This window comes from Pseudomonas sp. SYWMCR5, assembly GCF_057197165.1.
Window position 1 is genome coordinate 392,464 of the sequence record NZ_JBXUNH010000003.1, and the last position, 57,671, is coordinate 450,134.

General features: G+C 64.4%; 47 protein-coding genes (1 of these 47 running past the window's edge). 25 read left to right on the top strand and 22 right to left on the bottom strand.

The window, feature by feature from the left end; all coding sequences use genetic code 11:
• Positions 1 to 87: 87 nt before the first annotated feature.
• Positions 88 to 975, bottom strand: a complete 888-nt coding sequence (locus AC2CGW_RS12260) for an acyltransferase (RefSeq protein WP_186711519.1) — start codon at positions 973 to 975, stop codon at positions 88 to 90.
• Positions 976 to 1,156: 181 nt separating this feature from the next.
• On the opposite strand from AC2CGW_RS12260, the gene rloA2 reads away from it, so the two are divergent.
• The 4 genes from rloA2 (at position 1,157) to creD (ending at position 5,351) form a co-directional block, all read left to right on the top strand.
• Positions 1,157 to 1,660, top strand: a complete 504-nt coding sequence (gene rloA2 / locus AC2CGW_RS12265) for a retropepsin-like aspartic peptidase RloA2 (RefSeq protein WP_484574091.1) — start codon at positions 1,157 to 1,159, stop codon at positions 1,658 to 1,660.
• Between the two features lie 132 nt (positions 1,661 to 1,792).
• On the top strand, positions 1,793 to 2,473 hold the full coding sequence (gene creB, locus AC2CGW_RS12270) for a two-component system response regulator CreB (protein WP_186667481.1): 681 nt from the start codon (positions 1,793 to 1,795) through the stop codon (positions 2,471 to 2,473).
• Positions 2,473 to 3,906, top strand: coding sequence for a two-component system sensor histidine kinase CreC (creC, locus tag AC2CGW_RS12275; RefSeq protein ID WP_186711522.1), 1,434 nt, complete (start codon positions 2,473 to 2,475; stop codon positions 3,904 to 3,906). The genes creB and creC overlap by 1 nt, the downstream gene beginning before the upstream one ends.
• Before the next feature lie 116 nt (positions 3,907 to 4,022).
• On the top strand, positions 4,023 to 5,351 hold the full coding sequence (gene creD, locus AC2CGW_RS12280) for a cell envelope integrity protein CreD (protein ID WP_186720155.1): 1,329 nt from the start codon (positions 4,023 to 4,025) through the stop codon (positions 5,349 to 5,351).
• Between the two features lie 119 nt (positions 5,352 to 5,470).
• On the opposite strand, the gene AC2CGW_RS12285 is transcribed toward creD, so the two are convergent.
• The 5 genes from AC2CGW_RS12285 to aceE form a co-directional block, all read right to left on the bottom strand.
• Positions 5,471 to 6,085, bottom strand: a complete 615-nt coding sequence (locus AC2CGW_RS12285) for a glutathione S-transferase (protein ID WP_484574092.1) — start codon at positions 6,083 to 6,085, stop codon at positions 5,471 to 5,473.
• Positions 6,086 to 6,088: 3 nt separating this feature from the next.
• Positions 6,089 to 6,757: a peptide-methionine (S)-S-oxide reductase MsrA gene (msrA, locus tag AC2CGW_RS12290; RefSeq protein WP_484574093.1), complete on the bottom strand. Its 669-nt coding sequence runs from the start codon at positions 6,755 to 6,757 to the stop codon at positions 6,089 to 6,091.
• Between the two features lie 139 nt (positions 6,758 to 6,896).
• Entirely contained in the window at positions 6,897 to 9,590 is a 2,694-nt protein-coding gene (locus tag AC2CGW_RS12295) for a putative bifunctional diguanylate cyclase/phosphodiesterase (RefSeq protein ID WP_186720152.1), read from the bottom strand.
• 284 nt (positions 9,591 to 9,874) lie between these two features.
• The gene (gene aceF / locus AC2CGW_RS12300) at positions 9,875 to 11,518 is read right to left on the bottom strand and encodes a dihydrolipoyllysine-residue acetyltransferase (RefSeq protein ID WP_426352601.1); all 1,644 of its coding nucleotides are present in this window, start codon (positions 11,516 to 11,518) and stop codon (positions 9,875 to 9,877) included.
• Between the two features lie 12 nt (positions 11,519 to 11,530).
• On the bottom strand, positions 11,531 to 14,176 hold the full coding sequence (gene aceE, locus AC2CGW_RS12305) for a pyruvate dehydrogenase (acetyl-transferring), homodimeric type (RefSeq protein WP_054892164.1): 2,646 nt from the start codon (positions 14,174 to 14,176) through the stop codon (positions 11,531 to 11,533).
• A 384-nt stretch (positions 14,177 to 14,560) separates the two neighbouring features.
• Between aceE and glnE the strand changes: the two genes are divergently transcribed.
• From glnE to AC2CGW_RS12345, 8 genes are all read left to right on the top strand, one after another.
• Entirely contained in the window at positions 14,561 to 17,494 is a 2,934-nt protein-coding gene (glnE, locus tag AC2CGW_RS12310; RefSeq protein ID WP_484574094.1) for a bifunctional [glutamate--ammonia ligase]-adenylyl-L-tyrosine phosphorylase/[glutamate--ammonia-ligase] adenylyltransferase, read from the top strand.
• 203 nt (positions 17,495 to 17,697) lie between these two features.
• Positions 17,698 to 18,747 (top strand): lipopolysaccharide heptosyltransferase II, encoded by a 1,050-nt coding sequence (waaF, locus tag AC2CGW_RS12315; RefSeq protein ID WP_186711380.1) that lies wholly within the window; start codon positions 17,698 to 17,700, stop codon positions 18,745 to 18,747.
• Positions 18,748 to 19,806 carry a lipopolysaccharide heptosyltransferase I gene (waaC, locus tag AC2CGW_RS12320; RefSeq protein ID WP_186667490.1) on the top strand — a complete coding sequence of 353 codons (1,059 nt, stop codon included), beginning with the start codon at positions 18,748 to 18,750 and terminating at the stop codon, positions 19,804 to 19,806.
• A complete protein-coding gene (locus AC2CGW_RS12325; RefSeq protein WP_186667491.1) occupies positions 19,806 to 20,930 on the top strand; it encodes a glycosyltransferase family 4 protein in 1,125 nt (374 codons plus the stop codon). Before waaC ends, AC2CGW_RS12325 begins: the two co-directional genes overlap by 1 nt.
• The gene (gene rfaP, locus AC2CGW_RS12330; protein WP_186667492.1) at positions 20,927 to 21,733 is read left to right on the top strand and encodes a lipopolysaccharide core heptose(I) kinase RfaP; all 807 of its coding nucleotides are present in this window, start codon (positions 20,927 to 20,929) and stop codon (positions 21,731 to 21,733) included. The genes AC2CGW_RS12325 and rfaP overlap by 4 nt, the downstream gene beginning before the upstream one ends.
• Positions 21,733 to 22,467: a lipopolysaccharide kinase InaA family protein gene (locus AC2CGW_RS12335; RefSeq protein ID WP_186667493.1), complete on the top strand. Its 735-nt coding sequence runs from the start codon at positions 21,733 to 21,735 to the stop codon at positions 22,465 to 22,467. Before rfaP ends, AC2CGW_RS12335 begins: the two co-directional genes overlap by 1 nt.
• Positions 22,464 to 23,216 carry a lipopolysaccharide kinase InaA family protein gene (locus AC2CGW_RS12340; RefSeq protein ID WP_186667494.1) on the top strand — a complete coding sequence of 251 codons (753 nt, stop codon included), beginning with the start codon at positions 22,464 to 22,466 and terminating at the stop codon, positions 23,214 to 23,216. Before AC2CGW_RS12335 ends, AC2CGW_RS12340 begins: the two co-directional genes overlap by 4 nt.
• A complete protein-coding gene (locus AC2CGW_RS12345; RefSeq protein ID WP_484574095.1) occupies positions 23,216 to 24,658 on the top strand; it encodes a lipopolysaccharide kinase InaA family protein in 1,443 nt (480 codons plus the stop codon). The genes AC2CGW_RS12340 and AC2CGW_RS12345 overlap by 1 nt, the downstream gene beginning before the upstream one ends.
• On the opposite strand, the gene AC2CGW_RS12350 is transcribed toward AC2CGW_RS12345, so the two are convergent.
• The 9 genes from AC2CGW_RS12350 to AC2CGW_RS12390 all read right to left on the bottom strand — a co-directional run bounded on the left by AC2CGW_RS12350 (position 24,631) and on the right by AC2CGW_RS12390 (position 35,666).
• Positions 24,631 to 26,544 carry a dermonecrotic toxin domain-containing protein gene (locus tag AC2CGW_RS12350; RefSeq protein ID WP_484574096.1) on the bottom strand — a complete coding sequence of 638 codons (1,914 nt, stop codon included), beginning with the start codon at positions 26,542 to 26,544 and terminating at the stop codon, positions 24,631 to 24,633. The two genes, AC2CGW_RS12345 and AC2CGW_RS12350, sit on opposite strands and share 28 nt — an antisense overlap.
• 8 nt (positions 26,545 to 26,552) lie before the next feature.
• On the bottom strand, positions 26,553 to 27,428 hold the full coding sequence (locus AC2CGW_RS12355) for a hypothetical protein (RefSeq protein ID WP_484574097.1): 876 nt from the start codon (positions 27,426 to 27,428) through the stop codon (positions 26,553 to 26,555).
• Between the two features lie 72 nt (positions 27,429 to 27,500).
• Positions 27,501 to 27,677 (bottom strand): hypothetical protein, encoded by a 177-nt coding sequence (locus tag AC2CGW_RS12360; protein ID WP_186667497.1) that lies wholly within the window; start codon positions 27,675 to 27,677, stop codon positions 27,501 to 27,503.
• Complete coding sequence (locus AC2CGW_RS12365; protein ID WP_186667498.1) at positions 27,674 to 28,786, bottom strand: PepSY-associated TM helix domain-containing protein; 1,113 nt, start codon at positions 28,784 to 28,786, stop codon at positions 27,674 to 27,676. The genes AC2CGW_RS12360 and AC2CGW_RS12365 overlap by 4 nt, the downstream gene beginning before the upstream one ends.
• Before the next feature lie 115 nt (positions 28,787 to 28,901).
• Entirely contained in the window at positions 28,902 to 31,307 is a 2,406-nt protein-coding gene (locus tag AC2CGW_RS12370; protein WP_484574098.1) for a TonB-dependent siderophore receptor, read from the bottom strand.
• Between the two features lie 106 nt (positions 31,308 to 31,413).
• Positions 31,414 to 32,370: a FecR domain-containing protein gene (locus AC2CGW_RS12375; protein WP_484574099.1), complete on the bottom strand. Its 957-nt coding sequence runs from the start codon at positions 32,368 to 32,370 to the stop codon at positions 31,414 to 31,416.
• Positions 32,367 to 32,885, bottom strand: coding sequence for an RNA polymerase sigma factor (locus AC2CGW_RS12380; RefSeq protein WP_186667501.1), 519 nt, complete (start codon positions 32,883 to 32,885; stop codon positions 32,367 to 32,369). Before AC2CGW_RS12380 ends, AC2CGW_RS12375 begins: the two co-directional genes overlap by 4 nt.
• 136 nt (positions 32,886 to 33,021) lie before the next feature.
• Positions 33,022 to 33,732, bottom strand: coding sequence for a 3'-5' exonuclease (locus AC2CGW_RS12385; RefSeq protein WP_186667502.1), 711 nt, complete (start codon positions 33,730 to 33,732; stop codon positions 33,022 to 33,024).
• A complete protein-coding gene (locus AC2CGW_RS12390; protein WP_484574100.1) occupies positions 33,729 to 35,666 on the bottom strand; it encodes a putative nucleotidyltransferase substrate binding domain-containing protein in 1,938 nt (645 codons plus the stop codon). The genes AC2CGW_RS12385 and AC2CGW_RS12390 overlap by 4 nt, the downstream gene beginning before the upstream one ends.
• A 216-nt stretch (positions 35,667 to 35,882) precedes the next feature.
• On the opposite strand from AC2CGW_RS12390, the gene AC2CGW_RS12395 reads away from it, so the two are divergent.
• Positions 35,883 to 36,326: a response regulator gene (locus AC2CGW_RS12395; protein WP_186709396.1), complete on the top strand. Its 444-nt coding sequence runs from the start codon at positions 35,883 to 35,885 to the stop codon at positions 36,324 to 36,326.
• A 146-nt stretch (positions 36,327 to 36,472) separates the two neighbouring features.
• Here AC2CGW_RS12395 and AC2CGW_RS12400 read toward each other — a convergent pair whose 3' ends face one another.
• Complete coding sequence (locus AC2CGW_RS12400; protein WP_186720140.1) at positions 36,473 to 38,650, bottom strand: malate synthase G; 2,178 nt, start codon at positions 38,648 to 38,650, stop codon at positions 36,473 to 36,475.
• A 435-nt stretch (positions 38,651 to 39,085) separates the two neighbouring features.
• On the opposite strand from AC2CGW_RS12400, the gene AC2CGW_RS12405 reads away from it, so the two are divergent.
• Entirely contained in the window at positions 39,086 to 39,604 is a 519-nt protein-coding gene (locus tag AC2CGW_RS12405) for a glycine cleavage system transcriptional repressor (protein WP_186667506.1), read from the top strand.
• A gap of 216 nt (positions 39,605 to 39,820) precedes the next feature.
• On the opposite strand, the gene rarD is transcribed toward AC2CGW_RS12405, so the two are convergent.
• From rarD to AC2CGW_RS12425, 4 genes are all read right to left on the bottom strand, one after another.
• A complete protein-coding gene (rarD, locus tag AC2CGW_RS12410; protein ID WP_186667507.1) occupies positions 39,821 to 40,708 on the bottom strand; it encodes an EamA family transporter RarD in 888 nt (295 codons plus the stop codon).
• Between the two features lie 63 nt (positions 40,709 to 40,771).
• Positions 40,772 to 41,746, bottom strand: a complete 975-nt coding sequence (locus AC2CGW_RS12415; protein WP_186709394.1) for a serine/threonine protein kinase — start codon at positions 41,744 to 41,746, stop codon at positions 40,772 to 40,774.
• 273 nt (positions 41,747 to 42,019) lie between these two features.
• Positions 42,020 to 42,784, bottom strand: a complete 765-nt coding sequence (locus AC2CGW_RS12420; RefSeq protein ID WP_186709392.1) for a TOBE domain-containing protein — start codon at positions 42,782 to 42,784, stop codon at positions 42,020 to 42,022.
• Positions 42,785 to 42,835: 51 nt separating this feature from the next.
• Complete coding sequence (locus AC2CGW_RS12425) at positions 42,836 to 43,576, bottom strand: double zinc ribbon domain-containing protein (RefSeq protein ID WP_186667510.1); 741 nt, start codon at positions 43,574 to 43,576, stop codon at positions 42,836 to 42,838.
• An 89-nt stretch (positions 43,577 to 43,665) separates the two neighbouring features.
• On the opposite strand from AC2CGW_RS12425, the gene bioB reads away from it, so the two are divergent.
• From bioB to AC2CGW_RS12470, 9 genes are all read left to right on the top strand, one after another.
• Positions 43,666 to 44,724, top strand: a complete 1,059-nt coding sequence (gene bioB, locus AC2CGW_RS12430) for a biotin synthase BioB (protein WP_186667511.1) — start codon at positions 43,666 to 43,668, stop codon at positions 44,722 to 44,724.
• Between the two features lie 2 nt (positions 44,725 to 44,726).
• Positions 44,727 to 45,899, top strand: coding sequence for an 8-amino-7-oxononanoate synthase (bioF, locus tag AC2CGW_RS12435; protein WP_484574101.1), 1,173 nt, complete (start codon positions 44,727 to 44,729; stop codon positions 45,897 to 45,899).
• On the top strand, positions 45,892 to 46,623 hold the full coding sequence (locus tag AC2CGW_RS12440; protein WP_186667513.1) for an alpha/beta fold hydrolase: 732 nt from the start codon (positions 45,892 to 45,894) through the stop codon (positions 46,621 to 46,623). The genes bioF and AC2CGW_RS12440 overlap by 8 nt, the downstream gene beginning before the upstream one ends.
• A complete protein-coding gene (gene bioC, locus AC2CGW_RS12445; RefSeq protein WP_484574102.1) occupies positions 46,616 to 47,434 on the top strand; it encodes a malonyl-ACP O-methyltransferase BioC in 819 nt (272 codons plus the stop codon). The genes AC2CGW_RS12440 and bioC overlap by 8 nt, the downstream gene beginning before the upstream one ends.
• Before the next feature lies 1 nt (position 47,435).
• Positions 47,436 to 48,116, top strand: a complete 681-nt coding sequence (bioD, locus tag AC2CGW_RS12450) for a dethiobiotin synthase (RefSeq protein ID WP_426352370.1) — start codon at positions 47,436 to 47,438, stop codon at positions 48,114 to 48,116.
• A 142-nt stretch (positions 48,117 to 48,258) separates the two neighbouring features.
• On the top strand, positions 48,259 to 48,555 hold the full coding sequence (locus AC2CGW_RS12455; protein ID WP_288375771.1) for a pyrroloquinoline quinone biosynthesis protein PqqE: 297 nt from the start codon (positions 48,259 to 48,261) through the stop codon (positions 48,553 to 48,555).
• 292 nt (positions 48,556 to 48,847) lie between these two features.
• Positions 48,848 to 50,653: a phenylacyl-CoA dehydrogenase gene (locus tag AC2CGW_RS12460; protein WP_186667517.1), complete on the top strand. Its 1,806-nt coding sequence runs from the start codon at positions 48,848 to 48,850 to the stop codon at positions 50,651 to 50,653.
• Positions 50,654 to 50,858: 205 nt separating this feature from the next.
• Complete coding sequence (locus AC2CGW_RS12465; RefSeq protein ID WP_186667518.1) at positions 50,859 to 52,142, top strand: GGDEF domain-containing protein; 1,284 nt, start codon at positions 50,859 to 50,861, stop codon at positions 52,140 to 52,142.
• 122 nt (positions 52,143 to 52,264) lie between these two features.
• Complete coding sequence (locus AC2CGW_RS12470) at positions 52,265 to 54,034, top strand: acyl-CoA dehydrogenase C-terminal domain-containing protein (RefSeq protein WP_484574103.1); 1,770 nt, start codon at positions 52,265 to 52,267, stop codon at positions 54,032 to 54,034.
• 264 nt (positions 54,035 to 54,298) lie between these two features.
• Here AC2CGW_RS12470 and AC2CGW_RS12475 read toward each other — a convergent pair whose 3' ends face one another.
• Positions 54,299 to 55,225, bottom strand: coding sequence for a LysR family transcriptional regulator (locus tag AC2CGW_RS12475; protein WP_186667520.1), 927 nt, complete (start codon positions 55,223 to 55,225; stop codon positions 54,299 to 54,301).
• A 209-nt stretch (positions 55,226 to 55,434) separates the two neighbouring features.
• Between AC2CGW_RS12475 and AC2CGW_RS12480 the strand changes: the two genes are divergently transcribed.
• On the top strand, positions 55,435 to 56,712 hold the full coding sequence (locus AC2CGW_RS12480) for an aminotransferase class III-fold pyridoxal phosphate-dependent enzyme (RefSeq protein WP_186667521.1): 1,278 nt from the start codon (positions 55,435 to 55,437) through the stop codon (positions 56,710 to 56,712).
• Positions 56,713 to 56,864: 152 nt separating this feature from the next.
• Positions 56,865 to 57,023: a YqaE/Pmp3 family membrane protein gene (locus AC2CGW_RS12485; protein WP_003177654.1), complete on the top strand. Its 159-nt coding sequence runs from the start codon at positions 56,865 to 56,867 to the stop codon at positions 57,021 to 57,023.
• 27 nt (positions 57,024 to 57,050) lie between these two features.
• On the opposite strand, the gene AC2CGW_RS12490 is transcribed toward AC2CGW_RS12485, so the two are convergent.
• Positions 57,051 to 57,671, bottom strand: the 3' end of a protein-coding gene (locus tag AC2CGW_RS12490; RefSeq protein WP_484574104.1) for a S9 family peptidase. Its footprint extends 1,188 nt past the window's final position; only the last 621 of its 1,809 coding nucleotides appear in the window; its start codon lies off the right edge, out of view; it ends in the stop codon at positions 57,051 to 57,053.

Genomic DNA, 57,671 nt, shown 5'->3' on the forward strand with positions numbered 1-57,671 from the left:
TTGCTTATCTCAATTATAAATATGGATTTTAATCGAGCATCTGGACGCGTATTCGCGGCCAGATCCGCGAATACGCAGAGATCATGCTCAGCGCATCTCGGCGCGCAGCTGCTCGATGCGTTGATCCTTGTCTTCCCACAACTGGTTCACCCACGCCTGAACCTGCTGCCGGAACGCCGGATCGCTCTCGTAGTCGCCTTCACACAGGGTGCGGTCCAGCTCACGCACCTGAATGTCGATGGTCACCCGGCTGATGCTGCCATTGAGCAGGTCCCAGAAGCCCGGCGCCTTGTTGCCGGGGTAGACGATGGTCACATCGAGCAGGGCATCGAGTTGGTCGCCCAGTGCGGCGAGCACGAAGGCCACGCCGCCAGCCTTGGGCTTGAGCAGGTGGCGGTACGGCGACTGCTGTTGTGCGCGCTTGGCTTCGGTGAAGCGCGTGCCTTCAAGGTAGTTGACCACGGTCACCGGCTGGCGCTTGAACAGCTCACAGGCTGCCTTGGTGATTTCCAGGTCCTTGCCCTTGAGTTCGGGGTGCTTGTCGAGGAAGGCCTTGCTGTAGCGCTTCATGAAGGGGTAGTCCAGCGCCCACCAGGCCAGGCCCAGCAGCGGCACCCAGATCAGCTCCTTCTTGAGGAAGAACTTGAAGAACGGCACCCGGCGGTTGAGGCTTTCGATCAGCGCGGGAATGTCGACCCAGCTCTGGTGGTTGCTGATGCACAGGTAGGAGGTGTTCGGGTTCAGGTTCTCGATGCCACGGATGTCCCATTGCGTGGGGATGCACAGGGCGAAGATGGCCTTGTCGATTTCCGACCAGGTCTCGGCGATCCACATCACCGCCCAGGAGGCATAGTCGCGGCCACGGCCGGGCAGCACCAGCTTGAGCAGGGCGAAGACCAGCAGCGGCCCGATCAGCACCAGGGTGTTGAGCAGCAGCAGGGCTGTTGTGAGAATGCCGGTCAGCAGGCGACGCATAAGGAGACTCTTGTTGTGTGAAATTTGCGGTTGGCAATGATAAGCAGGGCGAGGCCCTACGCCAAACGTCCAGTGCCCAATGGAAGGCACAAATGTTTCACATTATGTTGGATAGGCTATGACAACGAACCTATCCTGCCCGCGTAGTCTAAGCACTGTCTCATCTCAAGGAATGCTTCCCGTGAAACCACTGCTTGCCCTCCTGTCACTGCTGGCGCTGCCGGTGATGGCCGCCGAGCCGACACTCTATGGCCGCTACGAGTACATCAAGCTCCCCGAGATCGGCCAGACCCTCAAGGCCAAGATGGATACTGGCGCGCTGACCGCTTCGTTGTCGGCCAAGGATATCGAAACCTTCACCCGCGACGGCGAGGATTGGGTGCGATTCCGCCTGGCGACCAAGGACGCCGACGGCAAGGTCTACGAGCACAAGGTGGCGCGCATCAGCAAGATCAAGGCCCGCTCGGGCGATGAAGACGACGAGGACGAACCGGCCGAGGCCGCCCGCCGCCCGGTGGTGGACCTGGAGCTGTGCCTGGGCGACGTCAAGCGCACGGTGGAGGTCAACCTGACCGACCGCAGCAACTTCAACTACCCGCTGCTGATCGGCGCCAAGGCGCTGCGTGAGTTCAAGGCGGCGGTGAACCCGGCGCGGCGCTATACCGCAGACAAACCGGACTGCTGATCTTCCGGGCTGGCCTCTCGCATGCAAGCTCGCTCCCGCAGGTGCAGCGTCAACCTGCAATTGTGGGAGTGGGCTTGTCCGGCGGTAGGGCCCGGTCGGACAATCGACGACCAGACCCTCAGAGCCTCACCCATGCCCCACATCCTCATCGTCGAAGACGAATCCGCCATCGCCGACACCCTGGTCTACGCCCTCCAGGCCGACGGCCATACCACCACCTGGGTGAACCTGGGCAGCGCCGCGCTCGATCAGATGCGCCAGCGTCCGGCCGACCTGGTCATCCTCGACATCGGCCTGCCCGATATCAGCGGCTTCGAAACCTGTCGCCAGCTGCGCCGCTTCAGCGAGGTGCCGGTGATGTTCCTCAGTGCCCGCGATGGTGAGATCGACCGGGTCGTAGGCTTGGAAATCGGTGCCGACGACTATGTGGTCAAGCCGTTCAGCCCGCGCGAGGTGGCTGCGCGGGTGCGGGCGATCCTCAAGCGCATGGCGCCCCGGGGCGAGGCGGTGGGCGAAGCCCGGCCGTTCGAAGTCGATACGCGGGGTATGCGCATTCTCTACCGGGGCCAGGCGCTGACACTCACCCGCCATGAGTTTCGCCTGTTGCACTGCCTGCTCGAGCAACCCCGGCGGGTGTTCAGCCGCGAGCAACTGCTCGACGGCCTGGGCGTGTCCTCGGATGCCGGTTACGAACGTACCGTCGATAGCCATATCAAGAGCCTGCGCGCCAAGCTGCGCCAGGTCGTGGCCGACGCCGAGCCGATCCAGACCCATCGCGGCCTGGGCTACAGCTACAGCCCGGATCACGCCTGATGCGCCTGGGGATCCGGATCTTTCTGGTGTACTTCCTGTTCGTCGGGTTGTCGGGTTACTTCCTGCTCAATACCGTGCGCGAACAGATTCGCCCGGTGGTGCGCCAGTCTTCCGAGGAAACCCTGGTGGACACCGCCAACCTGTTGGCAGAAATCCTTCACGATGACGTCAAGGCCGGCACGCTTGGGCAAAGTCGTCTGCCGCAAGTGCTCGAATCCTACGGGCAGCGCCGCCCGGGTGCCGATATCTGGGGGCTGGCGAAAAACCAGGTCAGTCACCGGATCTATGTCACCGACGCCCAAGGCATCGTCCTGCTCGACTCCAGTGGCCAGGCACTGGGCAAGGATTACTCGCGCTGGAACGACGTCTACCTGACCCTGCGCGGCCAGTATGGCGCGCGTTCGACCCGCAGCGATCCGGACGACGAAAGCACCTCGGTGATGCATGTGGCGGCACCGATCATGGATAACGGCCAGGTCATCGGTGTGGTGACGGTGGCCAAGCCCAACAGTTCGCTGCAACCCTATATCGACCGCTCCGAGCAACGTTTGCTGACGCTCGGCCTGGGCTTGATCGTGCTCGGGCTGCTGGTGGGTGCGGCGCTGTCCTGGTGGCTGGCGCGGTCGTTGCGCCGCCTCACCCGCTACGCCCAGGCGGTGAGTGAGGGCGAGCGCGCGGCGCTGCCGCACTACAAGGGCGGCGAACTGCTGCAACTGGCCACGGCGGTGGAGCGCATGCGCACGCAGTTGGAGGGCAAGGCGTATGTCGAGCGCTATGTGCATACCCTCACCCATGAGCTGAAGAGCCCACTGGCGGCGATTCGCGGGGCTTCCGAGCTGTTGCAGGGGCCGATGCCGGATGAGCAGCGGGCGCGTTTTGCCAGCAATATCGAGCGTGAGAGCGAGCGTTTGCAGCAGATGATCGAGCGCTTGCTCAACCTGGCGCGGGTCGAGCAGATGCAGGCGCTGGAGGATGAGCAGCAGGTGCCGCTTGCGGCACTGCTCGACGAGTTGCTGCACGGGTATGCGGCGCGGATCGACAGTGCCGGATTGCAGATCCGGCAACAGGTGCCGGGTGGTGTGTTGTTGCTGTGCGACCCCTTCCTGTTGCGCCAGGCGCTGGCGAACCTGGTGGACAACGCACTCGACTTCACGCCGGCCGGCGGCACGTTGTCGTTCGAGTGGGTGCAGGAGGGCGAACGGGTTGCGTTGAGTCTGTTCAACCAGGGGGAGGCGATTCCGGATTACGCCATCGAGCGGGTCAGCGAGCGCTTCTATTCCTTGCCGCGGCCAGGGACCGGACGCAAGAGCACCGGGCTTGGGCTCAACTTTGTCGACGAAGTGATGCAGCTGCATGGTGGAGCGCTGGCGGTCGATAACGTCGACGGCGGGGTGCGGGTCAGGCTTTGGCTGCCTGCGCGGCGCATGGGCTGATTCCGGCGCCGGATTCGAGACCGGCTCGCCATCTCCACACAATCTGCACAAACCCTCCCCATTGTCTCCATGTGATGGGCGCAACCTGCGCCCATCACAACCGGAGCCAACGCCCCATGAACAAGCCCCTGAGTTTCAAGCTCGGCATGATCGTCCTGCTGATGCTGCTGTTATTGATCCCTCTGTTGATGATCGGTGGCCTGATCGATGAACGCCAGGCCGCGCGCGATAGCGTGCTGCAGGACATCGCCCAGAGCTCGAGCTTCGACCAGCAGATCAGCGGCCCGCTGCTGGTGGTGCCGTACCGCAAGTACCAGCGCCGCTGGATCGACAAGGACGGCAAGAGTGTGCAGGAAACCAGCACTGTCAGCGGCCACCTGTACTTCCTGCCGGAAACCTTCGAGGTCGCCAGCCAGGTCGATACCGAGCTGCGCGCCCGTGGCATCTACCAGGCGCGGTTGTTCCATGCCAAGAACCATGTCAGTGGCCGCTTCAAGCTGCCCGAGCGCTGGGGTATCGACAAGGACTACGACGACTACCGGTTCGACAAACCGTTCATGGTCGTGGGCATCAGCGATATTCGTGGCATCGAGAACGCCTTGGAACTGAGCCTCGACGATCAGCGCCTGCCGTTCGAAGCAGGCACCGGCCTGGACTGGATGGCCGGTGGCGTGCGCGTCGCTCTGCCGGGGCTGGATGGCCAGGCTGCCCGCGAGTTCAGTTATGCCTTCGACCTGGCGCTGCAGGGCACCGGACAACTCCATGTACTGCCAGTGGGGCGCAGCAGCCGGGTCGAGATGCGCGCCAACTGGCCCCATCCGAGCTTCATCGGCAACTACTTGCCGGCCAGCCGTGAGATCGATGCCCAGGGCTTCACCGCGCGCTGGCAGACCTCGTTCTTTGCCACCAACCTGGAAGACGCGCTGCGCCAATGCGCCGGTGCGGACAAGTGCGCGGATTTCAGTGGGCGCACCTTTGGTGTGAGCTTCGTCGATCCGGTGGACCAGTACCTCAAGAGCGAACGTGCGATCAAGTACGCGCTGCTGTTCATCGCGCTGACCTTTGCCGGCTTCTTCCTGTTCGAGGTGTTGAAGAACCTCAGCGTGCACCCGATGCAGTACATGCTGGTGGGGGCGGCGCTGGCGCTGTTCTATCTGTTGCTGCTGTCACTGTCGGAACACCTGGGTTTCGGCTTGGCGTACGGCTTGTCGGCGGCGGCCTGTGTGCTGCTGATCGGCTTCTACTTGAGCCATGTGCTGCACAGCCCGGTGCGCGGGGCGGGTTTTGCGCTGGGGTTGGCGGCGCTGTATGGCCTGCTCTACGGGCTGCTGAGTGCCGAGGACTATGCGCTGCTGATGGGCTCGCTGCTGTGTTTTGGCTTGCTCGGGGTGTTCATGGTGCTGACCCGGCGGCTGGACTGGTCGCGGGTGGGGAGGGTGGCATGAGGGAGGACAAGGCGATCGGGCGCTGGTTGGCGGTTCGGGTGGGGATGTTGTTTCCTGCCAGGTCGGGTTGAGGCATTCACGGGCAAGTCGTCGCTCCGACTTGTCCGTGAACGGGGGCTTCAGGCTACCGGCACTGTAGCCAGCATCGATGGCCGCTGGCACACCTGGGCATACCATGCAGCCAGCCCAGGCTGTTGTTCACGCCAGCCGAACTCCGGCTGGCGCAGGTCCAGGTAGCCCAGCGCGCAGGCCACGCCGATCGAGGCGATGTCGAAGCCGGAGGCGATCTCTGCCAGGTGATGCTGCTCAAGATCCGCCAGGCCTCGGCGGATCTTCGCTGACTGCGCCTGCAGCCAGCCATCCCAGCGCTTGTCCTCAGGACGCAGGAAGCTTTCATAGCGGCTCGACACCGCCGCATCCATGATCGCATCGGCCTGGGAGGCCAGGGTCAGGCGCCGCCAGCGCGCCGAGCCCTCGCGGGGAACCAGCGGGTTACCGACGTGCTGGGTGTCGAGGTACTCGCAGATCACCCGGCTGTCGTGCAGCACGCTGCCGTCGTCCAGGCGCAGGGCCGGGATCTTGCCGATCGGATTGTCCTGGTTGAGCTGCTCGTCACCGCTCACCGGGCTGATGTTGACGGGTTGCAGGGTCACGCGGGCCAGCTGGTCGGTCTCGTGCAACACCACCATGACCTTGCGCACGAACGGCGACAGCGGCGAATGGAACAGGATCATGGGTCAGTTACCCTGCAGGCTGGGGGGCAGGCACACGCCGGTGCCACCGATGCCGCAGTAGCCTTCGGGGTTCTTGGCCAGGTACTGCTGGTGGTAGGCCTCGGCGAAGTAGACGGTCGGCGCCTGGTCGATCTCGGTGGTGATCTCGCCGAAACCGGCCTTGCTCAGCTCGGCCTGGAAGGCATCGCGGCTGGCCTTGGCCTGCTCCAGTTGCTCCGGCGAGGTGCAATAGATGGCCGAACGGTACTGGGTGCCGATGTCGTTGCCCTGGCGCATGCCCTGGGTCGGGTTGTGCAGTTCCCAGAACATCGCCAGCAGTTCGCGGTAGCTGACCTTGTCCTTGTCGAACACCACCAGCACCACCTCGGTGTGGCCGGTCAGGCCCGAGCAGACCTCTTCGTAGGTCGGGTTGGGGGTGAAACCGCCGGCGTAGCCGACCACGGTGCTGACCACGCCTTCACGCTGCCAGAAACGTCGTTCGGCGCCCCAGAAGCAGCCCAGGCCGAAGATGGCGAAGTCGATGCTGCCTTCGAAGAATGGGCCGAGCAGCGGGGTGCCTTCGAACACGTAGTGGAATTCGGGCAGGGACATAGGGGTTTCGCGGCCAGGCAGGGCCTGTTCCGCGGTGGGCAGGACGTTTTTGTTCACGAGGATTTCCGAGCGCAGGACCATGATTGTTCCTCTGTCTGACAGTGGGAGCGGTTGTGGCTTGTTCGCGGGCAAGCCCGCTCCTACAGGGGTTGCTGTGGGAGCGGGCTTGCCCGCGAAGAGGCCCGCATGGCCCCTATAGTGCCCGAGGTTTACGCGCCTGTCAGGCCACCGGCCCGCGCGGATAGCGCCTGAGCTTGTCGACCAGCTCGCGCCCGGGGATCGGCCGGTCGAACAGGTAGCCCTGGCCGACGTCGCAGCGGTGGCGACGCAGGAACGCCAGCTGTTCGGAGGTCTCGATGCCTTCGGCGACCACCTTGAGCTTGAGGTTGTGGGCCATGGCCACCACCGCCGAGGTGATCTCCATGTCGTCCTGGTTGGCGGGAATCTCGCTGATGAAGCTGCGATCGATCTTGATGATGTCGATGGGAAACTTCTTCAGGTAGCTCAGCGATGAATAGCCCGTACCGAAGTCATCCATGGCCAGGGTCAGACCCAGCTGCTTGAGCTCGTCGAGCTGGCGCCGGGTGTCTTCGGTGGCCTCCAGCAGCAGGCCCTCGGTCAGCTCCAGTTCCAGCAGGTGCGGGGGCAGCGCTTCTTCCTTGAGAATGGCACCGATCGAGCTGACCAGCTCGGGGTCGGAGAACTGCTTGGGCGACAGGTTGATCGCCACGTGCAGATTGCCCATGCCGGCCTCGCGCAGCTCCTGGCTCATGCGGCACGACTGGCGCACCACCCATTTACCGATGGGGATGATCAGGCCGGTCTCTTCGGCCACGCTGATGAACTGGTCGGGGCGGATCATGCCGCGCTCGGGGTGGTTCCAGCGCAGCAGCGCCTCCAGGCCCAACAGGCGACCGCTGCGCAGGCACAGCTTGGGTTGGTAGAAGACCTCCAGCTCGTTCTGGGTCAGGGCCCGGCGCAGGTTGTTCTCGACGAACAGCTTGTAGCTGGCCTCGGCGTTGAGCACTTCGGTGAACACCTGGACCTGATGCTTGCCGTTGGCCTTGGCCTTGTGCAGGGCCAGGCCTGCGTTCTTCATCAGGGTCTGCGGGTCGGCGCCGTGCAGGGGCGCGCAGGCCAGGCCCACTGAGGCGGTGACGTTGATCAGCTGGTTGTCGACGAACATGGGCTTGTCGAGGGTGCGCAGCAACTGCTGGGCGATGTTCTGGCCGTCTTCGAGGCCGGTGTCGTCCAGCAGCACGGCGAACTCGTTGCTGGCAAAGCGCGCCAGGCTGCCACCGCTGCTTAGGCTGTTGCGCAGACGGCGGGCAAGGCTGATCAGCAGCTTGTCGCCGGTCTGGTGGCCGAGGCTGTCGTTGATGCGCTTGAAGTTATCGATGTCGACCAGCAGCAGGCAGATCGGGCTGTCGCCGTCGCGGGCGAAGCGTTCGTCGAGGCTGCGGATGAACGCCGGGCGATTGCCCAGGCTGGTGAGGTTGTCGGTGTAGGCCAGGCGCTCGATGCGTTGCTGGGCAAGCTTGCTCTGGGTGACGTCTTCGTAGATGCCGATGTAGTGGGTCAACTCGCGGTTGTCGCCATACACCTTGGAAATCGACAACTGGCCCCAGTAGGGTTCCAGGCTCTTGCGCCGGCTCTTGAATTCACCTTGCCAGCTGTTGCCCATGGCCAGGCTCGACGGTGAGTCGAACAGGATCTGGCTGAGGTTTTCCAGTGCCGGCAGCTCGGCCAGGTGGTGGCCCTGCACTTCGTCGGTGCTGTACTGGGTAATGGCGGTGAAGCTTGGGTTGACGTACTCCACCACACCGTCGCGATTGACCAGCAGGAAGGCGCTAGCGCTCTGCTCTACCGCACGCTGGAACAGGTGCAGGGCGCTGGTGGCGGTGCGGCGGTTGTGGTTGGTGATGACCTGGGCGAACTGGTCGGCCAGCTCGCCGGCAAAGGCGATTTCGTCGGACTGCCAGGCCCGCGGCTGGCCGGTCTGCTCCAGGCAGAGCACGCCGACCACCTGGCCGTCGACGCGGATGCTGGCATCGAGCATGGCATTGTCGGCGGTGCTGAGCAGGCCCTGGACCATGTCCCGGGTGCGTGGGTCATGGCTGGCGTTGTGGGCGTCGATGGCGCGGCTGGCGTGCAGGGCGTCGAGGTAATCCGGGTAGTGGCTGGCGTCGATCGGCTGCGGCAGGCGGTGGGCCTGCTCGTGCTGGAACCAGGCGGTGATCGGTTCCAGGCGTTGCTCGTTGAGGTACCAGATGCTGGCGCAGTCGAGCTTGTAGATTTCGCAGGCGCTGCGGGTGATCAGTTCGGCCGCTTCGAGCAGCGAGTTGCTGGCGCTGTAGCGCTGGCGTGCCAGGCGCAGGATCAGGTCCTGCTGGGCACGCACCCGCTCCAGGTGCTCGAGTTGCTCCTGTTGGGCGCGCTGGTTGAGTTGCAGGGCCAGTTGCAGGCGGCTGTTGCGTGACTCGAGATCGTTTGCGTCCTGGCTCGGGATTTCTTCTGCCTGGTCGTCCAGCACCGTGAGGTAGCCGCGCAGCAGTTGGCGGTTGTGCTGCTTGTAGGCCTCGCCGACCTCCAGCAAGCGCAGGGGCCCGGAGCCGGCGTGCAGGGTATAGCGCACGCGGTAGTGGTTGCGCCGCGCCAGCTGCAGTTGGATCTCGTCGTGCAGCTTGTAGCGCGCTTCAGGCTCCATGAGGCTGGCATAGGGCGAGCCGATCAGGGCACAGAGTTCGGCTGCGGGCAGGCCGAACTGGCGATCGCAGCCCGGGTCGAGGTAGAGCATGGCCCAACTGGCTTCGTTCAGCCGCTCGAAACGCAGCATCCCGAGCCGCGAGGGCACGGGTAACTGCGTCACGACCTCGGCCGCCACACGGCTGGCGGCATCGGGTTGGCTTTTCATCGAAGACTCGCTTGAACAAGGCGGTTGGCGCGGTATGCCGCAGGTAAGCGGCGGCGCGTTGAGCAAGGGTGCATCATGTCCCGTGGGCTGGCAAGCGGCCATGTGGGGCAGCGTATGCAGGTTGTCGGCTGGGCGTCGGAAATCTGAAGCTTGCGCGCCTGGCGGCCCTTCATGGGAAGGTTGTTTTCAGGCAAAAAAAGCCCCGCCAGGGGCGGGGTTGAGGTACGAGCGTGGCAGCTCGAAATCGGTCCCGCCTCCCCGGTGAGGGGAGGCGGGGTGCAGCATTACAGCAGCAGCGTGCGGATGTCCGTCAGCAGGTCGCCCAGGCGCTTGGTGAAGCGCGCAGCGGCAGCGCCGTTGATCACACGGTGATCGTAGGACAGCGACAGCGGCAGCATCAGCTTCGGCTGGAAGGCCTTGCCGTCCCAGACTGGCTGGATGGTCGCCTTGGAAACACCGAGGATCGCCACTTCCGGCGCGTTGACGATCGGCGTGAAGCCGGTGCCGCCAATGTGACCGAGGCTGGAGATGGTGAAGCAGGCACCCTGCATGTCGTCGGCCGACAGCTTCTTGGTGCGGGCTTTTTCAGCCAGCGCAGCTGCTTCGCCAGCCAGTTGCAGCAGGCTCTTCTGATCGACGTTCTTGATCACAGGGACCAGCAGGCCGTCCGGGGTGTCCACGGCGAAGCCGACGTTGACGTACTTCTTGCGGATGATGGCCTTGCCGCTTGGTGCCAGCGAGCTGTTGAAGTCCGGCAGCTCCTTGAGCAGGTGGGCACAGGCCTTGAGCAGCAGCGGCAGGACGGTCAGCTTGACGCCGGCCTTTTCCGCCACGGCTTTCTGCGCAACGCGGAAGGCTTCCAGCTCGGTGATGTCGGCGGAGTCGAACTGGGTCACGTGCGGCACGTTCAGCCAGCTGCGGTGCAGGTTGGCAGCACCGACCTGCATCAGGCGGGTCAGGGCGACTTCCTCGACTTCACCGAACTTGCTGAAGTCCACGGCCGGGATCGGCGGGATGCCAGCACCACCGGTTGCGCCAGCGGCTGCCGGTGCTTCCTTGGCCTTCTGCATCATGGCCTTGACGTAGACCTGCACGTCTTCTTTCAGGATGCGGCCGTGCGGGCCGGTGGCGGCAACAGCACCCAGGTCGACACCGAATTCACGAGCCAGCTGACGAACGGCAGGGCCTGCGTGAACCTTGGCATTGCTGCCAGCGGCCGGTGCGGTAGCAACCGGTGCAGGGGCAGCAGCTGGGGCGGCAGCGGCGGGTGCGGCAGCCGGAGCAGCCTCGGCCTTGGCGGCTGCCGGGGCAGCAGCTGGTGCCGGAGCGGCCGCAGGCGCGGCGCCTGCGACTTTCAGCTTGAAGATCAGGTCGCCAGTGCCGACTTCGTCTTCCAGCTTGCACAGGACTTCTTCGACCACGCCGGCGGCAGGCGATGGGATCTCCATGGAAGCCTTGTCGGATTCCAGGGTGATCAGCGACTGGTCGGCTTCGACGGTATCGCCGACCTTGACCAGCACTTCGATGATCTTGGCCTTGCCCGACGAGCCGATATCCGGCACGTGGATGTCCTGCACGCTGGCGGCAGCCGGTGCTGCGGCAGGTGCCGGAGCAGGGGCGGCTTCAGCGGCGGGTGCAGCGGCCGCAGGGGCAGCAGCCGGGGCGGCGGCCGGAGCCTCAGGCGCCGCAGCGGCGCCCTCGGCTTCCAGGACCAGCAGTTCGTCGCCTTCTTTCAGGCGGTCGCCCAGCTTGACCTTCAGCTCCTTGATGACGCCGGCCTTGGGGGCCGGGATCTCCATGGAAGCCTTGTCCGACTCCAGGGTCAGCAGGCTCTGGTCCGCTTCGATGCGGTCGCCGACCTTGACGAACAGCTCGATGATTTCACCTTCACCGCTGCCGATGTCAGGTACGCGAATGAGTTCGCTCACTTAAGTTACTCCTCAGCAGTCCAGTGGGTTGCGCTTGTCCGGGTCGATGCCGAACTTGACGATGGCGTCAGCGACAACCTTCGGTTCGATCTCGCCACGGTCAGCCAGGGCTTCCAGGGCAGCCAGCACCACGAAGTGACGGTCGACTTCGAAGAAGTGACGCAGCTTCTTGCGGCTGTCGCTGCGACCGTAGCCATCGGTACCCAGGACCTTGAACTCTTTGCTTGGTACCCACTGACGAATCTGCTCGGCGAACAGCTTCATGTAGTCGGTGGAGGCGATGACCGGACCCTTGCGACCGCTCAGGCACTGCTCGACGTAGGTCTGCTGTGGCTTCTGGCCAGGCTTGAGGCGGTTGGCGCGTTCCACGGCCAGGCCGTCGCGACGCAGTTCGTTGAAGCTGGTGACGCTCCATACATCGGCACCGATGTTGAACTCTTCACGCAGGATCTTCGCCGCTTCGCGGACTTCGCGCAGGATGGTGCCGGAGCCCATCAGCTGAACGTGGTGCGCGGCTTCGCGGGTGTCTTCTTCCAGCAGGTACATGCCCTTGATGATGCCTTCCTCGGCACCGGCCGGGATGGCAGGCTGCTGGTAGGATTCGTTCATCACGGTGATGTAGTAGAAGATGTCCTGTTGCTCTTCGGTCATCTTCTTCATGCCGTCCTGGATGATCACCGCCAGCTCGTAGCCGTAGGTCGGATCGTAGGTGCGGCAGTTCGGGATGGTGCCCGCCATCATGTGGCTGTGACCGTCTTCGTGCTGCAGGCCTTCGCCGTTCAGCGTGGTACGGCCGGCGGTACCGCCGATCAGGAAGCCACGGGTGCGGCTGTCGCCAGCGGCCCAGGCCAGGTCGCCGATACGCTGGAAGCCGAACATCGAGTAGAAGATGTAGAACGGCAGCATCGGCTGGTTGTGGCAGCTGTACGAGGTACCGGCAGCGATGAAGGACGACATGGCGCCGGCTTCGTTGATGCCTTCTTCCAGGATCTGGCCCTTCTTGTCCTCGCGGTAGAACATCACCTGGTCTTTATCGACTGGCTCGTAGAGCTGGCCGACCGACGAGTAGATGCCCAGCTGGCGGAACATGCCTTCCATACCGAAGGTACGGGCTTCGTCCGGGATGATCGGGACGATGCGCTGGCCGATTTCCTTGTCCTTGACCAGTTGCGCCAGGATGCGCACGAAGGCCATGGTGGTGGAGATTTCGCGGTCGCCCGAGCCGTCGAGGATCGCCTTGAGCGTCTCCAGTGGCGGGGTCGGCACGCTGAAGCTCTTGGCGCGGCGTTGTGGCACGAAGCCACCCAGTGCGGCGCGACGCTCGGCCAGGTACTTGGCTTCGGCAGAACCTTCTTCAGGCTTGAAGAACGGCAGGTTCTCGAGGTCGGCGTCCTTGACCGGAATGTCGAAGCGGTCGCGGAAGTGACGCAGGCTGTCGACGTCGACTTTCTTGGTGTTGTGCGCGGTGTTCTTGGCTTCGCCAGCACCGGTACCGTAACCCTTGATGGTCTTGGCCAGGATGACGGTCGGCTGCTCTTTGTGGTTCACAGCCTGGTGGTACGCCGCGTAGACCTTGTACGGGTCGTGGCCGCCACGGTTGAGCTTCCAGATCTCGTCGTCGGACAGGTCTTCGACCATGGCCTTGAGCTCTGGGGTGTTGAAGAAGTTCTCACGGACGTACGCGCCGTCCTTGGCCTTGTAGTTCTGGTACTCGCCGTCGATGACTTCGTCCATGCGGCGCTGCAGGGCACCGTTGGTGTCCTTGGCCAGCAGTGGGTCCCAGAAGCGGCCCCAGACGACCTTGTTGACGTTCCAGCCACCGCCACGGAACACGCCTTCGAGTTCCTGGATGATCTTGCCGTTGCCGCGAACCGGACCGTCGAGGCGCTGCAGGTTGCAGTTGATGACGAAGATCAGGTTGTCCAGCTTCTCGCGGCCGGCCAGGGCGATCGCGCCCAGGGATTCCGGCTCGTCGCACTCGCCGTCACCCATGAAGCACCAGACCTTCTGCTTGCCGGCCGGGATGAAGCCGCGGGCTTCCAGGTACTTCATGAAGCGTGCCTGGTAGATCGCCTGGATCGGACCCAGACCCATCGAAACGGTCGGGAACTGCCAGAAGTCAGGCATCAGCCAGGGGTGCGGGTACGAAGACAGGCCGTTGCCGTCCACTTCCTGGCGGAAGTTGTTCATCTGCTCTTCGCTGATGCGGCCTTCCATGAAGGCGCGGGCGTAGACGCCTGGCGAGGCGTGGCCCTGGAAGAAGATCAGGTCGCCGCCGTGTTCTTCGGTCGGGGCCTGGAAGAAGTAGTTGAAGCCGATGTCGTAGAGGGTGGCGCTGGAGGCGAAGCTCGAGATGTGTCCGCCCAGGTCCGAGTCCTTCAGGTTGGTACGCATGACCATGGCCAAGGCGTTCCAACGCACCATCGAGCGAATGCGGCGTTCCATGAACAGGTCGCCAGGCATGCGTGCTTCGTGGGTGACAGGGATGGTGTTGCGGTATGGCGTGGTGATGGCGTAAGGCAACTGGGAACCACTGCGGGTGGCCAGTTCGCCCATGCGGGTCATCAGGTAATGAGCGCGGTCTTCGCCTTCTTTGTCGAGGACCGACTCCAGGGCATCCAGCCATTCCTGGGTTTCGATAGGATCGAGGTCTTGCATGGCTTGCTCCAGGGCGGAAAGGCAACCAGAATCGGAAGCCTGAGTTTGCGACTGGCCTTTTGGGCAGACGTCGTGAATTCTTGGATTTGCCGGACAGTCATCCGGCGCCGTGTAGTTTTACTACAAATGCTTTGGCATTTCATGCTTTTGAGCAGTCGAGGGAGTAGTAATACTACAGAAAAACGGCTTGTGGCCGCCTTTCGGGTTGTGGAGAAAAACGTTCCTGTTGGTTGGTATTGCACTGGCACAAGAGGTTTCTTGATGTTTCGTACCAATGATTCGAGTTTTTCAGCTATTTACAACTTTTGTATGACAGTCCAACCGCGGCTCGTCCCTCTTTCGCCTGCACCCACCTCTCTCATTCACGCCGATCAAGGATAGACCATGCGCCTGCCTTTGCCGCTCGATCTGCCTGGCGCCCTGCAACCGCTGGTCGCCCGTAACCGACAATTCCTGCAGGAGGCGCTGGCGGCGCATCCGGATCTTGATCCAGACAGTTGGAGCCCGGCGCATCGCCTGCAGTTCGATCAGGTGGCTGCTGCCAGCGATTTCGTCCTCGAGCAGGCGCAGCGCGAACCGGCGACGCTGTTCGAGCTGCTCGCCAGCGGTGAAATGGACCGCACCTATGCTCCCGGCCAACTGCGTGCCCATATAAAAGCCGCCGCCGACGCTGCGCAGAGCGAAGACGAACTTGCGCGCAACCTGCGCCGCGCGCGCAACCGTCAGCAGGTGCGGATCATCTGGCGCGATATCACCCGCCAGGCCGAACTGGGCGAGACCTGCCGCGACCTGTCCGAGCTTGCCGACGCCTCGATCGACGAAGCCTACCAATGGCTGTACCCGCGCCATTGCCAGCAGTTCGGCACGCCGATCGGCAACCGCAGCGGCCTGGCGCAGCACATGGTGGTGCTGGGCATGGGCAAGCTGGGCGCGGTGGAGCTCAACCTGTCGTCGGACATCGACCTGATCTTCGCCTTTCCCGAAGGCGGCGAAACCGAAGGGGTCAAGCGCTCGCTGGATAACCAGGAATTCTTCACCCGCCTGGGCCAGCGCCTGATCAAGGCGCTGGACCCGGTCACCGTCGACGGTTTCGTGTTCCGCGTCGACATGCGCCTGCGCCCCTATGGCTCGGCGGGCGCACTGGTGCTCTCGTTCAATGCCCTGGAGCAGTACTACCAGGACCAGGGGCGTGACTGGGAACGCTACGCCATGATCAAGGCCCGCGTGGTGGCGGGTGACCAGGTGGCCGGGGCGCAATTGCAGGAGATGCTGCGACCGTTCGTCTACCGGCGCTACCTGGATTTCTCCGCCATCGAGGCGCTGCGCACCATGAAGCAGCTGATCCAGCAGGAAGTGCGGCGCAAGGGCATGGCCGAGAACATCAAGCTCGGCGCCGGGGGCATTCGCGAGGTCGAGTTCATCGCCCAGGCGTTCCAGCTGATCCACGGCGGGCGCGACCTGAGCTTGCAGCAACGTCCGCTGCTCAAGGTGCTGGCCACGCTTGAAGGGCAGGGCTACCTGCCGCCGGCAGTGGTGGCCGAGCTGCGCGAGGGGTATGAGTTCCTGCGCTACACCGAACATGCGATCCAGGCCATCGCCGACCGCCAGACCCAGATGCTGCCCGATGCCGAGCTCGATCGTGAACGGGTCGCCTACATCCTTGGCTTTGCCGACTGGCAGGCGTTCCATGACCAACTGATGCAGTGGCGTGGTCGGGTCGACTGGCACTTCCGCCAGGTGATCGCCGACCCGGACGAAGAGGAAGCCGAGGGCGAGCTGGTGGTGGGCGGCGAATGGTCGCCGCTGTGGGAGCAGGCGCAGGACGAGGAGGCCGCTGGCCGCCAACTGGAAGAGGCCGGGTTCAAGCAGTCGGGCGAGGCCCTGCGGCGCTTGGCCGCCTTGCGTGCCAGCCCGTCGCTGCGCTCGATGCAGCGCATTGGCCGGGAACGCCTGGATGCTTTCATTCCGCGCCTGCTGGCGCAGACCGTCGAGCACGACAACCCCGACCTGGTGCTGGAGCGGGTACTGCCGCTGGTGGAGGCGGTCGCGCGGCGTTCGGCCTATCTGGTGTTGCTGACCGAAAACCCTGGAGCCCTGCGTCGTCTGCTGACTCTGTGTGCCGCCAGCCCGTGGATCGCCGAGCAGATCACGCGTTTCCCGCTGCTGCTCGATGAACTGCTCAACGAAGGCCGCCTGTTCAGCCCGCCGCTGGCGCCGGAACTGGCGTCGGAGCTGCGCGAGCGGCTGACGCGCATCCCCGAGGACGACCTGGAACAGCAGATGGAGGCCCTGCGCCACTTCAAGCTGGCGCACAGCCTGCGTGTGGCGGCGTCCGAAATCAGCGGCAACCTGCCCTTGATGAAGGTCAGCGACTATCTGACCTGGCTGGCCGAGGCCATTCTCGACCAGGTGTTGGCGTTGGCCTGGCGTCAGACCGTGGCCCGTCATGGCCAGCCCAAGCGCAGTGATGGAAGCCTGTGCGACCCAAGTTTCATCATCGTCGGCTACGGCAAGGTCGGTGGCATCGAGCTGGGGCATGGCTCGGACCTGGACCTGGTGTTCATCCACGACGGCGATCCGAACGCCGAGACCGATGGCGCCAAGCCCATCGACGGCGCGCAGTTCTTCACCCGTCTGGGCCAGCGCATCATTCACCTGCTGACCACCCAGACCAACTCCGGCCAGCTCTATGATGTGGACATGCGCCTGCGTCCCTCCGGTGCGTCGGGGCTGCTGGTCAGCTCGCTCGGGGCCTTCGAGCGCTACCAACAGAACGAGGCCTGGACCTGGGAGCACCAGGCCCTGGTGCGGGCCCGTGTGCTGGTGGGCTGCAAGCAGGTCGGCAGTGCCTTCGAAACGGTGCGTGCCGGCGTGCTGGGCAAGGCCCGCGATCTCGATGCGCTGCGTCAGGAAGTGAGCGAGATGCGCGCCAAGATGCGCGCCAGCCTGGGCAGCAAGAGTACCGTCGCCGGTACCGCCGACAACGCCTTCGAGCCCGGCCAGCCGTTCGATGTCAAGCAGGATGCCGGTGGTATCGTGGATATCGAATTTATGGTGCAATACGCCGGTTTGGCCTGGTCCCACGATCATCCGGCCCTGCTGCGCTGGACCGATAACATTCGCATCCTCGAAGAGCTGGAGCAGGCCGGATTGATGCCCGCCGAGGACGCGATTTTGTTGCGCGAGGTGTACAAGACCTTCCGCTCCGCCTCGCACCGCCAGGCATTGCAGAAGCAAGCCGGGGTGATCGATGCCGGGCAGCTTGTCGATGAGCGCCGCGAGGTGCGGCGAATCTGGGGTGAGCTGGGTTTGAGCTGATTACCGCGCTGGCTTCGTTCGCGGGCAAGCCCGCTCCTGCAGGTACACCACAGCACTCAAGATCTGTGGGGGCCTGTAGGAGCGGGCTTGCCCGCGAACGAGGCATGTCAGTGGTACACTGTCCGCCACATAGCCTGAATATAAAGAGGGGAGGCCAGGTTGTAGAGCAGCCTGCAGCCTCCCCGAATGTTTCTGGATAAAGCATGAGAATACTGATCATTGGACCCAGCTGGGTCGGCGACATGGTGATGGCGCAGACCCTGTTCCAGTGCCTGAAACAGCGTCACCCCGACTGCGTGATCGACGTGCTGGCCCCCGAGTGGAGCCGGCCGATCCTCGAGCGCATGCCCGAGGTGCGCCAGGCCTTGAGCTTCCCGCTCGGCCACGGTGCCCTGGAGCTGGCCACGCGTCGGCGCATCGGCAAATCACTGGCCGGCCAGTACGACCAGGCGATCCTGTTGCCCAACTCGCTCAAGTCGGCACTGGTGCCTTACTTCGCCGGCATCCCCCAGCGTACCGGCTGGCGTGGCGAGATGCGCTACCTGCTGCTCAACGACGTGCGCAAGCTCGACAAGGCGCGCTACCCGCTGATGATCGAGCGCTTCATGGCCCTGGCCTATGAGCCGGGCGCGCCTCTGCCACAACCCTATCCCCGCCCGAGCCTGCGCATCGAAGACCAGAGCCGCGAGGCCGCCCTGGCCAAGTTCGGCCTGGAGCTGGACCGCCCGGTGCTGGCGCTGTGCCCAGGTGCCGAGTTCGGCGAGGCCAAGCGCTGGCCGGCGGAGCACTACGCCGCCGTTGCCGACGCGATGATTCGTCAGGGCTGGCAAGTGTGGCTGTTCGGCTCGAAGAACGATCATCCGGTCGGCGAGCAGATCCGCGACCGGCTGATTCCGGGGTTCCGTGAAGAGTCCAGCAACCTGGCCGGCGAGACCTCGCTGGCCGAAGCCATCGACCTGATGTCCTGCGCCGATGCGGTGGTGTCCAACGACTCCGGCCTGATGCATGTGGCGGCGGCGCTCAACCGTCCGCTGGTGGCCGTCTACGGTTCGACCTCGCCGGGCTTCACTCCGCCGCTGGCCGACCAGGTCGAGGTGGTGCGCACCGGCATCGAGTGCAGCCCGTGCTTCGAACGCACCTGCCGCTTCGGCCACTACAACTGCCTGCGTCTGCTCGAGCCTGAAAAAGTCATCGCCGCCTTGCACAGCCTGGGTGGTCCGAACCTGATCGATAGCGTGGCCGAGGTCGACTAAGTGCGGGTACTGATCATCAAGACCTCGTCGCTGGGCGATGTGATCCACACCCTGCCGGCGCTCACCGATGCCGCTCACGCCATCCCCGGCATCCGCTTCGACTGGGTGGTGGAAGAGGGGTTCGCCGAGATCCCGAGCTGGCATCCGGCGGTCGACCAGGTGATCCCGGTGGCGATCCGGCGCTGGCGCAAGAATATCTGGCAAACGCTCAAGAGCGGCGAGTGGAAGGCCTTCAAGCAACGCCTGCGCGAGCGCAAGTACGACCTGGTGATCGATGCCCAGGGGCTGGTCAAGTCGGCCTGGTTGACCCGTTACGTCAAGGCACCGGTGGCCGGGCTCGACCGCTATTCGGCGCGCGAAGGCTGGGCCAGCCGCTTCTACGACCGGCGGCTGTCGGTAGCCGTCGGCCAGCATGCGGTGGAGCGGGTACGCCAGCTGTTCGCCTTGTCCCTGGCCTACGATCTGCCTGAAGGCATCGGCCAGTACGGCCTCGACCTGAACCGCCTGCAACTGCCTCCGACCGCCCCCTACGTGGTGTTCCTGCATGGCACCACCTGGGCCACCAAGCACTGGCCGGAAGCCTACTGGCGCGAGCTGGCCGAGCGCATGGGGCGGCGCAAGATGAAAGTCGTGCTGCCCTGGGGCAATCCTGCGGAGAAGGCCCGTGCCGAACGCATCGCCCAAGGCTTGGAAAATTGCCAGGTACTCCCCAAATTGAACCTCGCAGGGGTCGCGCGCATACTCGCCGCGGCCAAGGCCTGCGTGGCGGTGGACACCGGCCTCGGCCACCTGGCCGCCGCGCTGGACGTGCCGACCATCTCGCTGTTCGGCCCCACCAATCCTGGTCTGACCGGTGCCTACGGACGCGCCCAGATCCACCAGGCCAGCAACTTCCCCTGCGCGCCGTGCCTGCAGAAGAAGTGCACCTACAAACCGAGCGCCGAGGACCTGCGCCGGTTCGATCTCAAACGCGAGTGGCCGCTGTGCTTCACTCGCCTGAATCCCGAGCATGTGGCGGGCCGCTTGAGCGCGCTGCTGCTGGCTGAGGATGTTCGTTGATGCAACTGGCTTTCGTGCTTTACAAATACTTCCCCTTCGGCGGGCTGCAGCGCGATTTCATGCGCATCGCCCTCGAGTGTCAGAAGCGCGGGCATCAGATCCGCGTCTACACACTCATCTGGGAAGGTGATATCCCCCCGGGCTTCGAAGTGCTGGTGGCGCCGGTCAAGGCGCTGTTCAACCACCGCCGCAACGAGAAACTCAGCGCCTGGATGGCCGCCGACCTGGCCAAGCGCCCGGTCGATCGCCTGATCGGCTTCAACAAGATGCCAGGGCTGGATGTCTACTACGCCGCCGACGGCTGCTTCGAAGACAAGGCCCAGACCCTGCGCGGCGGCCTGTATCGTCGCTGGGGCCGCTACCGGCATTTCGCCGAATACGAGCGTGCCGTGTTCGCCAAGGATGCTGCCACCGAGATCCTGATGATCTCGCAAGTGCAGCAACCGCTGTTCATCAAGCACTACGACACCCCTGTGGAGCGTTTCCACCTGCTGCCGCCGGGCATCTCTCACGATCGCCGGGCACCCTCCAATGCCGCCGAGATCCGCGCAGCGTTTCGCCAGGAGTTCGCGTTGGGTGACGACGACCTGCTGCTGGTGCAGATCGGCTCGGGGTTCAAGACCAAGGGCGTCGATCGCAGCCTCAAGGCCCTGGCCGCACTGCCGTCGAGCCTGCGCAAGCGCACCCGGCTGATGGTCATCGGCCAGGACGACCCGAAGGTGTTCCAGTTGCAGAGCGCCACGCTCGGCCTGGGTGACCAGGTGCAGTTCCTCAAGGGGCGCAGCGATATCCCGCGCTTCCTGCTCGGCGCCGACCTGCTGATCCACCCGGCCTACAACGAAAATACCGGCACCGTGCTGCTCGAAGCGCTGGTCGCCGGTTTGCCGGTGCTGGTATCCAAGGTCTGCGGCTATGCCCATTACATCGCCGAGGCCGACAGCGGCCTGGTGCTTGACGAGCCGTTCGAGCAAGAGCAGCTCAACGCCTACCTGCAGCGCATGCTCGAAGACCCGCAGGCCCGCGCCGACTGGGCGCGCAACGGCCTGGCCTTTGCCGACAGCGCCGATCTCTACAGCATGCCGCAGCACGCCGCCGACGTGATCCTCGGCCAGGAGCACGCATGAAGCTGATGCTGGCCGAACCCTTCAAGCGCCTGTGGGCAGGGCGCGACCCCTTCGACGCCGTCGAAGCCTTGCAGGGCGAGGTATACCGCGAGCTCGAAGGGCGCCGAACCCTGCGCACCGAAGTCGAGGGCGAGGGCTATTTCGTCAAGATTCACCGTGGCATTGGCTGGGGCGAGATCTTCAAGAACCTGTTCAGCGCCAAGCTGCCGGTGCTCGGTGCCGGCCAGGAATGGCTGGCGATCCAGCGCCTGCAGGAGGTCGGCGTGCCGACCATGACCGCCGTCGCCTATGGCGAGCGGGGCAGCAACCCGGCGGCCCAGCATTCGTTCATCGTCACCGAGGAGCTGGCACCTACCGTCAGCCTGGAAGACTTCAGCATCGACTGGCTCAGGCAGCCTCCCGAGCCGCGCCTCAAGCGTGCGCTGATCGCCGAGGTAGCGAAGATGGTCGGCGGCATGCACCGTGCAGGCGTCAACCACCGTGACTGCTACATCTGCCACTTCCTGCTGCACACCGACCGGCCAGTGACGCCGGAAGACTTCAAACTGTCGGTGATCGACCTGCACCGCGCACAGACTCGGGCGAAAATCACCCGTCGCTGGCGCGACAAGGACCTGGCCGCCTTGTACTTCTCGGCCCTGGACATCGGCCTGACGCGCCGCGACAAGTTGCGCTTCCTCAAGGGCTATTTCCAGCGCCCGCTGCGCCAGGTGCTCGGCGAGGAAGCCGCACTGCTCGCCTGGCTCGAACGCAAGGCGCAGAAACTCTACGATCGCAAGCAACGCTATGGGGATGCGCTCTGATGGCGGGTTGGACACTGGCGCCAGGCTACGAACACCTGGCGGCGGATTTCGGCAGTATCGACGCGGTGTTCGCCCTTGACGGCGAACGCCTGACCCGTGACCCGCTCAGCGAAGTCATCCGCATCGAGCGCGATGGGATCAACTACTACGTCAAACGCTACACCGGTGCCGGCAAGCACATGCGTCGCTTCCTCGGGCGCCCCCGGATCAAGGCCGAATGGCAGAACCTCAAGCAGTTCGCCAAGTGGGGCATCCCTACCGCCGAAGTGGTGGCCTGGGGGCTGGAGCGCAATGGCCTGTCGTTCGGCCGCGGGGCGATGATCACCCGCGAGCTGCCGCGCACCGAAGACCTTTCGGCGCTGGCCGAGCGCAACGATCCGCGTCTGGCCGACCGCGCCTGGGTCGAGCATGTCAGTCGTCAGCTGGCGCGCCATACCCGGGTCATGCACGATCACCACTTCGCCCACAACGACCTGAAGTGGCGCAACCTGCTGGTGGATGATCAGGCGACGCTGTTCTTCATCGATTGCCCGACGGGCGATTTCTGGCGCGGCTTCATGCTCCGCCACCGGCTTATCAAGGACCTGGCGTGCCTGGACAAGGTCGCCAAATATCACCTCTCGGCCACCCAGCGCCTGCGCTTCTACCTGCAATATCGCGGGCACGCGCGGCTCAATGCCCGTGACAAGCGACGGATTCGCCAGGTGGTGAGCTTCTTCGAGGGAAGGGAATGACCGATTACCTGGCCAGCGTCGATCAGGCGCTGCTGCAACGCCATGGCCTGAACGACTTCGAGGCGCTGTGGGCGCTGCAACTGGACGCCGTTGACGAACCCAACACCGGGCGCGGCGGCTGGAGCAGCGTGTTCCGCCTGGAGCTCGAGGGCAAGGGCTACTACCTCAAGCGCCAGAGCGACTACCTCACGCGTACCCTGCATCGGCCGTTCGGCGAGCCTACCTTCGCCCGCGAGTTCCGCAATATAAGCCGCTACGAAAAGCTCAACATCCCGGCGTTGCAGGCGGTGTTCTATGGCGAGCGCAAGCAGGGCGGCAAGCACCGGGCGATCCTGATGACCCGCGCGCTCGACGAGTGGAGTGATCTGGAGAGCTTCCTCGGCCAATGGCCGCAACTGCCCGAACAGCAGCGCCAGGGCATTCTCGCGGCCTGTGGCGAGCTGGCGCGTACCCTGCACGGCGCCGGCCAGGTGCATGGCTGTTTCTATCCCAAGCATATTTTCCTGCGTGAACGCCGCGATGGCTGGCAGGCCCAGCTGATCGACCTGGAAAAGACGCGGCCACTGCTGTTTGGCATGCGTGACCGCCTCAAGGACCTCGAGCCCTTGCTGCGTCGCGCCCGTGCCTGGAGCGAGGCAGACGTGCGCAGCCTGCTCGCCGCCTACCTGGCGCAGCCGGCCGACAGCGCGCTGGTCGGCACCTGGCTGCAACGCCTGACGCAACGCCGTCGTGAAAAAGAGGCCCGCTGATGCGTTTGTCTGAACTGAAGGACGCCGGGCGCGGCCCGAGCCTGCCGCTGAATGTGACGCTCGAAGATGCTGCCGGCAGTGCCGAGCTGCAGTTGCTCAGCCTGCTGCGCGTGCTGCCGGGGCAGCGCTATGTCGGTGCCGGTATCTGGCGTGGCACGCCGGTGCTGGCCAAACTGCTGGTCGGCAGCAGCGCCGCCCGTCATTTCCAGCGTGAGCTGGAGGGTGTGCGCTTGATGGCTGCACAGGGGTTGACCACACCCCGCCTGCTGGCCGATGGCCTGAAGGATGGCGAGGGTGGCTGGCTGCTGTTCGAGTTCCTTGAGAACGCCGAGAACCTGGGCGATGCCTGGGCCAGGGTCGAGCATCTGCCGATGCTGGCGGATGAGCAGCATGGTGTGCTCGGCGAGGCACTGACCGCGGTGGCGCAGATGCACGCCAAGGGCCTGTGGCAGGAAGACCTGCACCTGGACAACCTGCTGCGTCACAAGGGCAAGCTCTACCTTATCGACGGTGCCGGCATCAAGGCCGAAACGCCGGGCCAGCAGTTGTCGCGCCAGCGCGTGCTGGAAAACCTCGGGGTGTTGTTCGCCCAGTTGCCCAAGCGCCTGGAACCCTTCATCGAAGAGGCACTGGTGCATTACCTGCTGGCCAATGGCGAGCATGCACTGCCGCTCGAAGCCTTGCAGAAGCAGGTCGACAAGGTGCGCAGCTGGCGCTTGAAAGACTACCTGGACAAAGCCGGGCGCGACTGCACGTTGTTCAGCGTCGAGCGCAGCCTCTCAGGCTTGCGGGCGATTCGGCGCGAGGAGGTGTCTGCCCTGTTGCCGGTGCTGGAGCAGGCCGACACGCTGATCGAGCAGGGCCACCTGTACAAGACCGGCGGCGCCGCCAGCGTCGCACGTATCGAGGCCGGTGGTCGCACGCTGGTGCTCAAGCGCTACAACATCAAGAACACTGCCCACTGGTTCAAGCGTTTCTGGCGCCCGAGCCGCGCCTGGCATTCGTGGATCGAAGGCCATCGCCTGGCGTTTCTCGACATCGCCACGCCACGCCCGCTGGCGGTGCTGGAGCAACGGGTGATGGGGCTGCGCAGCACCGCCTACCTGGTGACCGAATACATCGACGGCCCGGATCTGACCGCATGCTTCGCGCCCCATGTCGAGAGTGGCGAAGTGCCGGAGGCACAGGTGCAGGCGCTGGTCAGGCTGATGCAGCAGCTGATTGCCGAGCGCATCAGCCATGGTGACTTCAAGGGGCACAACCTGTTCTGGCAGGACGGCCAGTGGGCCTTGATCGACCTTGATGCCATGACCCAGCACGCCACCCAGCTCAGCTTCGCTCCCGCCTACGCACGTGATCGTGCGCGTTTGCTGCGCAACTGGCCGAGCAGCAGTGCCTTGCACCAGCGCCTCGATCAGTTGCTGCCGCGGCTCACCGAATAAGCCTGCGGTAGCGGCAGCCATTCGCTGCTGCGACCGGCCTGGCGCACGCGAAGGCGCCATTGGCCGTCCTGCCAGCGCAGGATGGTCGAGGTGGGGCTTTCGCGGTTTTGCTCGGCGAGCAGCAAGTGGTAGTAATGCTTCAGCAGATGCGCGCGCAGCGGCAGGGCATGGCCACCTGCAAGCAGGTAAAGCCCTTGCTCGCTCTCGTACAGCGCGTCGGTATCCTCCCGCTTGCTCCCTGCAGGCACCTCGGCGAGGCGACAGGTGTCGAACATCGCCTTCAGGTCTGGCAGGCCGTCGTACCACAGGACGGGGGAGTCCACGACCCATTCGCCATCCTTGCGACGCTTGACCGGCACCTTGGTGTAGGTGTCCGGCTTGCGCGGATCGACCACCCGCCAGCGGTAACCATCGAACGCGACCTGGTAACTCTGGCCCGTGCTGTCCTTGATGAAGTAGAAGCTCAATCCGGGATAGGGTGAAGGCTGCTCATAGATGCCCTCCTTGTGGATGCCGTCGACCCGGTAGCGCAGCTTGCTGGTATTGACCGCGCTGGCCATGCTCGGAGGCAGCGACAGCGGCGGTGTCGGCGGCATGGCTCGAATTGCCCGGCGCACCACGGTTGAGCCTGCGATGCTGTTGATGCCATCACTGGTGTGAGTAAAGGCATCGACCAGCGAGCGCAGCATGCCGATGCGATCACCTTCGACGCGCGCCTTGTGGGTGTCGATTACCGAGATCGCAGCACGGGCGAACGACAGCGGTGACAGGGCACGGTTAGGCAGAACCAGGCTGAGCAGGTCGAGGATGATCCACAGCACATGCAGGCTGAAATCGCCCAGTAACTCCAGCTTGGTGTTGGTGGCCGCGTCCACCGCTGCGAGGGCTGCATGGACTTCGGCCTGATAGCGGGCGTGCTGAAAGTCGCCGGTGATTTCCGGGCGGCTGACCCGTGAGCCCAAACCGCCCTTGGACAGCCAGCGCTCGATCTCATCCGGGTTGGCCAACGGCATGCGCTCTTTGACATAGGCACGCAGGGCTGGCTTCTCGCGTAGCGTGCGCAGCATGTGCCGGGCGTTGCGATATTCGCGCCAGGCGCGTCGATCCGGGGCATCTGGCGTATAGACCAGAAAGCGCAGCATGCCGACGTTCTCGGGGGTGACGAGCATGACCCCTTGCACCGTATGACCCCCGATCAGCAGTTGTCGTACGCTCAGGCGCGTGGTTTTCAGCGCCGCGCGCTGCCTGCTGTCGGGATGGTCGAGCACGGTGCTCGTCCACCTATAGCCGCGCTCGAAGGCATCTTCGAGGTAGTGGCCGGCGTATCGCGCCTTGGCCGCCTCGGCGCGCATGCGTGCTGTGCTGATAGCGGCGTAGCTGTCCTGTCGCCATTTGGCCGTCGGTGATTCCAGCAGGTGCGTGCGCAGGTAGCGGCTGTAGCTCTCGCCAACGTCCAGGGCGCGAACCATCTGCTTGATCTGCGCCGCAGTGATCTGTGTCACGGGGCTGCCGTCCGCGCGGTGTACCCGTGCTGTCAGCCAATAGTCGATGTCGAACCAGGCGATATTGAGCATGGCCAACTGATCGAGTCGGTAAGTCTGCGAAACCAGTTCGACGGTGTCGCCAACCTGCGGGCGGCTGGCGGCGGGGATGTAGCCGGTGGCGAGGCCGGGATGGAGGACGGGCCCGGTCTGGCGTGCCATTGTCACGCTGACACGGAGCTCAAGCGGATCGACATCGAATTGATACTGCTGGCGCAGGGCTGTGCGCAGTTGCTCGCAGGTCCAGGTGCGCAGGCCTTCACGGTCGAGGAACTGATCGTGACTGAGAATGCCTGGCGCGGCGGCCTTGTCGATGGCGATCACCAGCTCCTGCATGGTCTGCATGATGTGGGTCAGGCCTTGTGCCGACGTGTTCTTGAGCCAGGCGGGGCTGTTTCTCTCCAGCAGCAGGCATAGCGCGTCTGCAGGGCCGACCGGCTGTCGGCCAGGGGCAGCAGGTCGGCGGCTGTGTCCAGTTGGGTGGCCAGGGTTGGCCAGTCGAGTGACGATGCCTGGGCAGCGCTTTCCCAAGCCTGGGTCAGGCGTGCATGTTGGCCATCAATCAGGGCTTGGGCCTGCAACTGCAGCGGATCGTCGTTGAACCACTCGTAACGCAGGCGTTCGGCATTGCGCGCAAGCTCCCGCTGGTCATCGCTGGCCATCAACTGCAGCAATGGTCTGCTCTGCTGCAGGTCGTCCAGGCGTTCGCACAGCTCGGTGTGCAGCTCTGCCAGATCGTCGAACGCCTCGATGCCGTGGGAAAGACTGCACAGCACGGCGTAGTCACTGGGGTGGTCAGGGTCGGGCGAGCTGCCCTCGGGGCCGCCTTCGACAATCACGAAGACGCCGGGCAGGAACTCGCGCCAGTGAGGGGTACCGATGTCCAGCAGTGGGCGGTACACCTGCGGGCGTTCGGCGTGGGGCAGATGCTGGCGTTGTCCGGGCAGCGGCAGCTCTATGCTGGTTCTGAGCAAATCGGCGTGGTTCGAGCCGAGGGTGTGGTCGTCGACGCGCAGGGTGATCTGTGCAAGTAGTTGTTCGCGCAACAAGGTGATCAGCCGTGCCTTGCGGCTTTCGGTGCTGGCGCCCTTGTCGAGCCAGTACTCGGCGAGGTCAGCGAAATACCGCTGGCGCGCCTTGAGCCAGGGCTGTGAGGTATCAGGCCTGGGCGGCGAGGTGAGCAGGCTGCTCAGTTGTTGGTCGAAGGCTTGGAAATGTTGCAGGCTCATGGGCTGCGCTCCGCAGTGATGGAGCGATCAGCTTGGCGTGCCTGCCCGCGGTGGACGCGTTAGCCGATTACCTCATCGTCGCGACAGGCCACGCACCGCAAGGAGCGCCGGTAGGCCCAGCCCCATCCAGGACAGCACGTCCCAGGCGCCATCACCGAGCAAGGCCGCGAACAGCCCTGCAGCACTCAGGAGGGCGATGGCGGTCGGCCAGGCGAAGATCCGCCGAGTGCTTTGCGAGCGGTGGCTCATGTCCGCACCTCGCGTGGCTTGCGCTGCTTGCCCCACCACAGGTACAGGCCGCTGAGCAGGACTACGATGGTCAGCACATCCAGTGCCGCCCAGAGGATCTGCATCGGCCGGCCGCCATAGTCGCCGAAGTGCAGCGGCTGTGACAGGCCCATGGCGTCCATGTACCAGGGGCGATCGCCGACTGCGGTGACCTCCAGGGTACGGGCATCGATCAGCACCGGGGTCAGCAGGTGCGAGGTCAGGTGTGTCGCGCCTTTCATGAACACCGCGTAGTGGTGCTCGCTGGAGAAGCGTGTACCGGGAAAAGCGATGAAGTCCGCACGCATGCCTGGTGCGGCCTGTTCGGCGATCTGCAGCAACTGCGTGGCAGGCGCGCGCTCGATGAGCGGCGGGGCATCGCGGTAAGGCGCGACCATCGCCGCCAGGCTGTCGTTGCGCCAGGCCGCGATGACCAGGTCGGACAGCGCGCTGATCACCCCGGTGACACCGACCACCAGCGCCCAGGTCAGGGTGACAACGCCGATCAGGTTGTGCAGGTCGAGCCAGCGCAGGCGTCGCGACTTGTCGGTGCGGACCGTGGCGAACTGCAGGCGCCGCATGAACGGGGCATAGAGCACCGTGCCTGACACGATGGCAACGACGAACAACACGCCCATGGCCGCCAGCAAGAGCTTGCCGGGCAGCCCGGCGAACATGTCCACGTGCAGGCGCAGCATGAACATCATGAAGCCGCCATTGGCGGCGGGCATGGCCACCGCTTCGCCAGTGCGGGCATCGAGCATGAAGGTGTGCGAGGCGTTGGGCTCGGTGCCGGCGGTGGCTGCGGTGATCGCCACCACACCGTTGCGTTCATCCTCGTCATAGCCGAAGTACTGCATCACTTCGCCGGGGCGGTGTTGTTCGGCTTTCAGCACCAGCTGCTGCAGGTCCAGGTGCGGGGTGTCGGCGGGCATCTCGCGCAGTTCCGGGGCATCGCCGAGCAGGTGTTCGAGTTCGTGGTGGAAGATCAGCGGCAGGCCGGTCAGGGCGAGCAGCAGCAGGAACAGCGTGCAGATCAGGCTGGTCCAGGTATGGATCGCCGACCAGCGGCGGATGGTTTGGCTTTTCATCAGGGTTGCAGCCTTTGCAGCTTGTGCTGTCTTTTAGGACGCAATGGCGGGGCAAGCCCGCTCCTACAGGTACACCACAATCCTGTGGGAGCGGGCTTGCCCCGCGATGCGCCACTCAGAACTTGTAGTTGGCGCTGACGACTACGTTGCGCTCATCGCCGTAGTAGCACCAGAAGCCATCACAGTTCGACAGGTATTCCTTGTTGAACACGTTCTTGGCTTCCACCGCCACGGTCAGCCCTTTCATGCTGTTGTCCAGGCGCCCCAGGTCGTAGTGCACCGACGCATCGTAGACGGTGTAGGAGCCCACGTGCCCCAGGTCGGTGTTGGCGGTGTTGCCGTAGGTGTCGCCCACGTAACGTACGCCACCGCCGATGCCGAAGCCATCCAGCAACCCCTGGTGCCAGGTGTAGTCGGCCCACAGGGTTGCCTGGTTGCGGGGTATCAGCGCCATGCGGTTGCCCTTGTCGTTACCTTTGAGAATCTCGGTATCGGTGTAGGTGTACGAGGCGATGGTCTTGAGGTTCTCGGTCAGCTGGCTGGTCGCCTCCAGCTCCAGGCCACGCACCTGCAACTGACCGACCTGACGGGTGATGCTGCCTTCGGTGACGTTCACGTTCTTCTGGCGCAGATCGTACACCGCCGCAGTAAGCAGGGTTTGACTCCCGACCGGCTGGAACTTCACCCCGACCTCGTACTGGCGTCCTTCGGTAGGCTTGAACGAGGTGGTGGAACTGACGTTGGCACCGATAGCCGGCTGGAACGACTCGGTGTAGGAGAAGTATGGGGTGATGCCGTTGTCGAATACGTAGCTCAGGCCTATGTTGCCGCTGAAGGCCTTGTCGCGCTCGGTGCTGGTGGCGTCGTTGCTGTTGTGGAACACGGTGCCGGTGTGAATCCAATCCTCACGCCCGCCGAGCGTCAGGCGCCAGTTGTCCAAGGCCATCTGGTCCTGCACGTATAGGCCGGTCTGGCGGGTCTTCTGACCGAAGTCCTGCAAGGCGAAGTAGGTGACCTGCGACATGTCTGCGCCATATATCGGGCGCACCACGTTGATCGGCGGCACACCCATGCCGTAAAGCCACTGATAGTTGGTGTTCGAGCGCTGGTGGTCCAGGCCCAGCAGCAGGGTGTGGTCGATGGCACCGGTCTGGAAGTTAGCCTGGAAGTTGTTGTCCACGGCGAACTGGCTGATGTCTTCGTTGACGATGCCCGACTCGCGGTTGACGTTGCCGTTGGCGTCGACACTGTTGAAGGTGTTCACGTTGACCGCCTGGAACGACAGGTCGCTCTTGGTGTAGCGCAGGTTCTGGCGGAACTGCCAGGTGTCGTTGAAGCGGTGCTCGAGCGCATAGCCCAGAGCGTAGTAGGTGCGGTCGTAGAAGTCCCAGTCCGGCTCGCCGAGGTTCTTGTGGTGGGAAATCTTGCCTACTGGCGAGGACAGCTTGGTGCCCTGTAGTGGCAGAAACTGCCCGGTAATGCCGGTATCGTCGCGGGTGTATTGCGACAGGAAGGTCAGCTTGGTGTCGTCGTTGATATTCCAGGTCAGGCTTGGGGCGATGTTGTAGCGTTTGTCCGGAATGTGGTCGACCGGGGCATTGCTGTCACGCACGGTGCCACTGACGCGGTAGAGGAACTGGCCCCCGTCGTCGATCTTGCCGGTGCTGTCGAAGTTGATCTGCTTGTGCTCGTTGCTGCCGACCTGGGCTTCGACCTGGTGCGCGCTCTCGGCTTGCGGGCGGCGGCTGACCATGTCGAGCATGCCGCCGGGTGGGGTCTGGCCGTACACCGACGATGCCGGGCCGCGCAGCACGGTGATGCGTTCCAGGTTCCAGGGCTCGATCTTCGGGTTGGCGAACGACCCCTTTGGCAGCGGCAGGCCATCGAGGAACTGGGTTGGGTCGAAGCCGCGCACGCGCAGCCAGTCGGCGCGCGAGTCGGAGCCGTAGCCGCTGCTCTGCACACCGGCGGTGTAGCGCAGGGCGTCGTTGAGGTTGAGCACCTGGCGGTCGTCGAGCTGCTGGCGGGTGATCACCGACAGCGAGCGCGGGGTCTCGACGACGGGGGTATCGGTCTTGGTGCCGGCGGCGGTGCGGGTGGCGACATAGCCGCTGACCGCGCCCCATGCACTCTCGTATTCAGTGTTGGCGTTGATCGCGGTTTCTGGCAGGGCTACGCTGCCTTCCGGGGCGGCCACCAGGCTGTAGCTGCCGGCGCTGCTCTGCTGCAGTTGCAGGCCGGTGCCACGCAGGGCGGCGTGCAGTGCGCCGAGAGCGTCGTACTGGCCGGTGACCGGGGCTGAAGTGCGGCCGTTGACCAACGCCGGGTCCAGGGCCAGGGCGATTCCGCCCTGGCTGGCGATCTGGTTCAGCGTGGTGGACAACGCGGCGGCGGGCAGGTCGTATGCCCGCACGCTGGACTGCTCGGCAGCCAGCAGCATGGGGCTGACCAGAGGGGTGGCAAGGCCTATGGCCAGGGCCATCAGGCTGGGACGCAGGTAAGACTCGACAGCACGGGACATGCAGTGGCTCCTAGACGGATAAGTGCTAACTGCTTCCTTGCCGAGCGAGATTTGGAAAGTGACAGGGGCTATTTGAAAAAAGTTTGCCTGCACGGCTTCGCTGGATTCAGCGAGGCCTTACCGTCACCCACCAGGGCGTCCGCTGTTCGATCTTCACCGGCAGTGCCGGCACCAGCGAGGCCAGTGCCAGATCGATATCGGTCAGCGGGAAGCTGCCGGTCACGCGCAGGTTGGCCACCTCATCCGACACCCCCAGGTGCCCGCTACGATAACGACCGAGCTCGGCGACCAGGTCTGCCAGGCGCACGTTGTCTACCACCAGCATGCCGCGGGTCCAGGCGTCGGCACCGGCGCTGACTGGACCTACCAGGCCGAGGCCGTTGCTGTGCATCAAGACTTGCTGGCCCTCGTTCAGCACCTCTTCGTTACCCGTGTTGCGCGGTTGCGCAGCAACCTGGGCCTGCAGCACCTCAAGGCGTGTGCCGGCGGTTTCGCGTTTGACCAGAAAGCGCGTACCCAGTGGGCGCAGTCGGCCATCGTCGGTGCGTACCCACAAGGGGCGCGCATCGTCGTGGCCGGTTTCCACGGAGATTTCCCCCTGGTGCAGCACGATCACCCGCTGTTCGCCCGCGTAGTCGATGTCCACTGCGGTATGGGTGTCCAGGCTCAGCAGTGTGCCGTCCTCCAGGCGCAGGGTGCGCAGCTCGCCGGTTCCGGTACGTTGATCGGCCAGCCAGTAGCTGGGCGCCAGCGATGGGGCGCCGACCCAGGCCAGCAGGCCACCGAGCAGGAGCATTCCGACCAGCCCGCCACCGAGTTTGCCAACCCGCTGACGCAGGCCGGCGCGTGATTGCAGCAGGGCGTGGCGGGCGGGGCCTGCAGCCGCGCCCACGCGTTGATCGAGCATGCCGAGCTGGAACCAGGCGCGGGCATGCTCCTCGCTGGCGGCGTGCCAGCGCGTGAATTCGTGGCGCTCATCGGCCGTGCCGTCGCCGCCCTCCAGGCACAGTTTCCAGGCGATGGCGGCTTCCAGGACCTTGGCCGAGACCGGCGTATTGCTCACGTCGGCTCCCCGTACAACGCCACGTAGCACTGACGCATGCCTTGGGCGATGTACTGGCGCACCCGCGACACCGACACCCCCAGGCGCTCGGCGATCTCGGCATGGCCCATGCCGTCCAGGCGGTTGTACAGGAACGCCGTGCGTGCCTTGCTCGACAGTTTGCACAGCAGGCGGTCGATGGCCTTGAGGTCTTCGAGGATCAGGTGCTGGGTCTCTGGCGAAGGCTGCTCGGCTTCAGGCAGCAGCGACAGCTCGGCAAGGTAGGCCTGCTCCAGGGCGGCACGCCGGAAATGGTCGAACAGCAGGCCCTTGGCCACGGCGACGAGAAACGCCCGGGGTTCGCGAGGCGTGATCAGTTGCTCGCGGCCGAGCAGGCGCACGAAGGTGTCCTGGCTGAGGTCTTCGGCGCGCTGGCGGCAGGCTGTGCTGCGCTGCAGCCAGGCAAGCAGCCAGCTGCGGTGGTCGCGGTACAGGCTGCCGACCAGCTCGGCATGTGGGCTGTGCGCAGACGACAAAGGCGTTCCCCGGGGAAGAATGCGTTATATAACGATAATGATTCGCGATTGTGGCAGAGGAGGGAGGGGGGATGCAATTGACGCTGGTCAGAATGCCAGCAGGAGCGGATTTACCGGTGAAACGATCACCATCTGCCTACAGGCCATGGCTGTGCACAGCCCGCCGCCGCCACTGCCTCAGCCGCTGTTCCAGTTGCAACGGGCTGTCCAGTTGCTGGCGTCGTGCCTGGCTGAACAGGATCAAGGCCAGTTCGGCGGTGACCTGGGCGTCGGCGCTGGCATGATGGCGCGCCTGTACCTCGAGGCCGAAGCGCGCCACCCAATCGTCCAGGCTTGCTTCACGCAGCACGGTGTCGGGGTTGAGCATAGGCGCCAGTTCCGCCACGTCGATGAACACCTGCTGCAGACGATGGCCCAGGGTGTCCTTCAGGGCGCGGGCCAGCATGCCCTGGTCGAATGGGGCGTGGAAGGCCAGCACCGGGCTGTCGCCAATGAACTCCAGCAACTCGACGAAGGCTTCGGCCGGGTCGGTACCCGCCGCCAGGGCGCTGGGCCCCAGGCCATGGATCAGCACACTGGCGTTGGTTTTCTGCTCGGGACGCCGCAGGGTGCGTTCAAACTGGCGGCCCAGGTCGATGCCGCCGTCCTCGATGGCCACGGCCCCGATCGACAACACTTGGTCGCGATTCAGGTTGAGGCCGCTGGTCTCCAGGTCCAGTACCACCCAGCGCTGCTCGCGCAGCGTCTGCATGCTGGACGGCATCGGGCGCGGCAGCAGCGCCAGGCGCTGGCGCAGGTCGGCGTCGAGAGTGGGCGGGTTGGGGCGCAGCCAGGCGAACAGCTTCATAGCTGGTACCGCTGCGCCAGGCTGCTCTGCAGGCGCTGGGCCTGGCGCAGCGATTCACGCAGGATGCGCCGGTCCAGATGGTTGAGGCTGTCCGGGTCGACGCGGTTGGAGTAGGCCAGGTTGTCGCGACTCTGGCGCTGGTGCTGCTGCATGCGGGTCTGCTGGATGAAGTGATAGGCCTCTTCGAAGGCGGCGCCGTCGAGGGCATCGATGACGCCCTTGGCCACCAGTTGGCGCAAGCGTTCCAGCGTGTTGTTGGCACCGATGCCGTTGGCCAGGGCGAGCAGGCGGGCGCCGTCGACGAAGGGGGTCAGGCCCTGGACCTTGAGGTCGAGGGTGGCAGCCTTGTCGTTGCCCTGGCGGGTCAGCACGAACTCGCGCAGGCGCCCGACCGGCGGGCGCTGGCGCAGGGCGTTGTCAGCCATCATGCGCTGGAAGATGCGGTTGTCGGCAACCTGGGCGAGGATGCCCTGGCGAAGCGCTTCGCAGCCTTGCTCGTCGCCCCAGACCACGCGCAGGTCGAAATAGATGCTTGAGCCCAGCAGGTTTTCCGGGCTGGCTTCGCGGATGAAACCGGCAAAGCGCCGTGCCCATTCGGCACGCGACAGGCACAGCTCGGGGTTGCCGGCCATGACATTGCCCTTGCACAGGGTGAAGCCGCACTGGGCGAGGTTGTGGTTGATGTATTGCGCCAGTGGCAGCAGGCGCGCGCGGATGGCATCGGCTTCGGCGCTGTCGCGGGCCTCGAAGAGAATGCCATTGTCCTGGTCGGTGTGCAGGGTCTGCTCGCGGCGTCCTTCGCTGCCGAAGCACAGCCAACTGAACGCCACGCCGGGGTCGCCGCGTTCGGCCAGCGCCAGTTCGATGACCCGGCACACGGTGTGGTCGTTGAGCAGGGTGATGATCTGGGTGATCTGCGTCGAGGAAGCGCCATGGGCGAGCATGCGCTCGACCAGTTGGCCGATCTCGCCGCGCAATGCCACCAGTACCTCCAGGCGCGGCGCGTGGCGGATGGTGCGCGCCAGGTGCACCAGGTCGACCCGCTGCAGGGAGAACAGGTCGCGCTCGGACACCACCCCACACAGGCGACCGTTGTCGACCAGGCAGACATGCGCGATATGCCGCTCGGTCATCGCCATGGCGGCATCGAAGGCGCTGGCCTGGGGGCTGAGGTAGAACGGTGCGGCGGTCATGTGCCGGTCGATCGGTGCGCTGAGTTCGGCGCTGGCGTCGGCGACCACCTGGCGCAGGTCGCGCAGGGTGAAGATGCCGATGGGGAAGCGCTGCTCATCGACGATGGCAATGCTCCCCACCTGTTGTTCGTGCATCGACCTTACCGCGTCGCGCAGCGGCGTGTCGGGCGTGCACACCACCGGGTGACGCATGGCCAGCTCGCCCAGCGGCGTATTGAGCGAATACTGCGTGCCCAGGGTTTCCACGGCGCGCTGGCGCACCTGCTGGTTGACCTGGTCGAGCAGGCTGCTGACGCCACGCAGGGCGAAGTCGCGAAACACACCGGACAACGAGAACACGCGGATGAACGCCGCCTTGTTCAATTGCAGGCAGAAGGTGTCTTCGCCGGCCAGGTGTTCGGTGCGCGTGGCCCGTTCGCCGAGCAGTGCGGCCAGGGGGAAGCATTCGCCGCTGGCGATCTCGAAAGTGGTTTCCACGCCGGGGCCGGTGACATGCTGGCGCTCGCCCATCACCCGGCCCTGCTTGACGATGTAGAAGTGTTCCACGGGTCCGTCGGCAGGCTTGATGATGCTTTCGCCGCTGGCATAGAAACGCAGTTGGCACTGTTCCACCAGGTAGGCGAGGTGGCCCTGTTCCATCTGGTTGAACGGCGGGAAGCGCTGCAGAAACTGCAGCGTCCCCTGGATATTCTGCAGCACCGCTGTCCTGCCGGCCTGGGTGTAGGCGTCCTTTTTGCTCATGAAGCTGACCGTATCGCTACGCCGAACTATATATATCTATCTATAGGTATCGGCTTTGTTGTTTTCGGCCTCCATGGTCGGCTGGCTGCCCGTGGATGCCCATTGGACGTAAGTCTATCGGTGAGAGTCGCTGTCAAGGATCCGACGAAAGGTGGGTAGGCTACGCCGGTTTTCGCGGTCCTAAACCTAGCACGAGATTTTTTTGACGAGATGGCCATGGCTGAGCATGACGAAATACTGAGTGACGCCGAGCGCGAGGCGTTGGCCGTGGTGAGCGCGCCAGTGGCGCCCAGGCCGGTGGTGCTGGTGGTGGACGACAACCCGGTGAACAGCGAGGCCCTGAGCCTGTACCTGAAAAGCCGTGGCATCGACTGCATGGTGGCCGATGGTGCGCAGGAGGCGATGTTCAAGTTGCACTACGAACCGCGCATCGCGCTGATGATCACCGATCTGCGCATGGAGCCCGAGGATGGCCTGGAGCTGATTCGGCAGATTCGCGACTCGGACCGGGCGGCGTTGTCGATCATCGTGGTCTCGGGCGACACCGATGTAAAAGAGGCGGTGGACGTGATGCACCTGGGGGTGGTGGATTTTCTGCTTAAACCGGTGGATCTGGGAAAATTGCTGGAGTTGGTGAAAAAAGAATTGAAGATCGAGTAATGCAGGACTAGGGCTGCTTCGCAGCCCAATCGCGGCACAAGGCCGCTCCCACAGGTACGGCGCAAGCTTCGAACCTTGCACTGTGCCTGTGGGAGCGGCCTTGTGCCGCGATTGGGCCGCAAAGCGACCCCCGTCGTAGATGTAACTTACAGCCCGTTACGCGCCTTGAACTCGCGACGGCGGCGATGCAGGACCGGCTCGGTGTAACCGTTCGGCTGCTTCGCACCTTCGACGACCAGCTCGACCGCGGCCTGGAACGCGATGTTGTCATCGAAGTTCGGCGCCATCGGGCGGTACTGGGCGTCGCCCGCGTTCTGCTTGTCGACCACCGCCGCCATGCGCTTGAGGCTTTCCAGCACCTGCGCCTGGGTGACGATGCCATGGCGCAGCCAGTTGGCCAGCAACTGGGCGGAAATGCGCAGGGTGGCGCGGTCTTCCATCAGCCCGACGTTGTTGATGTCCGGCACCTTCGAGCAGCCCACGCCGTGGTCGATCCAGCGTACGACATAGCCGAGGATGCCCTGAGCGTTGTTGTCCAGCTCGTTGCGGATTTCGTCGGCCGACCAGTTGGTGTTGGCCGCCAGCGGAATGGTCAGGATGTCGTCCACCGAGGCCGGGGTACGCGAGGCCAGCTCGCGCTGACGTGCCTGGACGTCGACCTTGTGGTAGTGCAGCGCGTGCAGGGTCGCGGCGGTTGGCGAAGGGACCCAGGCAGTGTTGGCGCCGGACAGCGGGTGGGCGATCTTCTGCTCGAGCATCGCCGCCATCAGGTCAGGCATGGCCCACATGCCCTTGCCGATCTGGGCACGGCCTTGCAGGCCGGTGGCCAGGCCGATGTCGACGTTGTTGTTCTCGTACGCGCCGATCCACTTCTCGCTCTTCATGGCGCCTTTGCGCACCATGGCGCCGGCTTCCATCGAGGTGTGGATCTCATCGCCAGTGCGGTCGAGGAAGCCGGTGTTGATGAACACCACGCGCTCGGCTGCCGACTTGATGCAGGCCTTGAGGTTGACCGTGGTACGGCGTTCCTCGTCCATGATGCCGACCTTGACGGTGTTGCGCGGCATGCCCAGCAGGTCTTCGACGCGGCTGAAGATCTCGGCGGCGAACGCCACTTCTTCAGGGCCGTGCATCTTCGGCTTGACGATGTACACGCTGCCGGTACGGGTGTTCTTGCGGCTGGTGTTGCCGTTGAGGTTGTGCAGGGCGATCAGGTTGGTGAACAGGCCGTCCTGGATACCTTCGGGAACCTCGTTGCCCTGGGCATCGAGGATCGCCGGGTTGGTCATCAGGTGACCGACGTTACGCACGAACAGCAGCGAACGGCCGTGCAGGGTGACGCTGCCGCCGTTGGGCGCTGCGTACTCGCGGTCGGGGTTCATGGTCCGGGTGAAGGTCTTGCCGCCCTTGCTCACGCTTTCGGCCAGGTCGCCTTTCATCAGGCCCAGCCAGTTGCGGTAGACGACGACCTTGTCGTTGGCATCGACGGCGGCGACAGAGTCTTCGCAGTCCATGATGGTGGTCAGTGCCGACTCCATCAGGATGTCTTTCACGCCGGCGGCGTCAGTGCTGCCGACCGGGGTGCTGGCGTCGACCTGGATCTCGAAGTGCAGGCCGTTGTGCTTGAGCAGCACGGCCGTCGGTGCTGCGGCGTCGCCCTGGAAGCCGATCAGCTGGGCGTCGTCGCGCAGGCCGCTGTTGCTGCCGCCCTTGAGGGCGACGACCAGCTTGCCGGCGTCGATGCGATAGCCGGTGGAGTCGACGTGGGAGCCGGCAGCCAGGGGCGCGGCTTCATCGAGGAAGGCGCGGGCGAAGGCGATGACCTTGTCGCCGCGTACCTTGTTGTAGCCCTGGCCTTTTTCGGCGCCGCCTTCTTCGCTGATGGCGTCGGTGCCATACAGTGCGTCATACAGCGAGCCCCAGCGGGCGTTGGCGGCGTTCAGGGCGAAACGTGCGTTCATCACCGGCACCACCAGCTGCGGGCCGGCCATGTGGGCGATTTCTTCATCGACGTTTTGCGTGGTGGCCTGGAAATCGTCGGCTTGTGGCAGCAGATAGCCGATTTCCTGGAGGAATGCTTTGTAGGTCGCGGCGTCGTGGGCCTGACCCTGGCGTGCCTGGTGCCAGGCATCGATCTTGGCTTGCAGCTCGTCACGCTTGGCGAGCAGGGCTTTGTTCTTTGGAGCGAGGTCGTTGATGATCTTCTCTGCACCGGCCCAGAACTGCTCGGCGACGATGCCGGTCCCTGCAATGGCTTCGTCGTTGACGAAGTCGTACAGGACCTTGGCGACCTGAAGGCCACCGACTTGAACGTATCCAGTCATTGCTTGCCTCACTCTGCTCAGCTATTTCGCTCTTCTGTATTAAGCCTGTAGCGCTTCTCTAAACACGCGGCCAGTACATGCCCTCGTCATGCAGCCCGAGCGCGGCTGGGTGCAGCCTGCCAGACGGGCTGGCGGGCGATTCGCGTATTTTCACAGGCGCCTCGGCAGACATCCAAACGACGTTTTGTAGTCCGCGCTGGCGCATACTACATGATGCAGTAGGCGGGTGAACATCAGACTAAAAGCGTCGTTGTGCGACCTATTGGTCGCATCGGGTCACGCTGGAAGGCAGTATGTTCGCAAAAAACCTGTGGATTGTTCCAGATAAATCTCTAAACGGTACACGATTTGTTGCGTGGTCCGCCCTGCGGCAGGTTGCCGCGCCTTGCCTATACTGATTCGATGCCCTTGTACGCGCAGGTAGAGGAGTGGCCCGTGGATCATCTTGTACTCACCGTGATCGCCCCTGACAAGGCCGGACAGGTCGAACGCATCGCCCAGTGCATCGCCGATCACAACGGCAACTGGCTGGAAAGCCGCATGTCGCGCATGGCCGGGCAGTTCGCCGGGATCCTGCGGGTTGCGGTGCCGGCGGAAAACTACGACGAGTTGGTCGAGTCGCTGCAGAAGCTGGGCGATCATGGCATTCGCGTGCTGATTGCCGAGAGCGGCATCGAGCCGTCCTGCACCTGGAAGCCGATCGCGATGGAGCTGGTGGGCAATGATCGCCCGGGGATCGTTCGCGATATTACCCGGCTGCTGGCGGATCAGGGGGTCAATCTGGAGCGCTTTACCACCGAGGTGCGTCCGGCACCGATGAGCAGCGAGCCGCTGTTCCACGCCGATGCCTTGCTGGCCTTGCCGCTGACCTTGTCGCTGGATGACCTGCAGCAGAAGCTGGAAAGCCTCGCCGATGACCTGATGGTGGAGTTGAAGCTCAGGCCGGAGGAATAGCAGGTTATCCCCGGTTTAACGGGGAAGCCCCTGTGGATAACCTGAGGGTACTCCCCGCCAGCCCCGACCAATCGCGGGCTGCACCGGATTGAGCAAAAAATGTCCATATTTCAGGGGGTTGTGCACAAAGCACGGGGATCAGGGTGTGGATAACCTCTGGAGACCTTGCTGCAGGCCACGCTTTCCGTGGCCTGCAGAGGCTTGATCGTTTTTTGATCAGGCGCGTTTGCGCAGGCTCAGCCAGGCATCGACGCTGTAGATCGCCAGGCCCGCCCAGATGAACATGAACGCGATCAGCGTGCTCGAGGACAGGTGCTCGCCGAACAGCAGCACCGCCTGCAGCAGCACCAGGGTCGGCGCCAGGTATTGCAGGAAGCCCAGGGTGGTGTAGGGCAGGTGGCGCGCGGCGGCGTTGAAGCACACCAGCGGCACCAGCGTGACCGGGCCCGCAGCCATCAACCACAGCGCTTCGCTGCTGCTGAAGAACGCGAGGTTGGCGCTGTTGGCCTGCGGGTGCAGCAGCAGCCAGCCCAGTGCCAATGGCACCAGCATCCAGGTCTCCACCACCAGCCCCGGCAGCGCCGCCACCGGCGCCTGCTTGCGAATCAGGCCGTAGAAACCGAACGACAGCGCCAGCCCCAGCGACACCCAGGGCAGGCCACCGACCTGCCACACCTGTTGCGCCACCCCCGCCGCCGCCAGCCCGACCGCCAGCCATTGCAGGCGGCGCAGGCGTTCGCCCAACAGGAGCATGCCCAGCAGCACGTTGACCAGCGGGTTGATGTAGTAACCCAGGCTGGCCTCGAGCATGCGACCGTTGTTCACGGCCCACACGTAGGTCAGCCAGTTGCCTGCGATCAGCGCGCCGCTCAGGGCCAGGATCGCCAGGCGCCGCGGGTTGTCGCGCAGCTCCCGCCACCAGCCCGGGTGTTTCCACACCAGCAGCAGGAGCGAACCGAACAGCGCCGACCACAGTACCCGGTGGACGATGATCTCTACCGCCGGGACGCTCTGGATAGCTTTGAAGTAGAGGGGGAACAGGCCCCAGATGATGTAGGCGCTGAGGCCCAGGATGTACCCGCGCTGCGGGTTTGCGGCGTGCATGCAGATTCCTTGCTTTGGCAGCTGATATCGCGGCGCCTATTGTAGACAGGTGACGCCTTGCAACTAGAACAATTTCAGCGGCGCTTCATCCAGTGCGGCCATCTGCTCGCGCAGGGCCAGAATCTGGTCGCCCCAGTAGCGCGGCTGGCCGAACCAGGGGAAGCTGCGCGGGAACGCCGGGTCGTCCCAGCGTCGTGCCAGCCAGGCGCTGTGATGCAACTGGCGCAAGGCGCGCAGCGGCTCGATCAGCGCCAGTTGGCGCGGGTCGAAATCGTGGAACTCGTCGTACCCGTCGACCAGTTCGGCCAACTGGGCCAACCGTTCTTCGCGGCTGCCGGCCAGCATCATCCACAGGTCTTGCACCGCTGGCCCCATGCGGCAGTCGTCGAGGTCGACGACGTGATAGATGTCGTCGCGGTGCATCAGGTTGCCGGCGTGACAGTCGCCATGCAGGCGGATCGCCTCGAAGGGCGTGCGTTGGTAGATATCCTCGACCCGCTTGAGCAGGTCGCGGGCCACCGACTCGAACGCCGGCAGCAGCTCGCGCGGGACGAAATCGCCGTCGAGCAGGGTCTTGAGCGAGGCATGGCCGAAGTTGTCTACAGCCAGCGTCTCGCGATGCTCGAATGGGCGCGTGGCGCCGACGGCATGCAGACGTCCGAGCAATTGCCCGAGGCGATACAACTGGTCGAGGTTGCCGGGTTCGGGCGCATGGCCGCCGCGGCGGGGGAACAGGGTGAAGCGAAAGCCCTGGTGCTCGAACAGGCTGCGACCGTCATGCTGAAGCGGGGCGACAACCGGAACCTCGTGCTCGGCCAGTTCGAAGCTGAAGCGGTGTTCCTCGAGGATGGCCGCATCGCTCCAGCGCCCGGGGCGGTAGAACTTGGCGATCAGCGGTTGTTCACCTTCGATGCCCACCTGATAGACGCGGTTCTCATAGCTGTTGAGCGCCAGCACCCGGGCATCGCTGAGAAAGCCCAGGCTTTCGACGGCGTCCAGGACCAGGTCGGGGGTGAGGGTATCGAAGGGGTGGGACATGGGAGCTCCGGCAGGGGAATGCATGCGTGGCATGGTAACGCATTCCATGGTTGCTTCAGGTGCCAAGGCTCCCAGCATTCCTGGACTGCCCCCAAGGGTTGGATTTGTGTCCAACTTCTTGGGGGCAGTCCATCCTGTGGGAGCAGGCTCGTCCCGCGATCGGGCGCGAAGCGGCCGTAAACCAGCCACTACAATGCTTCAGGCCCATCACGTCGCATGCCAGGTAGCCGCTTCGGGTGACCGCGGTGCGAGCCCGCTCCAACGCATTGCGCGTTACACCGGCACCCCCAGCAGCACGAACGACGGATGAAACTGCGCCCGCACCCTGCTGCCGACCACGATTGCCTGCTGCTGCAGCCATTGCGGTTCGGCAAAGGCGCACAGCGTCTGCCCGTTCTCCAGCGCCAGCCGCATTTCACTGCCGCCGCCTTCATCGGCCAGCACTTCGTCGACCTGGGCGTGCAGGCAATTGCTCTCGGCGTCTGGCTGATCAGCGTCAGCCAGCACGTTCACCCAGCCGGCCTTGAGCAGGGCCACCACCGTGCTTCCCAGTGTCAGCTCCAGCCGTTCGGTACTGTCCCGGGTGATCAGCGCATCGATTTCCAGGCCGCCGCCCAGTGCCAGGCTGACCCGGTCGTAACGCCCCTCGCGGCGCAGCCCGCTGATCTGCCCGCGCAATTGATTGCGAGCGCTGGTGCGCAGCATCAGGCGGCCGAGCAGGTCGAGGTCGCTGTGTTCTTCGGTGGATTCTAGGATTTCGCTTTGCAACGCCTGGAGACGCTGATACAGGCGCAAGACCCGCTCGCCCTCCGTCGACAGCTTGGCGCCGCCACCGCCACGCCCGCCGGCACTGCGCTCGACCAACGGCTGGGCGGCGAGGTTGTTGAGCTCGTCGATGGCATCCCAGGCGCTCTTGTAACTGATCCCGGCCGCCTTGGCGGCGCGGGTGATCGAGCCTTGTTCAGCGATGTGCTGCAACAAGGCGATGCGCTGCGGGCGACGGAAGATGTGCTGGGCAAGCAGGGCGGGCAGGGACATGGGGCAGGTTACCGGCGGTGTGATGCGGCGAAAGTGCCTTCGAGACCGAGTCTAGTCAACCCTGCCGGGCCTGGGCGTGCGTGCCAGGCAATACACATCGACCCGGCGCGCCCCGGCCTTGCGCAGCAGGCTCGCCAGCGCTCGGGCAGTGGCACCGGTGGTCAGCACGTCGTCGACCAGGGCCACATGGCATCCGTCGAGCGCGGCGTGCGGTGCGATGGCGAAGGCCTGGCGCAGGTTACGCCAGCGCGCCTTGGCGTCGAGGGTCTGCTGCGCCGCAGTGTCGCGTGGGCGCAGTAGCACGCGCTCGTCGCAGGGGATGTGCAACTGGCTCGACAGCCAGCGGGCAAGCATGGCGGCCTGGTTGAAGCCGCGTTGTCGCAGTCGACGTGCAGCCAGTGGCACGGGCAACAGCTGGTCGGGTTTTGTCAGGCCTTCGTCATAGCGATGCTGCAGGGCCTGCGCCAGCAGATCCGCCAGCAACCGCCCCAGCGGCCACTGGCTGCGGTGCTTGAAGCGGCTGATTGCAGTATCCAACGGATACCCGTAGTGCCACGGCGCGATCACCTGCTCGAAAGGCGGTGGCCTGCGGCTGCACTGGCCACAGGTCATCGCCCGCATCGCCAGTGGAAGCGCGCAGCGCGTGCAATGTTCGTCGAGCCAGGGCAGCTCATGCTCGCAGGCCGGGCACAGGGGATACGCCTGTTGCGCAGGTTCGTCGCAGAGCAAGCAGAACTGTTTAATATTTATCCACTTGTAAACCAGTGATTTTATGTTTGGTTGACAGTGCATGGGCCTTCCCTGACTATGCGAGCTATCCGTGAAGCGCTGGCGGGCTTTCCTGTCCCGGCGCCTGTCAGAGCCTAGATAAGGAAACGCCGATGAGCGCCAGCACAAATGCAACAACACGTCACGACTGGTCCCTGGCCGAGGTCAGGGCGCTGTTCCAGCAGCCGTTCAACGACCTGTTGTTCCAGGCGCAGACCGTGCACCGCGCGCACTTCGACCCAAACCGCGTGCAAGTCTCGACCCTGCTGTCGATCAAGACCGGCGCCTGCCCGGAAGATTGCAAATATTGTCCGCAGTCCGGCCACTACAACACCGGGCTGGAAAAACAGAAGCTGATGGAAGTGCAGAAAGTGCTGGAAGAGGCTGCCCGGGCCAAGGCCATCGGCTCGACCCGCTTCTGCATGGGCGCCGCCTGGAAGCACCCCTCCGCCAAGGATATGCCCTACGTGCTGGAGATGGTCAAAGGGGTCAAGGCCCTGGGCCTGGAAACCTGCATGACCCTCGGCAAGCTCGATCAGGACCAGACCCTGGCACTCGCCCAGGCGGGTCTGGACTACTACAACCACAACCTCGACACCTCGCCGGACTTCTACACCAGCATCATCACCACCCGCACCTACAGCGAGCGCCTGCAGACCCTCGCCTATGTGCGCGACGCCGGGATGAAGATCTGCTCCGGCGGCATCCTCGGCATGGGCGAGTCGCTGGACGACCGCGCAGGCCTGCTGATCCAGCTCGCCAACCTGCCCGAGCACCCGGAGTCGGTGCCGATCAACATGCTGGTGAAGGTGGCCGGTACGCCGCTGGCCAACGCCGAAGATGTCGACCCGTTCGACTTCATCCGCATGCTGGCGGTAGCCCGCATCCTTATGCCCAAGTCGCACGTACGCCTGTCCGCGGGCCGTGAGCAGATGAACGAGCAGATGCAGGCCCTGGCTTTCATGGCCGGTGCCAACTCGATCTTCTACGGCGAGAAACTGCTGACCACCGCCAATCCGCAGGCCGACAAGGACATGCAACTGTTCGCCCGCCTCGGGATCAAGCCTGAAGAGCGCGAAGAGCATGCCGACGAAGTGCACCAGGCGGCCATCGAGCAGGCGCTGGTCGAGCAGCGCAGCAGCGAGATGTTCTACAACGCCGCATCGGTCTGAGCATGGCCTTCGATCTGGCGGCACGCCTGGCCGAACGGCGCGCCGCGGACCTGTATCGGCAGCGCCCCCTGCTGCAGAGCCCGCAAGGCCCGGAAGTGGTGGTCGATGGGCAACGCCTGTTGGCGTTCTGCAGCAACGACTACCTCGGGCTGGCCAGCCACCCCGAGGTGATCGCTGCCTGGCGTGACGGTGCCGAGCGCTGGGGCGTCGGTGGCGGTGCCTCGCACCTGGTGGTCGGCCACAGTACGCCGCACCACGAGGTCGAAGAGGCCATCGCCGAGTTGACCGGGCGTCCGCGTGCGTTGTTGTTCACCACCGGCTACATGGCCAATATGGGTGCTATCACGGCGTTGGTGGGGCAGGGCGATACGGTGCTGCAGGACCGCCTCAACCATGCCTCCCTGCTCGACGGCGGACTGCTCAGCGGCGCCCGTTTCAGTCGCTACCTGCACAACGATCCGGCCAGCCTGGCGAGCCGCCTGGATAAAGCGACCGGTGACACGTTGGTGGTCACCGACGGCGTGTTCAGCATGGACGGCGATCTTGCCGACCTGCCCGCCCTGGCTGCAGTGGCGCGTCCGCACGGCGCCTGGCTGATGGTTGACGACGCCCATGGTTTCGGCACGTTGGGCGCCAATGGTGGCGGTATCGTCGAGCACTTCGGGTTGGGCATCGACCAGGTGCCGGTGCTGATCGGCACGCTCGGCAAGGCCTGCGGTACTGCCGGCGCGTTCGTCGCGGGCAGCGATGACCTGATCGAGGCGCTGGTGCAGTTCGCCCGTCCCTACATCTACACCACCAGTCAGCCGCCGGCACTGGCCTGCGCAACGCTGAAAAGCCTGCAACTGCTGCGTGACGAACGCTGGCGGCGCGAGCACCTTGGCGCGTTGATCCGCCAGTTCCGCCAGGGCGCGCAGCAGATCGGCCTGGCATTGATGGACAGCCCGACCGCGATCCAGCCGATCCTGGTTGGCGATGCGGCGCGGGCACTGACGCTGTCGAAGATGCTGCGCGCGCGGGGCTTGCTGGTCACCGCGATCCGCCCGCCAACCGTACCGGCCGGCGGTGCACGCCTGCGGGTAACCTTGAGCGCCGCGCACAGCGAAGCGCAGGTCCAGCTATTGTTGAATGCATTGGCCGAGTGTCATGCACAGCTGGAGTCCGCCGATGCGTAACCGACTGATCCTCCTGCCCGGCTGGGGGCTGGGCACTGCTTCACTGGAACCCCTGGCTGCCAGCCTGCGGGCACAGGATCCACGCCTGCAGATCGAACTGGCGCCGTTACCGGAACTGGCCGACGATGACGTCCAGGCCTGGGTCGATCACCTCGACCGCAAGCTGCCGACGGATGTCTGGCTGGGCGGCTGGTCGCTGGGCGGCATGCTGGCCAGCGCCCTGGCGCACAAGCGCGGCGACCACTGCTGCGGCTTGCTGACGTTGGCCAGCAACCCCAGTTTCGTGGCCCGGCCCGACTGGCCCCACGGCATGGCCGAGGACACCTTCGGCACCTTCCTCGATGGTTGTCGCAGCCACCCCCAGGTCACCCTCAAGCGATTCCGTACGCTGTGCAGCGAGGGCGCGCAGCAACCCCGCACCTTGCTGCGCCAGCTTGGCGTGGGCGTGCCGGACACCGACCCCTTGTACCTGGCCACCGGCCTGCAAGTGCTGGCCAGGCTGGACACCCGCCAGGCGCTCGAACAGTACGGCGGCCCACAACTGCACCTGTTCGCCGGCAGCGATGCCCTGGTGCCGGCGGATGCGGCCAAGGCGCTCAGCGAGCTGCTGCCGGATGTCGAAGTCGGCCTGGTCGAAGACAGTTCCCACGCGTTCCTGCAGGAGTACCCACAGGAGCTGGCGGCGGGTATCAAGAGTTTCTTGCATGAGAGTGGTGATGACTGATCTTTCCCGTCCGATCCTGCCCGGTGCCCTGCCGGACAAGCGCCAGGTGGCGGCCTCGTTCTCCCGCGCGGCGGCCAGCTATGACAGCGTCGCAGCCCTGCAGCGCGCGGTGGGTGACGCTTTGCTCGCGCGCTTGCCGACGTCGATGACGCCGACCCGCTGGCTCGACCTGGGCAGCGGTACTGGCCATTTCAGCCGGGCCCTGGCCGCACGCTTCGAGGCTGCCCACGGTGTGGCGGTGGATATCGCCGAAGGCATGTTGGGCCATGCTCGCGAGCAGGGCGGGGCGCATCATCACGTGGCGGGCGATGCCGAGCGTCTGCCGCTGCGCGATGATGCTTTCGACTTGGTGTTCTCCAGCCTGGCGGTGCAGTGGTGCGACCAGTTCGCCAGCGTGCTGGCCGAAGCCCGGCGCGTGTTGCGACCGGGTGGGGTGCTGGCGTTCAGCAGCCTGTGTGTCGGCACGCTGGAGGAGTTGCGTGCCAGTTGGCAGGCGGTGGATGGGATGGTGCATGTCAATCGGTTCCGGCGCTTCGAGGATTACCAGCGCCTGTGCGCCGACAGTGGCCTGACCCTGCTTGGGCTGGAGCGCCTGCCCCATGTACTGCACTACCCGGACGTACGCAGCCTGACCCACGAACTCAAGGCCCTTGGTGCGCACAACCTGAACCCCGGCCGCCCCTCGGGCCTGACCGGGCGTGCGCGCATGCAGGGCCTGCTCCAGGCCTACGAGCGATTCCGTGATGACCAAGGCCTGCCAGCCACCTACCAGGTGGTCTATGGGGTATTGCGCAGAGGCGAAGAGGAGTGACATGAGCCAGGCCTATTTCATCGCCGGTACCGACACCGATGTCGGCAAGACCACCATCGCCGCCGGGCTGCTGCGTGCAGCACGTAACCTTGGGCGCAGCACACTGGCTGCCAAGCCTGTGGCGTCCGGATGCACGGTCAGCCCCAAGGGGCTGCGCAACAGTGATGCGCTGGCGCTGATCGACGAAAGCTCGATCAAGCTGCCTTATGAGCAGGTCAATCCCTTCGCTTTCGAACCGGCCATCGCCCCGCATGTGGCTGCACGCGAAGCCGGTGTGGCACTGAGCGTGCCGACGCTGCGTGACGCCATGCAGCAAGTACTGGCGCACGGCGCCGACTTCACCCTGATCGAGGGTGCGGGTGGCTGGCGGGTGCCCTTGTCCGATCATGCCAACCTGTCCGACCTGGCGATTGCCTTGAAGCTGCCGGTGATCCTGGTGGTGGGGGTGCGCCTGGGTTGCATCAACCATGCGCTGCTCAGTGCCGAGGCCATCGCCCGCGATGGTCTGCAACTGGCGGGGTGGGTGGCCAATATCGTCGACCCCCGGACTTCGCGGCTCGAAGAGAACCTGGCGAGCCTCGCCGAGCGTCTGCCGGCGCCATGCCTGGGGCGGGTGCCGTGGCTGAAACCTGCCGCAGCCGAGGCGGTGGCCGAGCATCTGGATCTGGACCTGCTTGACTGATCGCTCGGTGAACATCCGGTTACGAAAAATGCCCTGATTCTATTAGCTGGCACTGGGCTATTAAGGATTTAAACGGGTAATTTCCTTTCCGGGCTGTTTTAATTGAGGCCTCCTCCTTCACCCAGTCTTGTGGAGTCCTGATATGGAAATCACCGGCAGCTCTGCTTTCTACGCAGGCCTCGGCGCCATCCAGAACGGGCAGAACCGTGTCGACCAGGCCGCCAGCCAGATCGCCAGCAATGGCGTCGAGCGCGCAGGCACCAGCCAGTCCACCAGCTATCAGGCCGAGCGCCTGCGTGGTGTAGACCGCAGCCAGCAGCAAGACCTGGCCACCAGCACTGTGCAGCTCGCCCTGGGCAAGCATGAAGTCGAACTGGGCGTGAAAGTCGCCAAGGCCTCCGACGAAATGCTCGGTCGGTTCATCGACACCTACGCCTGACTGCATAACCGTCGGCCAAGCACCTGTGGGAGCGGGTTTACCCGCGAACAAACCAGACACCATTGCGTGGCCTGGTTGATTCGCGGGTAAACCCGCTCCCACAGGCGCTTTGGGCCGATGAATCAAGCGCTGGCATAAATGCCATCGTTCGCGACCGAATTGGCACCATCGTCCCTTCTTGACATTCCCCTGAGCTAAACGTAAGTTTCAAACAACTGTTTGACCGAAAGCCGCCAAGAGCTGGTTGGTACCCGCGGTCTCCCCAACGAACTCAGCCCAGAGGTTCATCGCCATGCCTGAATACAAAGCCCCCTTGCGTGATATTCGCTTCGTCCGTGACGAGCTGCTCGGCTATGAAGCGCACTATCAGAGCCTGCCGGGTTGCCAGGATGCTACGCCGGACATGGTCGATGCGATCCTCGAGGAAGGTGCCAAGTTCTGTGAGCAGGTGCTGGCCCCGCTGAACCGTGTCGGCGACCTGGAAGGCTGCACCTGGAGCGAGTCGGGCGTGAAGACTCCGACCGGCTTCAAGGAAGCCTACAAGCAGTTCGTCGAAGGTGGCTGGCCGAGCCTGGCCCATGACGTCGAGCACGGCGGCCAGGGCCTGCCAGAGTCGCTGGGCCTGACCCTGAGCGAGATGGTCGGCGAGTCGAACTGGTCCTGGGGCATGTACCCAGGCCTGTCGCACGGCGCGATGAACACCATCTCCGAGCACGGCACCCCCGAGCAACAGGAAACCTACCTGACCAAGCTGGTGTCCGGCGAATGGACCGGCACCATGTGCCTGACCGAGCCGCACTGCGGCACCGACCTGGGCATGCTGCGCACCAAGGCCGAGCCGCAGGCCGATGGCAGCTACAAGGTATCCGGCACCAAGATCTTCATCTCGGCCGGCGAGCACGACATGGCCGACAACATCGTCCACATCGTGCTGGCGCGCCTGCCCGATGCTCCGGCCGGCACCAAGGGCATTTCGCTGTTCATCGTGCCCAAGTTCCTGCCGAACGCCGAAGGCGGTGTAGGCGAGCGCAACGGCGTGAGCTGCGGCTCGCTCGAGCACAAGATGGGCATCCACGGTAACGCCACCTGCGTGATGAACTTCGACGCGGCCACCGGTTACCTGATCGGCCCGGCCAACAAAGGCCTGAACTGCATGTTCACCTTCATGAACACCGCTCGCCTGGGCACTGCACTGCAAGGCCTGGCTCACGCCGAAGTGGCCTTCCAGGGTGGCCTGAAGTATGCCCGCGACCGTCTGCAGATGCGTTCCCTGACCGGCCCGAAAGCACCGGAAAAGGCCGCTGACCCGATCATCGTCCACCCGGACGTGCGCCGCATGCTGCTGACCATGAAAGCCTTCGCCGAAGGCAACCGCGCAATGGTCTACTTCACCGCCAAACAGGTGGACATCGTCAAGTACAGCCAGGACGAGGAAGAGCGCAAGAAGGCCGATGCACTGCTGGCCTTCCTGACCCCGATCGCCAAGGCGTTCATGACCGAAGTCGGTTTCGAGGCCGCCAACCATGGCGTGCAGATCTACGGTGGCCACGGTTTCATCGCCGAATGGGGCATGGAGCAGAACGTGCGCGACAGCCGTATCTCGATGCTGTACGAAGGCACCACCGGCATCCAGGCCCTCGACCTGCTCGGCCGCAAGGTGCTGATGACCCAGGGCGAGGCGCTCAAGGGCTTCACCAAGATCGTCCACAAGTTCTGCCAGGGCCAGGAAGGTAACGAAGCCACCAAGGAGTTCGTCGAGCCGCTGGCTGCGCTGAACAAGGAATGGGGCGAGCTGACCATGAAGATCGGCATGGCCGCCATGAAAGACCGCGAGGAAGTCGGTGCCGCGTCCGTGGACTACCTGATGTACTCCGGTTACGCGTGCCTGGCGTACTTCTGGGCCGACATCGCCCGCCTGGCGGCCGAGAAGCTGGCGGCCGGTACTGCTGAAGAGGCGTTCTACACTGCCAAGCTGCAGACCGCACGCTTCTACTTCCAGCGCATCCTGCCGCGCACCCGCACGCATGTGGCGGCCATCCTGTCGGGTGCCAACAACCTGATGGCGATGAAAGAAGAAGACTTCGGTCTGTCGATCTGACGCCTGACGCTGTACGGAAAAACGCCTGCCATTATCGGCAGGCGTTTTTTTTTTGCCCGCCCTCGTTGCATCCGGTAACGAGAAAACCTCAAGACTCGACACCCGCCTGCCGTTAAACCCTTCTGTTGTATTCATCTATTCATGTGCGCTGCCGATGAAGTAAGGGCACAATGCCATTATTGATCTGCCGGGTCGGAGATTACCCTTGTTTCGTCTATCCGCTGTTCGCGCCAGCCACTTCCTGCCTTCGATTCTGCTGTTGCTGTCGGGGCTTGCGGCGGCCTACGTCAGGGACCTGAGCGTGTTCTTCACGTCCCTGTTCAACGTGCTGCCTACCCTGGTGCTGCTGCTCGGCGGTGCCTACTGTGCGGTGTATCGCCGCCAGCGCGAACTGTTCCTGATGGTTACGGTGTACATCGCCTACTTCCTGCTCGATACCCAGACCGATTACTACCGCGATCACGGCCAGGTCCGCGAAGACGCTGCAGTCGTGTTTCACCTGGTGTGCCTGTTGCTGCCCGCGCTGTTCGGCCTGTTCGGCGCCTGGCAGGAGCGCACCCACCTGGCCCAGGACATGCTTGCTCGCTTCGCCGTGCTGTTCGCGGTTGGCAGCGTGACCCTGGCGCTGGAGCAGAGTTACCCACAGGCGCTGCTGACGTGGCTGGCAGAGATCCGCTGGCCGTCGCTGCATGGGCAGTGGATGAGCCTGATCCAGTTGGCCTACCCGTTGTTCCTGGGCGTGTTCATCCTGCTGGTGGTGCAGTACCTGCGCGAGCCCCGGCCATTGCACGCCGCGCAGATCACCGGCCTGGTGGGGATCTTCTGGATGCTGCCGCAGACGTTCATCCTGCCCTTCACCCTGAACATCATGTGCAGCCAGGTGATGCTGATGATCGCCGCAGCGGTCTCCCACGAGGCCTACCAGATGGCGTTTCGCGATGAGCTGACCGGGCTTCCTGGCCGCCGCGCGCTGAACGAACGCATGCAGCGCCTGGGCCGCAACTATGTGATCGCCATGACCGACGTGGATCACTTCAAGAAATTCAACGACACCCATGGCCACGACGTTGGCGACCAGGTGCTGCGCCTGGTCGCCAGTCGACTGTCCAAGGTGACCGGGGGTGGGCGTGCCTATCGCTATGGCGGTGAGGAGTTCGCCCTGGTGTTCGCCGGCCAGACTGCCGAAGAATGCCTGCCGCACCTGGAGGCGGTGCGCGAGATGATCGCCAACTATGCCATCCAGTTGCGCGACCAGAATAACCGCCCGCAGGATGATTCCACCGGGCGCCAGCGACGGGCAGGGTCGGCAGGCAACACGGTGTCGGTGACCATCAGTATCGGCGTCGCCGAGCGCCTGCCGGAGCACCGCAATCCGGAAGAGGTGCTCAAGTCCGCCGACCAGGCGCTCTACAGCGCCAAGGCTGCAGGGCGCAACTGTGTGATGCTGTCGGGGCAGACCGCGCGGCGCGGGGCGGTTCGCACGGCGTGACCATATCGGACTATATGGTCGATTGATGACCCTATGTCTCGTAAAAGTTGTTCGGTTACACTGGCCTCAACCCAGTGCGCGGCCCCTGGTGGCCGCCCCGACTCTGCTAACGAGAGGTTGTCATGGCCGACTATAAAGCGCCCCTGCGCGATATGCGCTTCGTACTCAATGAAGTCTTCAAGGTTTCCGAACTCTGGGCTCAACTGCCGGGCCTGGCGGACGTCGTCGATGCCGAGACCGCCCTGGCCGTGCTGGAGGAGGCCGGCAAGGTCACCAGCAAGAGCATCGCGCCGCTGAGCCGCGCCGCTGATGAAGAAGGCTGTCACTGGGACAACGGCGCGGTCCGCACCCCGGCCGGGTTCATCGAGGCTTACCAGACCTACGCCGAAGGCGGCTGGGTCGGTGTCGGCGGGGATCCGCTGTTTGGTGGCATGGGCATGCCCAAGGCCATCTCGGCCCAGGTCGAGGAAATGGTCAACGCCTCGAGCCTGTCGTTCGGGCTGTATCCGATGCTCACCGCAGGTGCCTGCCTGTCGATCAACGCCCACGCCAGCGAAGCGTTGAAGGAAAAGTATCTGCCGAACATGTACGCCGGCGTCTGGGCCGGCTCCATGTGCCTGACCGAGCCCCATGCCGGCACCGACCTGGGCATCATCCGCACCAAGGCCGAGCCGCAGGCTGACGGCAGCTACAAGGTCAGCGGCACCAAGATCTTCATCACCGGTGGTGAGCACGACCTGACCGAAAACATCATCCACCTGGTGCTGGCCAAGCTGCCGGATGCGCCGGCCGGTCCGAAAGGCATCTCGCTGTTCCTGGTGCCCAAGTTCCTGGTCAACGACGACGGCAGCCTGGGTGCGCGCAACCCGGCCACCTGTGGCTCGATCGAACACAAGATGGGCATCCAGGCTTCGGCCACCTGTGTGATGAACTTCGACGAGGCGGTCGGCTATATCGTCGGTGAGCCGAACAAAGGCCTGGCGGCGATGTTCACCATGATGAACTACGAGCGCCTGGGTGTCGGTATCCAGGGCCTGGCGTCGGCCGAGCGCTCCTACCAGAACGCCGTCGAATACGCCCGCGACCGCTTGCAGAGCCGTGCGCCGACGGGCCCGCAAGCCAAGGACAAGGTCGCCGACCCGATCATCGTCCACCCCGACGTGCGTCGCATGCTGCTTACCATGAAAGCGCTGACCGAAGGCGGTCGGGCGTTTTCCACCTATGTCGCGATGCAACTGGACAGCGCCAAGTTCAGCGAAGACGCCGCCACCCGCAAACGCAGCGAGGAACTGGTGGCCTTGCTGACGCCGGTGGCCAAGGCCTTCCTCACCGACCTCGGCCTGGAATGCACCGTACATGGCCAGCAGGTGTTCGGTGGACACGGCTACATCCGCGAATGGGGCCAGGAGCAGTTGGTGCGCGATGTGCGCATCACGCAGATCTACGAAGGCACCAACGGCATCCAGTCCCTGGACCTGATGGGGCGCAAGGTGGTGGCCAGCGGTGGCGCTTACTACCGTCTGTTCGCGGACGAGATCCGCGAGTTCATCCGCACCACCGACGTCGAGTTCAGCCAGCCGCTGGGTACTGCGCTGGATCAGCTCGACGGCTTGACCGAATGGGTGCTGGAGCGGGCCAAAGGCAACCCCAACGAAATTGGTGCCGCCTCGGTCGAGTACCTGCATGCGTTCGGCTACGTGGCCTATGGCTACATGTGGGCACTGATGGCCCGTGCTGCGCAGGTAGGTGAGGGCGACGAGGCCTTCTATGGCGCGAAGCTTGGGACGGCGCGCTTCTACTTCGCCCGCCTGCTGCCAAGGCTGGATTCGTTGGTGGCTTCGGTGAAGGCGGGCAGCGAGTCGTTGTACTTGCTGGATGCCGCGCAATTCTGATCGAGGGCCGGGGTTTACGCGTGCGAACAGGACGTTCTGAAAACCCCGGCTTTGTAAGCTTTTTCCTACATCACGTGGCGACTTTTCTCCTCTTTCCTAAGATTGGATCCACGGTTAATCTTTCTTACATGGACGGAGCGCAGGAAGCGCAAAGGACAGAACAGGGACACGTAGGATTTCCCGCCAGGATGGTGGGACGATAAGGATGTCAGGGAAACAGTCTGGAGAACCCCGCCTCGGCGGGGTTTTCTTTTTCTGGCGTTTTTACCCGTTGCGGCCGTCCAGCGCCGGGACGCCCACCTGGCGAGCATCGCTCTCCTCCTCCAGCAGGGTGCGCAGCAATTCCACCGACGCCTGCTGGCGTTGGGCATCGCGAAATACCAGGCCCACCTTGAGCGGAACCCGTGGCTCGCTCAGGGGTTTCCACAGCAGTGCCTGATCGTCTTCGGCCGCTTCCTTGGCACGCCCCGGAAGGATGGTCGCCAGGGCGGTATTGGCCAGGCTGTCGAGAATCCCGCCCATGTTGTTCATCTCTGCCTGCACCTGTGGCCTGCGCCCGAGATTGGCCAGTTGCGCTTTCCAGATCTGCCGGATCTGGAATTCCTCCCCCAGCATCAGCAGCGGTAATTCGGCGGCTTGTCTGATCGAGACCTTCTTGAAGTCTTTCAGTGGATGCGTATTGGGGATGACAAGCTGCAGTTCATCTTCGTACAACAACAGCCCATGCAGCCCTGGCTGACGTGGCGGCAGGTAGCTGATACCGATATCCAGGCTGCCGTTGAGCAGCCGCCGCTCGATTTCCAGCCCCGACAACTCGTAGATCTGCACGATCAGGTGTGGCTGGGCCTTGCGCAGTTTCTCCAGCAGCCGCGGCACCAGGCTCGGGCGTACGGTCTGCAGCACGCCGATGGCCAGGGTGCGCAAGGACTGGCCCTTGAACCCCTGCATGGCTTCCTGGGCGCGCTGCAGCCCGTCGAGCAGGGGCAGCGCATGGTTGTAGAGGGTGTGCGCGGCGAGGGTTGGCAGCAAGCGCTTGTTGCTGCGTTCGAACAGGTTCAGGTCAAGGCTGTGCTCAAGCTGGCGGATCTGTTGCGACAGTGCCGGTTGCGACAGTGACAGGCGCTCGGCAGCCCGGCCCACATGGCCTTCTTCATAGACCGCGACGAAATAACGCAGTTGACGAAAATCCATAAGAAATACTTATCGAAAAAGCTGGAAAAACGAAATGGCCGCGAAGCGCCGGTACGCCTAGTCTATCGCCGTATTCCGGAGGGCTGAAACGATTAGCCCGGTTCATTGTTACCCCGGATGAGAAACACTTTTGATAGGCAAGGCAAAATATCCGACCTCAGGCGAAGACCGGGGCGCCTTGCCGTCCCCGTGATTGCCCTGGAGTCATCATGAACCTGTTCAAGCTGCGTCGTTCGGCTGCGGTCGTTGTCGAGCCCGTGCAGAGCACGACGCAGGAGGCGGCGCCCTCGCAACTGTCCCGCGAGTGGCTGATGCCTGGCCGCAAGCGCGCACCTCAGGTGTTCGTGCGTGGCCAGGGTTCGTGGTTGTGGGACGACCAAGGGCATGCGTACCTGGACTTCACCCAGGGCTGCGCGGTCAACAGCCTCGGGCACAGCCCTGAAGTGCTGGCCAGGGCCCTCGGCAGCCAGGCCCAGGCCCTGATCAATCCGGGCGCGGGCTTTCACAGCTCGGCGCTGCTGGCGTTGGCCGGGCGCTTGTGCCAAAGCACCGGCAGCGACCAGGCGTACCTGCTCAACAGTGGCGCCGAGGCTTGCGAGGGCGCAATCAAGCTTGCGCGCAAATGGGGCCAGCTGCATCGCGGCGGTGCCTATCACATCATCACGGCCAGCCAGGCCTGCCATGGCCGCAGCCTTGGCGCGCTGTCGGCGTCCGACCCGCTGCCGTGCAACCGCTGCGAACCGGGATTGCCCGGTTTCAGCAAGGTGCCGTTCAACGACCTGGCCGCCCTGCATGCCGAGGTCGACTCGCGCACCGTGGCGATCATGCTCGAGCCGATCCAGGGCGAGGCCGGCGTGATTCCGGCAACACGTGAATACCTGCAGGGTGTCGAAAAGCTTTGCCGCGAGCTGGGCATCCTGTTGATTCTCGACGAAGTGCAGACCGGTATCGGCCGTTGTGGCGCGCTGCTGGCCGAACAGACCTACGGCGTGCGGGCCGACATCCTCACCTTGGGCAAGGGCCTGGGCGGTGGGGTGCCGCTGGCGGCCCTGCTGGCCCGCGGTACGGCCTGCTGCGCCGCGCCGGGCGAGCTCGAGGGTAGCCACCACGGCAACGCCCTGATGAGCGCGGCGGGCCTGGCTGTGCTGGATACCGTGCTGGCGCCGGGTTTTCTCGAGCAGGTGCAGGACAGCGGCCGACACCTGCGCGAGGGTCTCAGCCGTCTGGCGGGGCGCTACGGGCAGGGCGAGGTGCGGGGCCAGGGGCTGTTATGGGCGTTGCAGCTGCGTGAAGCGCTGGCTCAGGAACTGGTCGAGGCAGCACTGCAAGAAGGCCTGCTGCTCAATGCCGCGCAAGCGGATGTGGTGCGCTTCTCGCCAGCGCTGACCGTGAGCCGGGGCAATATCGACGAGATGCTGCTGCGGCTGTCCCGCGCCTTCGCCCGTGTGCATTCCCGCCAACAGGTTCGCCGCGAAGCGACGGCCTGACCACCGAATTTCAAAGAACCGTCTCGCGTTCCTGCGCATCGCCCTTGGCCAGCTGTATTTGGCCCGGGGCGTTTTTTTTGAGCGTGATATCAGTGTGGAACCTCTGACGAAGCGCACTAGTCTGTGTTGAGAACCCTCCAGGAGAGCATCACATGGACTTCATTCGTATCATCATCGCTATTCTTCTGCCGCCTTTGGGCGTGTTCCTGCAGGTTGGCTTCGGCGGCGCGTTCTGGTTGAACATCCTGCTGACTCTGCTGGGCTACATTCCAGGGATCGTGCATGCGGTTTACATCATCGCCAAACGCTAGGCCATGGTGGGGCCGTGCGCGGCCCCCTCAGCGCTCCAGCACCTGGCAATAGAATCGCCATTCCTCCTCCAGCGCATGGGCAAGGTTCTGTGCCTTGCGAAAACCATGACGCTCTTCGGCATAGAAATGCCCCACGGCCTTGATGCCATTGGCTTTCAGTGCTTCCAGCATGCTGCGGGTCTGCTCCGGCACTACCACGGCATCCAGTTCGCCCTGGAAGAAGATCACCGGCGCCTTGATCCGCTCAGCATGCAGTAGCGGCGTGCGCTGCCGGTAGCGCTCGGCATCTTGCTGCGGGTCGCCGATCAGCCACTCCAGGTAATCGCCTTCGAACTTGTGGGTGGCCTTGCCCAACGCGATGGGGTCGCTGACGCCATAAAGGCTGGCGCCCGCGCGGAATACGTCGTGGAAGGCCAAGGCGCATAGCGTGGTGTAGCCGCCGGCACTGCCGCCGCGAATGAACGCCTTGTCCGGGTCGATCAAACCTTGCCCGGCGAGAAATGCAACGGCGGCGCAGGCGTCCTGCACGTCGATCTCGCCCCAGCGCAGGTGCAATGCCTGGCGATAGGCACGGCCATAGCCGCTGCTGCCCCGGTAGTTGAGGTCGGCGACGGCGAAACCGCGCTGGGTCCAGTACTGGATGCGTGC

Bases quoted from the DNA above. Each gene is read 5' to 3' on its own strand.
- AC2CGW_RS12260 (WP_186711519.1), bottom strand. From the start codon at position 975: ATGCGTCGCCTGCTGACCGGCATTCTCACAACAGCCCTGCTGCTGCTC.
- creB (WP_186667481.1), top strand. From the start codon at position 1,793: ATGCCCCACATCCTCATCGTCGAAGACGAATCCGCCATCGCCGACACC.
- creC (WP_186711522.1), top strand. From the start codon at position 2,473: ATGCGCCTGGGGATCCGGATCTTTCTGGTGTACTTCCTGTTCGTCGGG.
- creD (WP_186720155.1), top strand. From the start codon at position 4,023: ATGAACAAGCCCCTGAGTTTCAAGCTCGGCATGATCGTCCTGCTGATG.
- AC2CGW_RS12285 (WP_484574092.1), bottom strand. From the start codon at position 6,085: ATGATCCTGTTCCATTCGCCGCTGTCGCCGTTCGTGCGCAAGGTCATG.
- msrA (WP_484574093.1), bottom strand. From the start codon at position 6,757: ATGGTCCTGCGCTCGGAAATCCTCGTGAACAAAAACGTCCTGCCCACC.
- AC2CGW_RS12295 (WP_186720152.1), bottom strand. From the start codon at position 9,590: ATGAAAAGCCAACCCGATGCCGCCAGCCGTGTGGCGGCCGAGGTCGTG.
- aceE (WP_054892164.1), bottom strand. From the start codon at position 14,176: ATGCAAGACCTCGATCCTATCGAAACCCAGGAATGGCTGGATGCCCTG.
- glnE (WP_484574094.1), top strand. From the start codon at position 14,561: ATGCGCCTGCCTTTGCCGCTCGATCTGCCTGGCGCCCTGCAACCGCTG.
- waaF (WP_186711380.1), top strand. From the start codon at position 17,698: ATGAGAATACTGATCATTGGACCCAGCTGGGTCGGCGACATGGTGATG.
- AC2CGW_RS12325 (WP_186667491.1), top strand. From the start codon at position 19,806: ATGCAACTGGCTTTCGTGCTTTACAAATACTTCCCCTTCGGCGGGCTG.
- rfaP (WP_186667492.1), top strand. From the start codon at position 20,927: ATGAAGCTGATGCTGGCCGAACCCTTCAAGCGCCTGTGGGCAGGGCGC.
- AC2CGW_RS12335 (WP_186667493.1), top strand. From the start codon at position 21,733: ATGGCGGGTTGGACACTGGCGCCAGGCTACGAACACCTGGCGGCGGAT.
- AC2CGW_RS12340 (WP_186667494.1), top strand. From the start codon at position 22,464: ATGACCGATTACCTGGCCAGCGTCGATCAGGCGCTGCTGCAACGCCAT.
- AC2CGW_RS12345 (WP_484574095.1), top strand. From the start codon at position 23,216: ATGCGTTTGTCTGAACTGAAGGACGCCGGGCGCGGCCCGAGCCTGCCG.
- AC2CGW_RS12350 (WP_484574096.1), bottom strand. From the start codon at position 26,544: ATGCAGACCATGCAGGAGCTGGTGATCGCCATCGACAAGGCCGCCGCG.
- AC2CGW_RS12355 (WP_484574097.1), bottom strand. From the start codon at position 27,428: ATGAGCCTGCAACATTTCCAAGCCTTCGACCAACAACTGAGCAGCCTG.
- AC2CGW_RS12360 (WP_186667497.1), bottom strand. From the start codon at position 27,677: ATGAGCCACCGCTCGCAAAGCACTCGGCGGATCTTCGCCTGGCCGACC.
- AC2CGW_RS12365 (WP_186667498.1), bottom strand. From the start codon at position 28,786: ATGAAAAGCCAAACCATCCGCCGCTGGTCGGCGATCCATACCTGGACC.
- AC2CGW_RS12370 (WP_484574098.1), bottom strand. From the start codon at position 31,307: ATGTCCCGTGCTGTCGAGTCTTACCTGCGTCCCAGCCTGATGGCCCTG.
- AC2CGW_RS12385 (WP_186667502.1), bottom strand. From the start codon at position 33,732: ATGAAGCTGTTCGCCTGGCTGCGCCCCAACCCGCCCACTCTCGACGCC.
- AC2CGW_RS12390 (WP_484574100.1), bottom strand. From the start codon at position 35,666: ATGAGCAAAAAGGACGCCTACACCCAGGCCGGCAGGACAGCGGTGCTG.
- AC2CGW_RS12395 (WP_186709396.1), top strand. From the start codon at position 35,883: ATGGCTGAGCATGACGAAATACTGAGTGACGCCGAGCGCGAGGCGTTG.
- AC2CGW_RS12400 (WP_186720140.1), bottom strand. From the start codon at position 38,650: ATGACTGGATACGTTCAAGTCGGTGGCCTTCAGGTCGCCAAGGTCCTG.
- rarD (WP_186667507.1), bottom strand. From the start codon at position 40,708: ATGCACGCCGCAAACCCGCAGCGCGGGTACATCCTGGGCCTCAGCGCC.
- AC2CGW_RS12415 (WP_186709394.1), bottom strand. From the start codon at position 41,746: ATGTCCCACCCCTTCGATACCCTCACCCCCGACCTGGTCCTGGACGCC.
- AC2CGW_RS12420 (WP_186709392.1), bottom strand. From the start codon at position 42,784: ATGTCCCTGCCCGCCCTGCTTGCCCAGCACATCTTCCGTCGCCCGCAG.
- AC2CGW_RS12425 (WP_186667510.1), bottom strand. From the start codon at position 43,576: ATGCACTGTCAACCAAACATAAAATCACTGGTTTACAAGTGGATAAAT.
- bioB (WP_186667511.1), top strand. From the start codon at position 43,666: ATGAGCGCCAGCACAAATGCAACAACACGTCACGACTGGTCCCTGGCC.
- bioF (WP_484574101.1), top strand. From the start codon at position 44,727: ATGGCCTTCGATCTGGCGGCACGCCTGGCCGAACGGCGCGCCGCGGAC.
- AC2CGW_RS12440 (WP_186667513.1), top strand. From the start codon at position 45,892: ATGCGTAACCGACTGATCCTCCTGCCCGGCTGGGGGCTGGGCACTGCT.
- bioC (WP_484574102.1), top strand. From the start codon at position 46,616: ATGACTGATCTTTCCCGTCCGATCCTGCCCGGTGCCCTGCCGGACAAG.
- bioD (WP_426352370.1), top strand. From the start codon at position 47,436: ATGAGCCAGGCCTATTTCATCGCCGGTACCGACACCGATGTCGGCAAG.
- AC2CGW_RS12455 (WP_288375771.1), top strand. From the start codon at position 48,259: ATGGAAATCACCGGCAGCTCTGCTTTCTACGCAGGCCTCGGCGCCATC.
- AC2CGW_RS12460 (WP_186667517.1), top strand. From the start codon at position 48,848: ATGCCTGAATACAAAGCCCCCTTGCGTGATATTCGCTTCGTCCGTGAC.
- AC2CGW_RS12470 (WP_484574103.1), top strand. From the start codon at position 52,265: ATGGCCGACTATAAAGCGCCCCTGCGCGATATGCGCTTCGTACTCAAT.
- AC2CGW_RS12475 (WP_186667520.1), bottom strand. From the start codon at position 55,225: ATGGATTTTCGTCAACTGCGTTATTTCGTCGCGGTCTATGAAGAAGGC.
- AC2CGW_RS12480 (WP_186667521.1), top strand. From the start codon at position 55,435: ATGAACCTGTTCAAGCTGCGTCGTTCGGCTGCGGTCGTTGTCGAGCCC.
- AC2CGW_RS12485 (WP_003177654.1), top strand. From the start codon at position 56,865: ATGGACTTCATTCGTATCATCATCGCTATTCTTCTGCCGCCTTTGGGC.